This is a genomic window from Streptomyces sp. VTCC 41912, from assembly GCF_045799175.1.
Classification (GTDB): domain Bacteria; phylum Actinomycetota; class Actinomycetes; order Streptomycetales; family Streptomycetaceae; genus Streptomyces; species Streptomyces albulus_C.
The window spans coordinates 1-55,030 of record NZ_JBJMAB010000039.1 but is presented as its reverse complement, the minus strand read 5'-3'; the positions used below and the strand labels follow the sequence as shown (position 1 = coordinate 55,030).

51 protein-coding genes (1 of these 51 cut by a window edge) are annotated in these 55,030 nt (G+C 72.7%); 31 read left to right on the top strand and 20 right to left on the bottom strand.

The window, feature by feature from the left end; genetic code table 11:
• On the top strand, positions 1–548 hold the 3' portion of the coding sequence (locus ACJ6WD_RS34435) for a glycoside hydrolase family 75 protein (protein ID WP_233661453.1). The gene continues 148 nt to the left of window position 1, outside the view; only the last 548 of its 696 coding nucleotides appear in the window; its start codon lies off the left edge, out of view; the stop codon is at positions 546–548.
• A 229-nt stretch (positions 549–777) separates the two neighbouring features.
• Here ACJ6WD_RS34435 and ACJ6WD_RS34430 read toward each other — a convergent pair whose 3' ends face one another.
• Complete coding sequence (locus ACJ6WD_RS34430; protein WP_407617202.1) at positions 778–1,887, bottom strand: DUF5937 family protein; 1,110 nt, start codon at positions 1,885–1,887, stop codon at positions 778–780.
• A 100-nt stretch (positions 1,888–1,987) separates the two neighbouring features.
• Between ACJ6WD_RS34430 and ACJ6WD_RS34425 the strand changes: the two genes are divergently transcribed.
• Positions 1,988–2,350 (top strand): hypothetical protein, encoded by a 363-nt coding sequence (locus ACJ6WD_RS34425; protein WP_233661422.1) that lies wholly within the window; start codon positions 1,988–1,990, stop codon positions 2,348–2,350.
• A 217-nt stretch (positions 2,351–2,567) separates the two neighbouring features.
• Here the strand turns inward: ACJ6WD_RS34425 and ACJ6WD_RS34420 are convergent, their stop codons facing one another.
• Positions 2,568–3,779, bottom strand: a complete 1,212-nt coding sequence (locus tag ACJ6WD_RS34420; protein WP_407617201.1) for a threonine aldolase family protein — start codon at positions 3,777–3,779, stop codon at positions 2,568–2,570.
• Positions 3,780–4,028: 249 nt separating this feature from the next.
• Between ACJ6WD_RS34420 and ACJ6WD_RS34415 the strand changes: the two genes are divergently transcribed.
• From ACJ6WD_RS34415 to ACJ6WD_RS34370, 10 genes are all read left to right on the top strand, one after another.
• On the top strand, positions 4,029–5,237 hold the full coding sequence (locus ACJ6WD_RS34415) for a Rossmann-like and DUF2520 domain-containing protein (protein ID WP_233661424.1): 1,209 nt from the start codon (positions 4,029–4,031) through the stop codon (positions 5,235–5,237).
• A complete protein-coding gene (gene panC / locus ACJ6WD_RS34410) occupies positions 5,234–6,427 on the top strand; it encodes a pantoate--beta-alanine ligase (protein ID WP_407617200.1) in 1,194 nt (397 codons plus the stop codon). Before ACJ6WD_RS34415 ends, panC begins: the two co-directional genes overlap by 4 nt.
• Complete coding sequence (locus ACJ6WD_RS34405; protein WP_407617199.1) at positions 6,424–8,238, top strand: L-aspartate oxidase; 1,815 nt, start codon at positions 6,424–6,426, stop codon at positions 8,236–8,238. Before panC ends, ACJ6WD_RS34405 begins: the two co-directional genes overlap by 4 nt.
• Positions 8,235–9,308 carry a carboxylating nicotinate-nucleotide diphosphorylase gene (gene nadC / locus ACJ6WD_RS34400; protein WP_407617198.1) on the top strand — a complete coding sequence of 358 codons (1,074 nt, stop codon included), beginning with the start codon at positions 8,235–8,237 and terminating at the stop codon, positions 9,306–9,308. Before ACJ6WD_RS34405 ends, nadC begins: the two co-directional genes overlap by 4 nt.
• A gap of 2 nt (positions 9,309–9,310) precedes the next feature.
• Positions 9,311–10,108: a type III pantothenate kinase gene (locus tag ACJ6WD_RS34395; RefSeq protein ID WP_016576922.1), complete on the top strand. Its 798-nt coding sequence runs from the start codon at positions 9,311–9,313 to the stop codon at positions 10,106–10,108.
• 157 nt (positions 10,109–10,265) lie between these two features.
• Entirely contained in the window at positions 10,266–10,976 is a 711-nt protein-coding gene (locus ACJ6WD_RS34390; protein WP_407617206.1) for a hypothetical protein, read from the top strand.
• 60 nt (positions 10,977–11,036) lie between these two features.
• Positions 11,037–11,216 carry a hypothetical protein gene (locus ACJ6WD_RS34385; RefSeq protein WP_016576533.1) on the top strand — a complete coding sequence of 60 codons (180 nt, stop codon included), beginning with the start codon at positions 11,037–11,039 and terminating at the stop codon, positions 11,214–11,216.
• A 169-nt stretch (positions 11,217–11,385) separates the two neighbouring features.
• Positions 11,386–11,856, top strand: a complete 471-nt coding sequence (locus ACJ6WD_RS34380) for a BlaI/MecI/CopY family transcriptional regulator (RefSeq protein ID WP_233661455.1) — start codon at positions 11,386–11,388, stop codon at positions 11,854–11,856.
• 9 nt (positions 11,857–11,865) lie between these two features.
• A complete protein-coding gene (locus ACJ6WD_RS34375; protein WP_016576535.1) occupies positions 11,866–12,384 on the top strand; it encodes an amino-acid N-acetyltransferase in 519 nt (172 codons plus the stop codon).
• A 157-nt stretch (positions 12,385–12,541) separates the two neighbouring features.
• Positions 12,542–12,874 (top strand): Lsr2 family protein, encoded by a 333-nt coding sequence (locus tag ACJ6WD_RS34370; protein WP_016576536.1) that lies wholly within the window; start codon positions 12,542–12,544, stop codon positions 12,872–12,874.
• Here ACJ6WD_RS34370 and ACJ6WD_RS34365 read toward each other — a convergent pair.
• Positions 12,805–13,485, bottom strand: a complete 681-nt coding sequence (locus ACJ6WD_RS34365) for an SCO3374 family protein (RefSeq protein WP_233661428.1) — start codon at positions 13,483–13,485, stop codon at positions 12,805–12,807. The two genes, ACJ6WD_RS34370 and ACJ6WD_RS34365, sit on opposite strands and share 70 nt — an antisense overlap.
• 497 nt (positions 13,486–13,982) lie before the next feature.
• Between ACJ6WD_RS34365 and ACJ6WD_RS34360 the strand changes: the two genes are divergently transcribed.
• A complete protein-coding gene (locus ACJ6WD_RS34360) occupies positions 13,983–16,508 on the top strand; it encodes an ATP-dependent Clp protease ATP-binding subunit (protein WP_016576565.1) in 2,526 nt (841 codons plus the stop codon).
• A gap of 80 nt (positions 16,509–16,588) precedes the next feature.
• Here the strand turns inward: ACJ6WD_RS34360 and ACJ6WD_RS34355 are convergent, their stop codons facing one another.
• Positions 16,589–19,795 carry an NACHT domain-containing protein gene (locus ACJ6WD_RS34355; RefSeq protein WP_407617197.1) on the bottom strand — a complete coding sequence of 1,069 codons (3,207 nt, stop codon included), beginning with the start codon at positions 19,793–19,795 and terminating at the stop codon, positions 16,589–16,591.
• Between the two features lie 487 nt (positions 19,796–20,282).
• Between ACJ6WD_RS34355 and ACJ6WD_RS34350 the strand changes: the two genes are divergently transcribed.
• The gene (locus ACJ6WD_RS34350) at positions 20,283–20,972 is read left to right on the top strand and encodes a M23 family metallopeptidase (protein WP_233661430.1); all 690 of its coding nucleotides are present in this window, start codon (positions 20,283–20,285) and stop codon (positions 20,970–20,972) included.
• On the opposite strand, the gene ACJ6WD_RS34345 is transcribed toward ACJ6WD_RS34350, so the two are convergent.
• Positions 20,954–21,571: a TetR/AcrR family transcriptional regulator gene (locus tag ACJ6WD_RS34345; protein ID WP_233661431.1), complete on the bottom strand. Its 618-nt coding sequence runs from the start codon at positions 21,569–21,571 to the stop codon at positions 20,954–20,956. The genes ACJ6WD_RS34350 and ACJ6WD_RS34345 overlap by 19 nt on opposite strands.
• Before the next feature lie 199 nt (positions 21,572–21,770).
• Between ACJ6WD_RS34345 and ACJ6WD_RS34340 the strand changes: the two genes are divergently transcribed.
• On the top strand, positions 21,771–23,378 hold the full coding sequence (locus ACJ6WD_RS34340) for an MDR family MFS transporter (protein WP_078487261.1): 1,608 nt from the start codon (positions 21,771–21,773) through the stop codon (positions 23,376–23,378).
• Positions 23,379–23,445: 67 nt separating this feature from the next.
• Here the strand turns inward: ACJ6WD_RS34340 and ACJ6WD_RS34335 are convergent, their stop codons facing one another.
• Together ACJ6WD_RS34335 and ACJ6WD_RS34330 are read right to left on the bottom strand one after the other, a co-directional pair.
• The gene (locus ACJ6WD_RS34335) at positions 23,446–23,748 is read right to left on the bottom strand and encodes a DUF397 domain-containing protein (RefSeq protein ID WP_331249165.1); all 303 of its coding nucleotides are present in this window, start codon (positions 23,746–23,748) and stop codon (positions 23,446–23,448) included.
• Complete coding sequence (locus tag ACJ6WD_RS34330) at positions 23,726–24,580, bottom strand: helix-turn-helix domain-containing protein (protein WP_407617196.1); 855 nt, start codon at positions 24,578–24,580, stop codon at positions 23,726–23,728. The genes ACJ6WD_RS34335 and ACJ6WD_RS34330 overlap by 23 nt, the downstream gene beginning before the upstream one ends.
• Before the next feature lie 118 nt (positions 24,581–24,698).
• On the opposite strand from ACJ6WD_RS34330, the gene ACJ6WD_RS34325 reads away from it, so the two are divergent.
• A complete protein-coding gene (locus tag ACJ6WD_RS34325) occupies positions 24,699–24,893 on the top strand; it encodes a hypothetical protein (RefSeq protein WP_407617195.1) in 195 nt (64 codons plus the stop codon).
• The gene (locus ACJ6WD_RS34320) at positions 24,893–25,267 is read left to right on the top strand and encodes an ATP-binding protein (protein ID WP_020930215.1); all 375 of its coding nucleotides are present in this window, start codon (positions 24,893–24,895) and stop codon (positions 25,265–25,267) included. Before ACJ6WD_RS34325 ends, ACJ6WD_RS34320 begins: the two co-directional genes overlap by 1 nt.
• Before the next feature lie 21 nt (positions 25,268–25,288).
• Here ACJ6WD_RS34320 and cseC read toward each other — a convergent pair whose 3' ends face one another.
• The 3 genes from cseC to ACJ6WD_RS34305 are packed head-to-tail and all read right to left on the bottom strand — an operon-like array spanning position 25,289 to position 27,979.
• Entirely contained in the window at positions 25,289–26,593 is a 1,305-nt protein-coding gene (cseC, locus tag ACJ6WD_RS34315) for a two-component system sensor histidine kinase CseC (protein WP_016571737.1), read from the bottom strand.
• Positions 26,594–26,601: 8 nt separating this feature from the next.
• Positions 26,602–27,315 carry a two-component system response regulator CseB gene (gene cseB / locus ACJ6WD_RS34310; protein WP_016571738.1) on the bottom strand — a complete coding sequence of 238 codons (714 nt, stop codon included), beginning with the start codon at positions 27,313–27,315 and terminating at the stop codon, positions 26,602–26,604.
• A gap of 7 nt (positions 27,316–27,322) precedes the next feature.
• Complete coding sequence (locus ACJ6WD_RS34305; protein WP_016571739.1) at positions 27,323–27,979, bottom strand: hypothetical protein; 657 nt, start codon at positions 27,977–27,979, stop codon at positions 27,323–27,325.
• On the opposite strand from ACJ6WD_RS34305, the gene ACJ6WD_RS34300 reads away from it, so the two are divergent.
• Positions 27,972–28,121: a hypothetical protein gene (locus ACJ6WD_RS34300; protein ID WP_157846776.1), complete on the top strand. Its 150-nt coding sequence runs from the start codon at positions 27,972–27,974 to the stop codon at positions 28,119–28,121. The two genes, ACJ6WD_RS34305 and ACJ6WD_RS34300, sit on opposite strands and share 8 nt — an antisense overlap.
• A gap of 120 nt (positions 28,122–28,241) precedes the next feature.
• Here ACJ6WD_RS34300 and ACJ6WD_RS34295 read toward each other — a convergent pair whose 3' ends face one another.
• Both ACJ6WD_RS34295 and ACJ6WD_RS34290 read right to left on the bottom strand, forming a co-directional pair.
• Positions 28,242–28,787: a SigE family RNA polymerase sigma factor gene (locus tag ACJ6WD_RS34295; protein WP_037634527.1), complete on the bottom strand. Its 546-nt coding sequence runs from the start codon at positions 28,785–28,787 to the stop codon at positions 28,242–28,244.
• A gap of 482 nt (positions 28,788–29,269) precedes the next feature.
• Positions 29,270–30,229, bottom strand: a complete 960-nt coding sequence (locus tag ACJ6WD_RS34290; RefSeq protein WP_016571741.1) for an A/G-specific adenine glycosylase — start codon at positions 30,227–30,229, stop codon at positions 29,270–29,272.
• Positions 30,230–30,409: 180 nt separating this feature from the next.
• Here ACJ6WD_RS34290 and ACJ6WD_RS34285 point away from each other — a divergent pair, with 180 nt between their 5' ends.
• Positions 30,410–30,925 (top strand): pyridoxamine 5'-phosphate oxidase family protein, encoded by a 516-nt coding sequence (locus ACJ6WD_RS34285; RefSeq protein WP_376555682.1) that lies wholly within the window; start codon positions 30,410–30,412, stop codon positions 30,923–30,925.
• A 39-nt stretch (positions 30,926–30,964) separates the two neighbouring features.
• On the opposite strand, the gene ACJ6WD_RS34280 is transcribed toward ACJ6WD_RS34285, so the two are convergent.
• Positions 30,965–31,549, bottom strand: a complete 585-nt coding sequence (locus tag ACJ6WD_RS34280) for a phosphatase PAP2 family protein (RefSeq protein ID WP_407617194.1) — start codon at positions 31,547–31,549, stop codon at positions 30,965–30,967.
• A gap of 221 nt (positions 31,550–31,770) precedes the next feature.
• Between ACJ6WD_RS34280 and ACJ6WD_RS34275 the strand changes: the two genes are divergently transcribed.
• From ACJ6WD_RS34275 to ACJ6WD_RS34265, 3 genes are all read left to right on the top strand, one after another.
• Entirely contained in the window at positions 31,771–32,607 is an 837-nt protein-coding gene (locus ACJ6WD_RS34275) for a hypothetical protein (protein WP_233661437.1), read from the top strand.
• Positions 32,608–32,750: 143 nt separating this feature from the next.
• The gene (locus tag ACJ6WD_RS34270) at positions 32,751–33,743 is read left to right on the top strand and encodes an NAD-dependent epimerase/dehydratase family protein (RefSeq protein WP_233661438.1); all 993 of its coding nucleotides are present in this window, start codon (positions 32,751–32,753) and stop codon (positions 33,741–33,743) included.
• A 186-nt stretch (positions 33,744–33,929) separates the two neighbouring features.
• On the top strand, positions 33,930–34,343 hold the full coding sequence (locus ACJ6WD_RS34265) for a nuclear transport factor 2 family protein (protein WP_233661439.1): 414 nt from the start codon (positions 33,930–33,932) through the stop codon (positions 34,341–34,343).
• A 239-nt stretch (positions 34,344–34,582) separates the two neighbouring features.
• On the opposite strand, the gene disA is transcribed toward ACJ6WD_RS34265, so the two are convergent.
• Positions 34,583–35,707 (bottom strand): DNA integrity scanning diadenylate cyclase DisA, encoded by a 1,125-nt coding sequence (gene disA / locus ACJ6WD_RS34260; protein WP_037636685.1) that lies wholly within the window; start codon positions 35,705–35,707, stop codon positions 34,583–34,585.
• Positions 35,708–35,840: 133 nt separating this feature from the next.
• Positions 35,841–37,253, bottom strand: coding sequence for a DNA repair protein RadA (gene radA / locus ACJ6WD_RS34255; protein ID WP_407617193.1), 1,413 nt, complete (start codon positions 37,251–37,253; stop codon positions 35,841–35,843).
• 230 nt (positions 37,254–37,483) lie between these two features.
• On the opposite strand from radA, the gene ACJ6WD_RS34250 reads away from it, so the two are divergent.
• Positions 37,484–39,223, top strand: coding sequence for a BACON domain-containing protein (locus ACJ6WD_RS34250; protein WP_407617192.1), 1,740 nt, complete (start codon positions 37,484–37,486; stop codon positions 39,221–39,223).
• Between the two features lie 40 nt (positions 39,224–39,263).
• Here ACJ6WD_RS34250 and ACJ6WD_RS34245 read toward each other — a convergent pair whose 3' ends face one another.
• The gene (locus ACJ6WD_RS34245; RefSeq protein ID WP_233661442.1) at positions 39,264–40,130 is read right to left on the bottom strand and encodes a hypothetical protein; all 867 of its coding nucleotides are present in this window, start codon (positions 40,128–40,130) and stop codon (positions 39,264–39,266) included.
• 57 nt (positions 40,131–40,187) lie between these two features.
• Between ACJ6WD_RS34245 and ACJ6WD_RS34240 the strand changes: the two genes are divergently transcribed.
• From ACJ6WD_RS34240 to ilvD, 3 genes are all read left to right on the top strand, one after another.
• Positions 40,188–41,120 (top strand): Ppx/GppA phosphatase family protein, encoded by a 933-nt coding sequence (locus ACJ6WD_RS34240; protein WP_016571379.1) that lies wholly within the window; start codon positions 40,188–40,190, stop codon positions 41,118–41,120.
• A gap of 235 nt (positions 41,121–41,355) precedes the next feature.
• Positions 41,356–42,180: a sugar phosphate isomerase/epimerase gene (locus tag ACJ6WD_RS34235; RefSeq protein ID WP_174505038.1), complete on the top strand. Its 825-nt coding sequence runs from the start codon at positions 41,356–41,358 to the stop codon at positions 42,178–42,180.
• Positions 42,181–42,344: 164 nt separating this feature from the next.
• The gene (gene ilvD / locus ACJ6WD_RS34230; RefSeq protein WP_233661443.1) at positions 42,345–44,195 is read left to right on the top strand and encodes a dihydroxy-acid dehydratase; all 1,851 of its coding nucleotides are present in this window, start codon (positions 42,345–42,347) and stop codon (positions 44,193–44,195) included.
• Positions 44,196–44,331: 136 nt separating this feature from the next.
• On the opposite strand, the gene ACJ6WD_RS34225 is transcribed toward ilvD, so the two are convergent.
• A complete protein-coding gene (locus ACJ6WD_RS34225; protein ID WP_233661444.1) occupies positions 44,332–46,590 on the bottom strand; it encodes a protein kinase domain-containing protein in 2,259 nt (752 codons plus the stop codon).
• A 195-nt stretch (positions 46,591–46,785) separates the two neighbouring features.
• On the opposite strand from ACJ6WD_RS34225, the gene ACJ6WD_RS34220 reads away from it, so the two are divergent.
• Entirely contained in the window at positions 46,786–47,160 is a 375-nt protein-coding gene (locus ACJ6WD_RS34220; RefSeq protein WP_233661445.1) for an SH3 domain-containing protein, read from the top strand.
• A gap of 73 nt (positions 47,161–47,233) precedes the next feature.
• Complete coding sequence (locus tag ACJ6WD_RS34215) at positions 47,234–47,761, top strand: hypothetical protein (RefSeq protein ID WP_038520862.1); 528 nt, start codon at positions 47,234–47,236, stop codon at positions 47,759–47,761.
• Here ACJ6WD_RS34215 and ACJ6WD_RS34210 read toward each other — a convergent pair.
• On the bottom strand, positions 47,758–48,747 hold the full coding sequence (locus ACJ6WD_RS34210) for a hypothetical protein (protein ID WP_407617191.1): 990 nt from the start codon (positions 48,745–48,747) through the stop codon (positions 47,758–47,760). The two genes, ACJ6WD_RS34215 and ACJ6WD_RS34210, sit on opposite strands and share 4 nt — an antisense overlap.
• A gap of 114 nt (positions 48,748–48,861) precedes the next feature.
• On the opposite strand from ACJ6WD_RS34210, the gene ACJ6WD_RS34205 reads away from it, so the two are divergent.
• Positions 48,862–49,674 (top strand): class I SAM-dependent methyltransferase, encoded by an 813-nt coding sequence (locus ACJ6WD_RS34205; RefSeq protein WP_233661448.1) that lies wholly within the window; start codon positions 48,862–48,864, stop codon positions 49,672–49,674.
• A gap of 115 nt (positions 49,675–49,789) precedes the next feature.
• Positions 49,790–50,740, top strand: a complete 951-nt coding sequence (sigJ, locus tag ACJ6WD_RS34200; protein ID WP_407617190.1) for an RNA polymerase sigma factor SigJ — start codon at positions 49,790–49,792, stop codon at positions 50,738–50,740.
• A 61-nt stretch (positions 50,741–50,801) separates the two neighbouring features.
• Here the strand turns inward: sigJ and ACJ6WD_RS34195 are convergent, their stop codons facing one another.
• On the bottom strand, positions 50,802–52,220 hold the full coding sequence (locus ACJ6WD_RS34195) for a M1 family metallopeptidase (RefSeq protein ID WP_331249156.1): 1,419 nt from the start codon (positions 52,218–52,220) through the stop codon (positions 50,802–50,804).
• A 208-nt stretch (positions 52,221–52,428) separates the two neighbouring features.
• On the opposite strand from ACJ6WD_RS34195, the gene proC reads away from it, so the two are divergent.
• Positions 52,429–53,241 (top strand): pyrroline-5-carboxylate reductase, encoded by an 813-nt coding sequence (gene proC, locus ACJ6WD_RS34190; protein ID WP_407617189.1) that lies wholly within the window; start codon positions 52,429–52,431, stop codon positions 53,239–53,241.
• A 167-nt stretch (positions 53,242–53,408) separates the two neighbouring features.
• Here proC and trpS read toward each other — a convergent pair whose 3' ends face one another.
• Positions 53,409–54,446 carry a tryptophan--tRNA ligase gene (trpS, locus tag ACJ6WD_RS34185; RefSeq protein WP_376555663.1) on the bottom strand — a complete coding sequence of 346 codons (1,038 nt, stop codon included), beginning with the start codon at positions 54,444–54,446 and terminating at the stop codon, positions 53,409–53,411.
• Positions 54,447–55,030: the final 584 nt, after the last annotated feature.

The following is a 55,030-nucleotide window of genomic DNA, read 5'->3' as shown; positions in this document are numbered from 1 at the left end:
AAGACTGCCAACAGATCTCCAACGGCAAGTACCGGACCGACGAGGAGACCTCGGCCACCGTCCCGGTCTGCGGCAAGAACGGCGCCGTCTTCTGGAAGGCCGACATGGACATCGACTGCGACGGGCAGATCACCTCGCAGTGCAACGCCGACACCGACCCCTGGTTCCAGGACGACACCCGCTTCCACCAGTCCGACGGCAAGCCACTGAACGCCGCGAAGCTGCCCTACGTCGTCGTGCCCAGCACCAGCGGCATCTGGAACTACGAGTCCGCGGGCATCAAGGGCGGCGGCGTGGTCGCCCTCATCTACAACAACCAGGTCGAATACGCCGTCGTCGGGGACACCGGCCCCGAAAAGATCATCGGCGAGGCGTCCTACGCGGCCGCCAAGGGACTGGGCATCGACCCCAACCCGGAGACCGGCGGCGCGGACTCGGGCGTCACCTACGTGCTGTTCAAGAACTCCAAGGCGTCCCCCATCGAGAACCACGCCGACGCGGTGAGCCGCGGCGACGCCCTGGCGAAGAAGTTCCTACAGGAGAACTGAAGGGGGGTGGGGCGAGGGGTGGGGAATGGGGGCTGGGGGAGGAATGGGGTGGGGGTGGGGGCGGGCTGTTATTGGGGTTGTGTCGTTTGGTGGTCGGCGGTGGTTCGACGTCTTCCGTCGTTCCCCCCACCCCTCCACCCCCCGGCCCTCCGCCTCACCCTCCTCCCCGCACCCCGCGCCACCCCTCCTCCCCTCCCGCCCCGATCGCCGTCAGGCGTGACCGGTCGGCTCAGCGCAGTACGCCCTCAAGGAAGTCGCTGCCCAGTCGGGCCACTACCTGGAGGTCCAGCTGGTGCAGGACGTACCGCCCGCGGCGCCGGGTCTGGAGCAGGCCGGCCTTCTTCAGCACCGCGATGTGACGCGACACCTCCGGCGACGTGATGCCGAACGTGGTCGCCAGTTCCCCGGTCGTGTGCGGTCCCCGCGAGAGGGTGCGGCACAGCTGCATCCGCATCGGGTGACCGAGCGCCTCCAGCCGTTGCTGGACGAGTTCCAGCGTGGCGGGCACAGGCAACTCCGGGCTTGCGACCGGGTATTGGAGCACCGGGCGCCAGCCGGGTGCGTGGCTGAACACCAGGTGCGGCCAACCGAACGACGTCGGGATGAATGTGAGGCCGGGGTCGGCCGGGTCGGCGAACCCGGTCGTGCGCCCACTGGCCAGCTTGTCGACCAGGATGCGGCTGGTGCCACTGCCGTCTTGGGCCTCCTCCAGGGTCAGCGCCAGTGAGGTCGCGGTCAGCGTTTCCGCGAGCCCCTTGCGGCGCAGCAGTTCGGACTTGTGTCGTGCGTCGGCGGCCAGCTGGATGCTCACCCGCCGCCAGATGTCCCCGAAGAACGCGTCCTCGCAGTCCTCGAAGAGGCGCCGCAGCCACACTCGCAGGCCGTCGGGGTCGGTCAGCATCCGGTCCGTGAACGCCGCCTGCCGCGGTCCACGAGCCGCCGCCATCTCCCTTACGCGTGCCCGCTCGTGCTCGTCGACCAGGGGCGACGGCGTGGGGCGGGTGTACTTGGGTGAGCAGCTGATCTCGAATGCGGCGGCCACGAACCGTTCGTCGTCGATCCCGTCGAGCTCGTCCAGTTCCTCGGCGAGCGTCGCTCCGGGGCGGGTGGGCAGCAGGATGTCCGAGCGGGCGGACCGCCACAGGAAGTCCGCTTCGCACAACCGGTCGGCCAGGTCGGTCTTCAGTCCGGCGTTGGTCGCGGTGACCCAACCGTGCAGCCCGGGGTGGTGCCCCGGCTCGGACAGCGCGTGCAGCGCCGCACCCAGCTCGGCCAGCGGTGAGGGCGCGAAGACGAGGCGCTCCCGCGGCAGCCCGGTGATGTCGATGACGTTGGCCATATACCCATCATGCGCGAGGCCGTGACCTGCGGCGTCGTCGATTGACGGCTCTCGTCAATCGGCGCGCCAGGGGTCGTCCGGCGGTCTCACAGTGAGGGTCATGGACACCATGCAGCAGCACCTCCTCGACAGCTACCGCGCCGCCCAGCGGGGCGAGGTCGCCCCGCCCGCACCGGGCGAGGCCACCGTCCGCACCGTCCGGGAGATCCGGCAGTGGCGCCGCTTCAAGGCCGTGGTCACCGATCCCGCGGAACGCTGGTGGGGGCGCGACGGGCGGATCGCACGAGGAATCGCAGCACGGCTGGTTCGCCGCGCCCGACCCGTGGACGGCAGCGCCACCGCACCGGCCCGTCCCGCTCCCGGCCGACCGGTCGCCCACCGCGAGGCCGGCGCCCGCGCGGGCGCGAACCGTGCAACCACCACCCTGGCGGGCCGACCCAACGCCGGACCGAGCGATGCCTGAGCGGGGCGAGCGGTAACGGTCCCCGTAGCAGCCACCCGCCAACCCGGAGCAGCTAACCCGGAGCAGCCAACTCGGAGCAGTCAACCCGGAATGGCCCCCCGGAGCCCGACAGGTGGGAACGACCGGGCTACGGCCGTTCCCCGCACGTACCGCGAAGGCGTAGCTCCCACCGGTCCCGCTGCTGCCGCTGCCGCCACCGCTACCGCCGCCACCACCGTCAGCCGTCGATGCGTCGGACGAACTCGCCCACTGCCGTGCGTATCTCCTCAGCCGTCCATTCCAGTGCGGGGGAAGCGACCGTCACCTCCGTCATCGCCACGCCGGGCGGTCCGGTCGAGTCCGGTTCGAACCACTGCTGGAACAGCGTCGTGCGGGTCTCCTCCGCCTGACGGATGCCGGCTTCGTTCAACACCTGCGGTGAGTGGGGCAGCCACAGCTGGAACTGGTGGGTGTGCGGCTCTTCGGGGTGCACCCGGAACCACGGCACGCCGGCCTCTGCCAGGCCCTCCCGCAGGGCCCGCGCGACGGTCTTGGCCCGGGCGGCGTACTCCGGCAGCCGAGGGAGCTCGTGGTCCAGCCCGACCAGGGCGGCGAGGGCGGTCGGCCACTGCTGGAACACCTGGCCGCCGTAGCGGTGACGCCAGGCGCGGGCTTCCGCGACGAACTCCTCGGCGCCCGCCAGGGCGGCGCCCGCGATGCCGCCCAGCGACTTGTAGAAGGAGACGTAGACACTGTCCGCGAGGCCGGCGATCTCCGGGAGCGGCTTGCCGAAGTGCGTGGTGCACTCCCAGAGTCGGGCGCCGTCGAAGTGCACCACCGCGTCGAGGTCCCGCGCCGCGGCGACCACCGACTCCAGCTCCTGCCAGCTTGGGAGGACGTATCCGGCGTCCCGCAGCGGGAGTTCGAGGGCGAGGGCGCCGAACGGTTCCTCCAGGTCGTAGACCTCCGCGGCCGTCGGTAGGCGCGGGGCGCTCGTCGGATGAACCATGCGCAGTCCGCTGACCACGGCGTAGGCGTTGCGCTCGTGGACCTCCAGGTGGGACAGGGGGTGGCCGGCGACCGTGGCGTTGCCCGTGCGGCCCGCCCAGCAGCGGAGTGCCACCTGCTGCGCCATCGTGCCGGTCGGGAAGAACACGGCGGCCGCGGTGCCCAGGGCTTCGGCGGTGCGGCGCTCCAACGCGCCGACGATGCCGTCGCCGTTGCCGTAGAGGTCCGGCCAGTCGTCGAGGTCGTACGCGCCGGGGGCGTCGGCCGTCAGGCGGGCCATTCGCTCGGCGAGCGTCTCCGGTGGGCGGGAGCCGGACAGCGTCCGCACCGCACCGCGGTACGCGGCGAACCGTCGTGCCCGGTCGTCGGCCGCGTCGCGCGCCCCGCCGTCCGCGGGTGGAGCGTCGAGCCCCGTCGTGTGCTGCTGCCCGTTCTCAGTCATGGCCCCCGCCTTCGCTTCGTCCCGCGCCGTCCGCGCGGGGTGTCTGGACCGATCATCGCCCAGCCGGCGATGGCGCCGCGAGGGCTGTGGATAACTCTCCGAACCGGTGCGGAGTGGGGTGTTCCGGTTGTCCTTCGAGACCCTCGTCTCACCCTCTGTACGGCTCTCCGGGCGGTGGGAGGCACTCGCGTAGCATGGCGACGAATCGTCCGGTACCCCTCGCGGACTGGAACGGAAGGCCGTCGCCCCGTGAACCCACATCCATCCACCGAGGCCCAGGACCGGCCCGCCCGACTCACGGTCGGAGTCGTCGGCGCAGGTCGCGTCGGGCCCGCGCTCGCCGCGGCGCTGCAGCTCGCGGGGCATCGTCCGGTGGCCGTCTCGGGGGTCTCCGACGCCTCCGTCCGGCGCGCCGCCGAGATGCTGCCCGGCGTCCCGCTGGTCACCCCGGGCGAGGTGCTCGCCCGTGCCGACCTCGTGTTGTTGACCGTCCCCGACGACGCCCTGGCCGACCTGGTGGCGGGACTCGTCGAGACCGGTGCCGTACGGCCGGGGCAGCTGCTGGTGCACACCTCCGGCCGTTTCGGAACGGCCGTGCTGGAGCCGGCGACCAGGGCCGGTGCGCTGCCACTGGCCCTGCACCCGGCCATGACGTTCACCGGGACGTCCGTGGACGTGCAGCGGCTGGCCGGTTGCCCGTTCGGGGTGACCGCCCCGCAGGAGCTGCGGATGGCCGCGGAGGCGCTGGTCATCGAGATGGGCGGGGAGCCCGAGTGGATCGCGGAGTCTGCCCGTCCGCTCTATCACGCGGCGCTCGCCATCGGCGCGAACTACCTGGTCACCCTGGTGGCGCAGGCCATGGAACTGCTCCAGAAGGCCGGGGTGCAGGCCCCGGACCGGATGCTCGGCCCGCTGCTCGGCGCGGCCCTGGACAACGCACTGCGGTCCGGTGACGCCGCCCTGACGGGCCCGGTCGCCCGGGGTGACGCCGGCACGGTCGCGGCCCACGTGGCGGAGCTGCGCACGCACGCCCCACAGGCCCTCGCCGGCTACCTGGCCATGGCCCGAACGACCGCGGACCGGGCGCTCGCGCACGGTCTGCTCAAGCCGGAACTGGCCGAGGAACTGCTGGACGTGCTCGCGGGTCCCGCTCCCGACAGCGGCACCGGCCCGGGCGCGCGCCCGGGGGAGCAGGGCTCCCCCGACGACTCCGAAGGCACCGACGGCCCCGAAGGCACCGAGGGCCAGCAGCCCGAAGCCGCCGACCACCCCACCGGCGAACCGCAGGCCACCGGCCCCAAGAGCACCGGCCCCAAGAGCACCGGCCCCAAGAGCGCCGCCGGCCCCACGGCCCCGGACGGTTCCGGTTCCCCGGCCGATCCCACGGCCCCCGACGACTCCACATCCCCCGACGACCCCGCGTCCCCCGACCACGGCCCCCACGGAGGCGGCTCATGACCTCCTCGCCCGTCAGCCCGTCCCCGGGCGTCGCCCGACCGGCGCCGGGTCCCGAGCTCGTCCACACCGCCGCGGAGCTGCGGGCACTGCCACGTCGCAGCGGCGTCCGCGCCGTTGTCATGACCATGGGTGCGCTGCACGAGGGGCACGCCGCCCTGATCCGCGCCGCCCGGGAGCGGGTCGGACCGCAGGGCCAGGTGGTGGTCACGGTGTTCGTCAACCCCCTGCAGTTCGGGGCGGGCGAGGACCTCGACCGCTACCCGCGGACCCTGGACGACGACGTGGTGCTGGCCGCCGGGGCGGGCGCCGACGCCGTCTTCGCGCCGTCGGCCGACGAGGTCTACCCGGGCGGGGAACCGCAGATCCGCATTTCCGCCGGCCCCATGGGCACCGTCCTGGAGGGCGCCAGCCGCCCCGGGCACTTCGACGGGGTCCTCACCGTCGTCGCCAAGCTGCTCCATCTGACCGCGCCGGACCTGGCGTTCTTCGGGGAGAAGGACGCCCAGCAGCTCGCCGTCATCCGGCGGATGGCGGCCGACCTGAACTTCCCGGTCGAGATCGTCGGCGTCGCCACGGTCCGGGAGGCCGACGGGCTGGCCCGCTCCAGCCGCAACCGCTACCTGTCCGGCCCGGAGCGCCACACCGCGCTCGCGCTGTCCGCGGCGCTGTTCGCCGCCCGCGACCGGCTCACCGCCGAGGAGGCGCTGCGTGACCGCGCCGCCTCCGCCGGACACCCCGGACAGGACCGTTCCGCGGCACTCGCCGCCCTCGGTGAGGACCGGGCCGCCGCCGACGCGCACGCCGTCGCCTACGCCGCCGGCCCCCTGCACGGCCCGTCCGTGGCCCGCGCCGCCGCCGGCGTGGTGCTGGAGGACGCCGCCCACCTGGACCCGCCGCTCGACCTGGACTACCTGGCGCTGATCGACCCGCGCGACTTCACCGAGGTCCGGGACGGGTACGCGGGCGAGGCGATCCTCGCGGTGGCCGCGAAGGTGGGCACCACCCGGCTCATCGACAACATCCGGCTCGTGTTCCCCGCCGGCGAGGCCCCGTCGCCGGCCGTCGCCCAGGAGCCGCACACCGCCTCCCAGGAGGAGCCGGCCGCCTCCCAGGAGCCCACGGCCGCAGCGGCCCCTCGGAACACCAAGAAGTCCACTCCACCCCAAGGCCCCCTCGGAGCGACCCGATGACCGCTACCGGAACCGCCACCGGCCCCACCGGCATACGCCTCACCGCCCCCGCCCCCGGCTGGTCCATCACGGCGGACGTCGTCGTGGTCGGCTCCGGCGTCGCCGGGCTGACCGCCGCGCTGCGCTGCGCCGCCGCCGGCCGCCGCACCGTCGTCGTCACCAAGGCCCGGCTCGACGACGGCTCCACCCGTTGGGCGCAGGGCGGGATCGCCGCGGCCCTGGGGGACGGCGACAGCCCCGAACAGCACCTGGCCGACACCCTCGTAGCGGGCGCCGGCCTGTGCGACGAGGAGGCCGTGCGGACGCTGGTGACCGAGGGCCCGGACGCCGTCCACCGGCTGATCGCCGCCGGCGCCCGCTTCGACACCGCCCCCGGGAGCGACGAGATCGCGCTCACCAGGGAGGGCGGCCACCACCGCCGCCGGATCGCGCACGCCGGCGGCGACGCGACCGGGGCGGAGATCTCCCGCGCGCTGGTCGCCGCGGTCCGCGCGGCCGGCAGCGGCGCACCCGCCGCCCCCTCGACCGACGACGGCGGACGACCGGCGGACCTGCGCACCATCGAGAACGCCCTGGTCCTCGACCTCCTCACGGACGCCGAGGGCCGCACGGCCGGCGTCACCCTGCACGTCATGGGGGAGGGCCAGCACGACGGCGTCGGCGCCGTCCACGCGCCGGCGGTGGTGCTCGCCACCGGCGGCATGGGCCAGGTGTTCTCCGCGACCACCAACCCGCCCGTCTCCACCGGCGACGGGGTGGGCCTGGCGCTGCGCGCCGGCGCCGAGGTCTCGGACCTCGAATTCGTCCAGTTCCACCCGACCGTGCTCTACCTGGGGCCGGACGCGGAGGGCCAACAGCCGCTGATCTCCGAGGCCGTGCGCGGCGAGGGCGCCCACCTGGTCGACGCGGACGGCACCCGCTTCATGGTCGGCCAGCACGAACTCGCCGAACTCGCCCCGCGCGACATCGTGGCCAAGGCGATCATGCGCCGCGCCCAGGAGCAGGGCGCCGAGCACATGTACCTGGACGCCCGGCACTTCGGCGCCCCGATGTGGGAGCACCGCTTCCCGACCATCCTGGCCGCCTGCCGCGCGCACGGCATCGACCCGGTCACCGAGCCGATCCCGGTCGCCCCGGCCGCCCACTACGCCTCCGGCGGCGTCCGCACCGACCTCCACGGCCGGACCACCGTGCCCGGCCTGTACGCGTGCGGCGAGGTGGCCTGCACCGGCGTCCACGGCGCCAACCGGCTGGCCTCCAACTCCCTCCTGGAGGGCCTGGTGTTCGCCGAGCGGATCGCCGCGGACATCACCGCCAACGGGACGACGGCCCCGGCCGCCGCCCCCGTGGAGGCCCGCGCCCCGCTGCCCCTCCTGGTGCCCGAGGCCCGCGCCGCCGTCCAACGGATCATGAGCGCCGGTGCCGGCGTGCTGCGCAGCGCGGCCAGCCTCGCCCGGGCCGCCGACGACCTCGACCGCCTCCAGCGGGAGGCCGCCGAGGCGGCCGTGGACGCCTCCCCGGCCGTCGTCAAGGCCCCCGAGCCCGGTGTGGAAGCCTGGGAGGCCACCAACCTGCTGTGCGTCGCCCGCGTCCTGGTCGCCGCCGCACGGCGCCGCGAGGAGACCCGCGGCTGCCATTGGCGCGAGGACCACCCGGACCGCGACGATGCCCTGTGGCGCCGGCACTTCCGCATCACCCTGGGCGCCGACCGCACCCTGAACGTCCGCATCACACAGACCGCCGGCTTCCCGCCGACCGCCGGCACCGCCCCTCAGCCCGCCCCCACTCCCGATACGGAGCCCACCCCGTGAGCAGCACCCCCGACGACCTCCCCCTCCTCCAGATCGGCCGGCCCGGCGCCGCTCCCGCCGGTGGAGGCTGCGGCGACGCCTGCGGGTGCGCCGCCGGCGACGGCGAAGGCTACGAGCTGGACCCGCTGACCTGCGGGCTCGACCCCGACCTGGCCGCGCTCCTGCTGGCCGCCGGGCTCGACCCCGTCCAGGTGGAGGACATCGCGCACATGGCCATCGAGGAGGACCTCGACCAGGGCGTGGACGTGACCACCGTGGCGACCGTCCCCGAAGACGCCGTCGCCACCGGGGACTTCACGGCCCGCGAGGACGGCACGATCGCCGGCCTGCGGATCGCCGAAGCCGTGCTGTCCGTGGTGTGCACCGACGAGTTCGCCGTCGAGCGGCACGTCGAGGACGGCGAGCGCGTCGTGGCCGGCCAGAAGCTGCTGTCCGTCACCACGCGCACCCGCGACCTGCTCACCGCCGAGCGCAGCGCGCTCAACCTCCTGGGCCGGCTGTCCGGCATCGCCACCCTGACGCGCGCCTGGGCGGACGTCCTCGACGGCACCGACGCCAGGGTCCGCGACACCCGTAAGACGACGCCGGGCCTGCGTGCCCTGGAGAAGTACGCGGTGCGCTGCGGCGGCGGCGTCAACCACCGGATGTCGCTGTCCGACGCGGCGCTCATCAAGGACAACCACGTCGTGGCGGCGGGCGGCGTCGCGGAGGCGTTCACGGCCGTGCGGACCGAGTTCCCCGGCGTGCCGATCGAGGTCGAGGTCGACCGGATCGACCAGATCCCGCCGATCCTCGCCGAGGGCGCCGACCTGATCCTGCTGGACAACTTCACGCCGGAGCAGACCCGCGAGGCGGTCGAACTGGTCGCCGGCCGCGCGATGTTGGAGTCCTCCGGCCGACTCTCCCTCGACAACGCCGCCGCATACGCCCGGACCGGCGTCGACTACCTGGCGGTGGGCGCGCTCACCCACTCCGCCCGGGTCCTCGACATCGGCCTGGACCTGCGCGAGGGCGACGACGCCGACGACGCCGACGCCCCCGCCGGCCCGCACGACGACGAGAGCCGCTGACCATGTTGCTGACCATCGACGTAGGCAACACGCACACCGTGCTGGGCCTGTTCGACGGCGACGAGATCGTCGAGCACTGGCGGATCTCCACCGACTCCCGGCGGACCGCCGACGAACTGGCCGTCCTGCTCCAGGGACTGATGGGCATGCACCCGCTGCTCGGGGACGACCTGGGCGACAACATCGAGGGCATCTCCATCTGCTCCACGGTCCCCTCGGTGCTCCACGAGCTGCGCGAGGTGACCCGCCGCTACTACGGGGACGTCCCGGCCGTCCTGGTGGAACCAGGCGTCAAGACGGGCGTGCCGATCCTCATGGACAACCCCAAGGAGGTCGGCGCGGACCGGATCATCAACGCGCTGGCCGCCGTCGAGCTGTACGGCGGCCCCGCGGTCGTCGTCGACTTCGGCACCGCGACCACCTTCGACGCGGTGAGCGCCCGCGGGGAGTACGTGGGCGGCGTGATCGCCCCCGGCATCGAGATCTCCGTGGACGCGCTGGGCGTCAAGGGCGCCCAGCTCCGCAAGATCGAGCTGGCCCGGCCGCGCAGCGTCATCGGCAAGAACACCGTCGAGGCGATGCAGTCCGGAATCCTCTACGGCTTCGCCGGCCAGGTGGACGGCGTGGTGCAGCGGATGGCCCGGGAACTGGCCGACGACCCCGACGACGTGACGGTGATCGCCACCGGCGGGCTGGCCCCGATGGTGCTCGGCGAGTCCTCGGTGATCGACGAGCACGAGCCCTGGCTCACCCTCATCGGCCTGCGGCTGGTGTACGAGCGCAACGTGGGCCGGCTGTAACCACGGCCCGCGGGCAGCAGGGGCGCGACCGGTGCCGTACTGGCGCGCCCGTGTGACGCGCGCCCCGCTGCCGCGCCACCGATCCAAATTAAGAGGCTTTTGTCCGGATTAGTCGTAAAGTCGCGGCATGCCAATGCCATACGGATCCCGCGGCGGCATGGCCTTCGGCGCCGATGAGTTGCGTGTTCTCCGTCGCGCCCTCGCCCATGCCCTCCAGACGACCTCCCGCGCCGCGCCCCTCGGCGTCCCCGCCCCCGACCGGTCGCAGGACGTCCAGGAATACCTCCGGCTGGCGGAGGCGGTGGACGAGGCGGTCCGCGAAGGCGCCCGCCTGCGCGCCTTCCTGCTCGCCGACCTCGCCCGCTACCGCGACGCCCTGCCCGGCGCCGCCACCGGCTACCTCGCGCGGCTCCAGGAGGTGCTGGCGGCCGGTCACGTCCCCGGCCCCGACGACCTCGCCGCGCTGCGCTCGCTGCTCACCCGGCCCGCCGTAGAGGCCGAGCGCAAACGCCGCAGCGCCCTCCTGCGGCACTGCGAGCGCCTGGCCGAGCAATCCGTACGGGCCCGGCTGCGCGCGCTGCCCGGCGGCCGCTCGGGCGCCTTTCCGGACGCCCCGGTGAACGGCCGCACCGGCGCCCGCCCGCGCCCTTCCGGTCTGGCCTCCCGCGGCGCCGCCGCCGGGACGGGCTCCGAGGCGGACCCGAAGCAGGACCCCCAACGGGAACCCCGGCCGGGGCCCCGCCGGGAGCCGCCCAAGCCCGGGCAGCGACCCGGGGAGCCCCGGCCCGACCGCCCGATCCCGACGCCGGGCGAGGTGTTCCCGCCCCGCCGCAAGCCGGTGCCGCCCCCGGAGACCCGCACCGCCTGAGCGCTGCGTACTCTGGCGGGGTACTCGTCGCGGGCTCATGCCCTGAAGGAGGCCCATGCCATGGATTACGTTGCCGCGTTGCTCCCGCCCGTAGTGATGGCCGTCGCCTTCACCTGCCTGATCGTCACGATGATCAAGAGCCAGGGCGGTCAGAACAAGTCGAAGGAGGACGCGGCCGTCGACGAGGCGTTCGCCCGCGCCGAGGCCGCCGGGCAGGAACCCAAGGCGTTCGGCGCCTGAACCGCCCCCATTTCCGGCGGATCACCCGCTCAGTACGGCCCGGGATTGACCGTCCCGGGCCGTACTTCCTTTTTCCGGACCAAACGCAACCAGATCAACCGGCATTCGCGACATCTCCCACTATTCTTCTTGTGTGCCGAGACGCTTGGGTGATCTGGAAGACGCGGTGATGACGCGGGTCTGGGAGTGGAACCGCCCGGTGACCGTTCGAGAAGTTCTGGAGGATCTCCAGAAGGAACGGTCGATCGCCTACACCACGGTCATGACCGTATTGGACAACCTGCATCAGAAGGGCTGGGTGCGCCGCGAAGCCGAAGGCCGCGCCTATCGATATGAGGCGGTCTCCACTCGCGCCGCCTACTCGGCCGCACTGATGAACGAAGCGTGGTCCGCCAGTGACAACCCCGCGGCCGCACTAGTGGCCTTCTTCGGCATGATGTCGCAGGAACAACGGCAAGCCCTCCGCGATGCCGTACGGATGGTGCAGGTCGACGATCGGCCGGTAGCCGCGGAAGAACAGCCAGCGGCCCCGGAACACTCCGGGGAACCGGCCCGGGAAGAAGAGCCGCAAGCCGCGGATGAAGCGCCGGCCGGCGAAGGAGTTGAACCCGGAGCGGAGCCCGGCGGCAAGGAGCGATAGCGTCCGGGCATGCCAGCGCATTCAAAAGGCCTCACCGTCCGCCGTGCCCGGACCAGCGATGTACCGGCGGTCCGCCGCCTCATCGACGCCTACTCGCGCGACGGGATCCTGCTCGACAAAGCCACCGTCACGCTTTACGAGGACATCCAGGAGTTCTGGGTGGCGGAGCGGGACGAGGACGGCGAGGTCGTCGGCTGCGGAGCACTGCACGTCATGTGGGAAGACCTGGCCGAGGTCCGCACCCTGGCGGTGGACCGGACGGAACGCGGCACCGGGGTCGGCCACCAGGTACTGGCCAAGCTGCTGGCCACCGCCCGCTGGCTGGGAGTGCGGCGAATTTTCTGCCTCACCTTCGAAGTCGACTTCTTCGCCAAGCACGGCTTCGTGGAGATCGGCGAGACACCCGTAGACGGGGATGTCTACAGCGAACTGCTGCGTTCCTATGACGAGGGCGTTGCCGAGTTCCTCGGGCTCGAACGAGTGAAGCCCAACACCCTGGGCAACAGCCGCATGCTTCTGCACCTGTGATCAGCGTTCTATGTCCGAATCGCTCCCCTATCTCATGGCTACGGAAGCATGCGTTCCCCGCTGCGTGGGCAAGTGAACCCTACCCAAGGGTTTGTGTTTTTCCCGGAAAAGCGGTTTGCTTTCCGTCGTAATCCGCATTCGATGAAAGGGAATCCTGGTGGCACAGAAGGTTCAGGTTCTTCTTGTCGACGACCTCGACGGTGGCGAGGCCAACGAGACCGTGACGTTCGCTCTCGACGGTAAGTCCTACGAGATCGACCTCTCCGACGCCAACGCCGACAAGCTTCGCGACTCGCTCGCCGACTTCGTGAAGGCCGGCCGCAAGACCGGTGGCCGTTCCGCTGGTCGCGGCAAGGCCCGCGCGGCTTCCGCCGGCTCCCCGGACACCGCGAAGATCCGCGCCTGGGCGAAGGAGAACGGCTACAACGTCAATGACCGCGGCCGTGTCCCCGCCGACATTCGCGAGGCATTCGAGAAGGCCAACGGCTGATCGCCGTACGCGCGATCCGATTGGCCATTACGAGCACGTACCAATCGGGCCCGGTGGCACTCCGTTGCCGCCGTGCTCACGAGCCGTACGAGGTCGGGGGCGCCCCCACCGTCCCCGATTCCCGCCCCGATCCCCGTGGTGGGCAGGGAATTCTCCGCCTCGTACCCAGGCCGGGGAGGCCGCACCCACCCCGCGGCCTCCCGCGGGCCACAGCCGCACGACGCACGGCCCCGTGAGGGCAGCGCCGGTGCCGGCATCCGCCCGCCGGCCCCGCGCGCGGTGAGATCCGCCGCCAGGGTGCCCCACTCCAGCCAGTCCAGGATCCCCGGGAGTTCCTCCGCGCCGCCGGCCGCGATGAGCAGGAGCAGTTTCGGTCGATCCTGTGCCGCCTTCCCGCCCCGTCCGGGCCGCAACAGTGCGACCGGGCCGGTCCGCGGCACCCGCCGCAGCACGGCGCCGCCCGCGTCGGCGGGCATCTCCAGGACGTCGAAGCGCACCCCCGTGAGCAGCTCCAGCGGCTCCGTGCCGGTGGTCGCCCAGCCCAGCTCGTCCTCGTACCACCGGCGGACGGCGGGGCGGGGGGAACGGGGTCGCGGAAGCGCGGGGGCCATGCCCGGTGCAACTGCCGACCCGGCGGAAGGTTACGTGGCGTACGCGAACGGTTGCGTTGCGTGTGCGTCTGAGGGGAGTGCGGAAGCATCCCGGGGTGCGCGGGTGTTCGCCCGTAGCGGAGGGAAAACGCCCACGCCGCATGGAGTGTCAGTGGCAGCGGGTAAGAAAGTCTCAGTGGGAAGGGACGCTGTGACCGGCGCGCTCGGCAGTTTGTTGCCAGTTTTGGTCGGCGGCGGACGGTGTGTCGGCGACGGGCGCGTTCGCCACGGGCGTAGTGGCGGCATGCGTATATGCCTGGCCTGCGGGAACATCGTCTCGCACCATCGAGTTGGAGCAGATGTCAGCTGTTCGGCAGTAAATTTCCCCGTCGGAGCGGGGTGATCCGGACGGGTGTCGGCAGTTGGAATGAGCTGTCCCGCCCTGCGGGACTAGCATGCGGAAGGACAGGGAGGGGACCGACCCCTAACTGCCTGACCGCTCTGAGGAGCGATTAACGATGTTCGAGAGGTTCACCGACCGTGCGCGGCGGGTTGTCGTCCTGGCTCAGGAAGAAGCCCGGATGCTCAACCACAACTACATCGGCACCGAACACATCCTCCTGGGTCTGATCCACGAGGGTGAGGGTGTCGCCGCTAAGGCCCTGGAGAGCCTCGGCATTTCGCTCGAGGCGGTCCGCCAGCAGGTGGAGGAGATCATCGGTCAGGGTCAGCAGGCCCCGTCCGGTCACATCCCCTTCACGCCCCGTGCCAAGAAGGTCCTGGAGCTGTCGCTCCGCGAGGCCCTCCAGCTCGGCCACAACTACATCGGCACCGAGCACATCCTGCTCGGCCTGATCCGCGAGGGCGAGGGCGTCGCCGCCCAGGTCCTCGTGAAGCTGGGCGCCGACCTGAACCGGGTGCGGCAGCAGGTCATCCAGCTGCTCTCCGGCTACCAGGGCAAGGAGGCCGCCACCGCCGGCGGTCCCGCCGAGGGCACGCCTTCGACCTCCCTCGTCCTGGACCAGTTCGGCCGCAACCTCACGCAGGCCGCCCGGGAGACCAAGCTCGACCCGGTCATCGGGCGCGAGAAGGAAATCGAGCGGGTCATGCAGGTGCTGTCCCGCCGCACCAAGAACAACCCGGTCCTCATCGGCGAGCCCGGCGTCGGCAAGACGGCGGTCGTCGAGGGCCTGGCGCAGGCCATCGTCAAGGGCGAGGTGCCCGAGACCCTCAAGGACAAGCACCTCTACACCCTCGACCTGGGTGCCCTGGTCGCCGGCTCCCGGTACCGCGGTGACTTCGAAGAGCGCCTGAAGAAGGTCCTCAAGGAGATCCGCACCCGCGGCGACATCATCCTGTTCATCGACGAGCTGCACACCCTGGTCGGCGCGGGCGCCGCCGAGGGCGCCATCGACGCGGCCAGCATCCTCAAGCCCATGCTGGCGCGTGGCGAGCTGCAGACCATCGGTGCGACGACGCTCGACGAGTACCGCAAGCACCTGGAGAAGGACGCGGCCCTGGAGCGCCGCTTCCAGCCGATCCAGGTCGCCGAGCCGTCGCTGCCGCACACCATCGAGATCCTCAAGGGCCTGCGGGACCGCTACGAGGCGCACCACCGCGTGTCCATCACGGACGCCGCCCTGGTCGCCGCGGCCACCCTCGCCGACCGCTACATCTCCGACCGCTTCCTGCCGGACAAGGCGATCGACCTGATCGACGAGGCCGGTTCCCGGATGCGCATCCGCCGGATGACCGCGCCGCCGGACCTGCGCGAGTTCGACGAGAAGATCGCCGACGTGCGCCGCGAGAAGGAGTCCGCGATCGACTCGCAGGACTTCGAGATGGCCGCCGGCCTGCGCGACAAGGAGAAGCAGCTCCTGGCCGCGAAGGCGAAGCGGGAGAAGGAGTGGAAGGCCGGCGACATGGACGTCGTCGCCGAGGTCGACGAGGAGCTGATCGCCGAGGTCCTCGCCACGGCGACGGGCATCCCGGTCTTCAAGCTCACCGAGGAGGAGTCCTCGCGGCTCCTGCGGATGGAAGACGAGCTGCACAAGCGCGTCATCGGCCAGAAGGACGCCATCAAGGCGCTCTCCCAGGCGATCCGCCGCACCCGTGCCGGCCTGAAGGACCCCAAGCGTCCCGGTGGCTCGTTCATCTTCGCCGGTCCGTCCGGTGTCGGTAAGACCGAGCTGTCCAAGACGCTCGCCGAGTTCCTCTTCGGCGACGAGGACGCGCTGATCTCCCTCGACATGTCGGAGTTCAGCGAGAAGCACACGGTCTCGCGGCTCTTCGGTTCGCCCCCCGGCTACGTGGGCTACGAAGAGGGCGGCCAGCTGACCGAGAAGGTGCGGCGCAAGCCGTTCTCGGTGGTCCTCTTCGACGAGGTCGAGAAGGCCCACCCGGACATCTTCAACTCGCTGCTGCAGATCCTGGAGGACGGTCGTCTGACCGACTCCCAGGGCCGGGTCGTGGACTTCAAGAACACGGTCATCATCATGACCACCAACCTCGGCACCCGGGACATCTCCAAGGGCTTCAACCTGGGCTTCGCCGCCCAGGGCGACGTCAAGACCGGCTACGAGCGGATGAAGGCCAAGGTCAACGAGGAGCTCAAGCAGCACTTCCGGCCCGAGTTCCTCAACCGTGTCGATGACACCGTCGTCTTCCACCAGCTCACCGAGGAAGACATCATCCAGATCGTCGACCTCATGATCAACAAGGTGGACGAGCGGCTCAAGGACCGCGACATGGGCATCGAGCTCAGCAGCGAGGCCAAGTCGCTGCTGGCCAAGCGCGGGTACGACCCGGTGCTCGGCGCCCGTCCGCTGCGCCGCACGATCCAGCGCGAGATCGAGGACGCCCTCTCGGAGAAGATCCTCTTCAGCGAGCTGCGTCCGGGCCACATCGTGGTCGTCGACGTGGAGGGTGAGGGCGAGTCCGCCAAGTTCACCTTCCGCGGCGAGGAGAAGTCGGCGGTGCCGAGCGCCCCGCCGGTGGAATCCGCAACGGGTGGCTCCGGCCCCAACCTGAGCAAGGACGCGTAGTTCTCACCTGAGACACCCAAGCCGCCCCGGCACCGTTCGATCGACGGTTCCGGGGCGGCTTTGTGTTGCCCGGATTCCTTTTACGTGCGGGGGCGGGGGAAGAGGGTGAGGTTGATGTGGGGCGGGATGGCGAAGCCGGGGCTTGGGGCGACGTAGGAGAGGTCAAGGTCCCGGAGGGCAGGGAGGGCGGCTATGGGGGAGAGGTCGACCTGGCCGCCGATCAGGCCGTAGAGCTGGAGCTTGCGGACGCCGGGGAAAGCCGGGAGAGCGGTGCGCAGCAGTGCGCCGAATTCCGCGGCGGGGCGGCGTCCCATGTTGAGGAGACTGAGGGTTTCCACCTGGGGAAGCTCCTGGTCAGGAGCGATACGAAGGGCGGTCTCCCCCTCTGCCAGGCCGAAGGAGAAGAACTTCAGGTCGGGGAGGCTGGCGAGGGTGCGCCATTTCTCCTCGGTGAATTCGTTCGTGAGGCGTTGTAGTTGAAGGTTGCGCAGTGGCCAGGACGCGAGGCGAGCGAAGTCCGGGCGAATGCGTTGACCCAGGGTGAGGAACCGCAACGGGGCATGCAGGGGGAAAGCGTTCAAGCCCTCCGGTGGGGGCGGCACGAGGAGGGACAGGGAATGCAGGTGAGTGAGGCCGTCGAGTCCGCGTGGGGTGCGTACGACGCTGACGTCCCCGCTGATGCCTAGCGAGTCCAGGCGTAGGTCCCTGAGCGGGACGAGGCTTTCCACAGCGGGGCAGTCCCGGAGGAAGAGTGATGTCAGCGCGGGGAAGTCCCTGAGGAACGCGAGATCGCTGATCTCCGGGTTGTTGGTGAGCGTGAGATGGGTGAGCTGGGCCAGGTGCAGGCTGTCGCGAAGTTCCTGGGCCGTGAAAGAGCCGTTCACGGTCGTGCGGGGACGGCCACCGAGGGCTTTCAGGGCACGTAGTTCGGTAGTGCTGCTGACGGTGACGGTCACGTCTGTACCGATGTGCTGGATGATCTCCTCGGCATAGCGGCTGGCTTCGAATGCGGACCAGTGAGTGCCCAGACGATTCCGGACATTGAAGTCGGGGTGGCTGCGAAAGAGCTTGATGCATTCCAGTGCCGCGTCGGAACCGATGGCTGCGGCGGTGGCCACCACCTCTTGCGCCTCGTCGTTCTCCAGGCCGTCCGGGCCGGGGAGGAGTTCCAGGACGATCGGCCCAACCTGTGCGAGCAGAGTCGACTCGCCATGGGTGCGAGGCGGCAAGATCTCTCGTACGCGGACGTTGACCTCCTCACGCACGCCAGGGTCCAGCTCCGTCGCATGCTCCAGGCATGCCATGGCCAGCACATGGACGTGCAGGCGCGCACCTGGTTCTTTGATTCCGTCACCCTTGGCAATCAACTCCCTTAGGAATTCAGCCCGTTCGCGTGGCCGGGCATGGGCGACCGCCATCCGAATCACGTCCTCCCACTGGGAGTCCGTGGCGTGCTGCAGCAGCAGGCCGAAGTCTCCCTCCTCCACGGCGGCCTTGGCGCCCAGGTAGTCCTGGAAGGTGCGGTGGACGAAGTCGACGGTGTCGGGGGCCGGTTCGCGCAGGAGGCCGCTGCGGTGGAGGAGGTGGCGGAAGACGGCCGGGGCGTCGCCCTGGGCGGCGGCGACCGGGACGGCGGGGAGGGCGTCGGCGACGAGGCGTTCGGCGCGGTCGCGGTCGAGTTCGGTGCGGCCGTTGCGGATCAGCCAGTAGGCGAGGCGTTGGAGGAGCTGGATCTGGGGCTCGTCGGCGAGTTCGACGCCGTCCGGGCCGCGCATGTCGCGTTCCCGGTCGCGGCGGGAGAGCAGCATGGCGAGGGCGGCGTCGTAGAGCTCCTTGCGGCCGTGTGGGAGGTAGCCGCGGCGGTCGCGGTGCAGGGCGCAGATCAGGCCGCACATCAGGGGGTTGGTGGCGAGGCGGCCGAGGTCCGGTTTGGTGCGGACGGCGGTCAGGAGCGACTGCTCGTAGGTGGCGAGGAGGTCGGGCGCATCGGGGTCGGGGGCGGCGGCGCGGTGCCAGCGGGCGATGAAGGCGGCGACCTCGGTGCGGCTCATGGGGGAGAGGGTCAGTTCGTCGAAGCCGTCGGGGGTGAGCCAGTCGTCGCGGACCGCGGAGGGGCGGGTGGTGACCAGCCAGAGGTTGCCGGGGAAGGCGTCGAGGAGGTCGCGCAGCCAACTGCGGGTGGCGCGGCGTTCGCGTTCGGGGATCTCGTCGAGGCCGTCGATCAGGAGGAGGGCGCGGCCGGCGGCGAGGACGCGGTGGGCCCAGCCGTCGGGTTGGGCGCCGGTCACCGGGCAGCCGACGGCGGTCAGGAAGCCGTCCGGGGTGGGGAGGGCGGCGCCGGCGCGGGTGAGGGTGCGTAACGGGAGGACGAAGGGGACGCGGCCGTAGAGGTGGGGGAGGGCGCTCTCGCCGACGGGTTTGGTGCAGGAGACGGCCAGCCACTGGACGAGGGTGCTCTTGCCGGAGCCGGCGACGCCGCGCAGCAGGACCCGGGGGCGGCCGGCCAGTGCCTGGTCGGCGGGGACGGCGGTGCGGGGCGGGAGGTCGTCGAAGGGGGCTTCCGCGAGGCTCGGGCCGGTGGCCTCCAGGCTCATGTACGCGGCGTCCAGGGGCCAGCGGTCCGGTGAGTTGTGCAGGTCGATGCCGTAGATGGTGAGTCGGCCGTGCTTGTGGGCGAGGTGGGAGAGGTACGTCCGCTCGAAGGTGACGTCGCCGGTCGGGGGTGCCGGGTGCCGTTCGGCGAACTCGTCGACGCGCGTGATCAGGGCTTCCAGGCTGCGGCTCTGCTGGACCAGCGTGCGGGCGACGAACGTCGAGCGCTGGCTGAAGAAGTGGACGATGTGCAGGCAGGCGGTGCCCACGAGGGTCTGGTGGAGGAGGGCGGCGTCCCGGGAGAGTCCGTGGGCCGCCTGTGGGACTGCGGCCGTGAGGCGCTCCGCCAGCGCGGTGGAGCCGAGGGCGACGGCCTGGACGTCGTCCATGTCGAGGGTGCCGAGGCCGGCGAGGGTGGTGGCGAGGGCGTCGGCGACGGCCGTCTCCTCGTCCTCGGGGATCGGGTGCTCACCGGGACCGGTGGACCGTACGGCGCGCCGGACCAGTTCCGCGGCCAGTTTGTGCAGGTCCTTGTCGGTGAGGGTGCGCCGCTCGCCCTTGAAGGAGACGAGGGCGGAGATGCGGACGGGGGCGTCGACGAGGCCGGCGCCCGGGCCCTCCTGGACGAAGAGTTTCTTGACGAGCGGTGCGACGATGCCGGACGCGAGCCGGGCGCCCAGTGCTGACGGGTCCATGTGCGGTCCGTTCCCCCCTGGCCGGTACTGCCTGTGGTGTTGTCCGGATCAGGTTAGGGGGGTCGGCGGGGGCCGGTCAGGCGTTTTCCGATTTCCCCGGGCCGGTGGATCGGTAATTACGTAACGCGGGTCACAGCTTTTCTCGTAACGCGGGTCACATTGCCTCTCGGAATTGTGTAGCGCGGGTCACTCGGCGGCTCTTTGTCCCCGTGACATGGCGCACAGGGATTTGGGTCCTACTAGGGGGAGTAGGGGAATTGCGGGGGGTGGGTGGCGTGCCGGGTGAGCGCTCAAATGTGCAGGTGGGGGCGGGTTTGGTGGGTGTTGGGGGGCGGGTTCGCGACGGCTCCTGATCGCGGTCGCTATTACGGGTCCCGGTAGTAGAAAGGGGGCCTTGGCGTCAGGGCGGAGGCGGGTTACCAAGGAATGGCGATCCCGGACCGCAGCCGGGAAAACCCATTCACTTCTCCCTGGAGGAAAAACCCGCATGTCGAAGTTTGCCGCGATACGCAATTCCAAGAACTCCACCAAGGCCGGCAAGTCCGCGCTGCGTCACCGGGTGGCCCTCGTGGCCGCCGGCGCCGGCATCACCGCCGCACTGGGTGCCGGTGTCGCCACCGCCGCCGACAGCGGGCTGCTGCACCTGACCGCGGGCGCCGGCAAGACCGTCGCCGCGCAGGCCGACGCGCAGGCCAAGGCCGCCACGGACGCGAAGGCGGCCGCGGCGAAGGCCAAGGTGGACGCGGCGAAGAAGGCCAACGCCTGGGTGAAGCCGGTCGAGAACTACGTGCTCGGCGAGCCCTTCGGCATCCCCGGTAGCCACTGGGCCCACAAGCACAGCGGTCAGGACTTCGTCGTGCCGACCGGCACTCAGGTCCACGCCGTCCACGCGGGCACGGTCGTCAAGGCCGGCCCGAACGGCGGCGGCGACGGTCCGGCCTACGGCAACGCGATCGTGATCAAGCACGCCGACGGCATGTACACCCAGTACGCGCACCTGTCACAGATCCAGGTCCAGGTGGGTCAGCAGGTCTCCACCGGCCAGCAGATCGGCCTGTCCGGCAGCACCGGCAACTCCACCGGCCCGCACCTGCACTTCGAGGTCCGCACCGGCCCCAACTACGGGTCGGGCATCGAGCCGACCGGATTCCTGCGGGCTCACGGCGACGCCGTCTGAGCTGAATCCGGCCGGGCTGGCCGGCGGCCCGGCGGGTTCGCCGCCGTGACCAGTTCTGTGGCGACCCTGAGGACGGCTTCGCGCTTGTCCTCGGGGTCGCCCTCCATTTCCTGCATCGCGAACATCCCCGCGTGCATGGTGAACAGCGCCGTGAGGCAGCGCACCTGGTCCACCAGCTCGGCGTCGTCCTCCTTGAGCAGCCCGTAGAGCGTCAGCATCCGCTCCTTGAAGCGCAGCCCGATGGTCAGGTCACGGACGGTGGCCTGATTTTCCTGCATGAAACGGAAAAGGGCCTCGGCGGACCGCAGCGACTCGTGGTAGCGGCGGATCACTTCCTGCTTGGTCTCCAAGGTGCGCGGCTGCTCCTGCGCCCAGGCGATCAGCTCGTCGACGGGTCGTCCCAGGTCCTCGAAGAGGCTGATGACGATGTCTTCCTTGGTCTTGAAGTGGTAGTAGAGCGCGGCCTTGGTGACGTCGAGCCGCTCGGCGATCTCCCGCAGCGAGGTCTTCTCGTAGCCGTGTTCGGAGAACAGCTCCAGGGCGACGTCCTGGATGCGCTGGCGGGTGTTCCCCCGGCGCGGCTGTGATGCGCTGCTCATGCTGCTCTCCTGCGTGACGGCGGTGTCGGTGCGGGGCGGGCGCGGCCCGTTCCTCCAGCAATCATCTGCTGCCCCGCTGGTCACGGACCTACCCACCCCGACGCCAAGAAACTTACTTGACGCCCGGCTAGTAGCTCTCCTATCTTGCACTGTACAGAACTAGCCGGGCGGCAAGTAAGTAAGAAACGATGGGGAAGTGATGGGGATGTCGCGGAAAGCGACCCCAGCGGGGGAAATACAGGAGCCGGCGCAGGACAAGGGCAAACAGCCCGCCAGCGTCCGGATGGTGCTCTTCGCACTGATGATCGCGATGCTCCTCGCGATGCTGGACAACATGATCGTCGGCACCGCGATGCCGACGATCGTGGGTGAACTGGGCGGGCTGGAGCACCTGTCCTGGGTCGTCACGGCCTACACGCTGGCCACCGCGGCGTCCACGCCGATCTGGGGCAAGCTCGGCGACATGTACGGCCGGAAGGGCGTCTTCCTGACGTCCATCGTGATCTTCCTGATCGGTTCCGCGCTGTCCGGCATGGCCCAGGACATGGGCCAGCTGATCGGCTTCCGCGCCGTGCAGGGCCTCGGCGCCGGCGGTCTGATGGTGGGCGTCATGGCCATCATCGGCGACCTGATCCCGCCGCGGGAGCGCGGCAAGTACCAGGGCATGATGGCCGGCGTCATGGCCGTCGCGATGATCGGCGGACCGCTGGTCGGCGGCACCATCACCGACCACCTCGGTTGGCGCTGGAGCTTCTACATCAACCTGCCGCTCGGCGCGATCGCGCTGATCATGGTCACCGCGGTGCTGCACCTGCCGAAGAAGCGGTCCGCGACCCGGATCGACTACGCCGGCGCGGCCCTGCTGACCATCGGCATCACCTCGCTGGTGCTGCTCACCACCTGGGGCGGCACCGAGTACGCGTGGCTGTCGCAGCAGATCGTGGGCCTGGGCGTGCTGGCCGTCGTCGCGCTCGTCGCCTTCGTCCTGGTCGAGCGCAAGGTCAGCGACCCGGTCCTGCCGCTGCGGATCTTCCGGAACGGCAACTTCTCGCTGGTCACGGTCATCGGCTTCCTGGTCGGCTTCGTGATGTTCGGCTCGATGACCTTCCTGCCGCTGTTCCAGCAGACCGTGCAGGGCGCCTCGGCCACCAACTCCGGCCTGCTGCTCCTGCCGATGCTGCTGGCGATGATGGTGGTCTCGCTGATCGCGGGCCGGGTCACCACCCAGTCCGGCAGGTACAAGATCTTCGTGACCGGCGGCGCCGGGCTGATCACGGTGGGCCTGGTGCTGCTGTCCCTGATGGGCGTCGGCACCACGCGCCTGACCTCGGGCCTCTACATGGCGGTGCTCGGCGCCGGCATGGGCTTCCTGATGCAGACCACGATGCTGATCGCGCAGAACAGCGTCGAGATGAAGGACATGGGCGTCGGCTCCTCGTCGGCCACCCTGTTCCGGACCATCGGCGGCTCGTTCGGCGTCGCGATCATGGGCGCGCTCTTCACCACCCAGGTGAAGGACACCATGATCGAGAAGCTCGGTGCCGCGGCCGGCGCGAAGATGACCGGCGGCGGCGCCCAGATGGACCCGAAGACGCTGCCGAGCCTGCCGGCGCCGGTGAAGGACGCGTACGCGCACGCGGTGTCCTCCGGCACGCACCAGGTGTTCCTGTGGGGCGCGATCATCAGCGTCATCGGCTTCGTCGCGGCGTGGTTCCTCAAGGAGGTCCCGCTGCGGGGCGGCCCGTCCGCCAAGCCGGACGAGGCTGACGCCTCGGTCGAGCGGCCGGTGGTCGTCGAGGCCGTCTGAGCCACACGAGTCGGCGAACGGCCCCTGGTGCACGAGTGGTTACGTGCACCAGGGGCCGTTCTCGTGCTCAGGCGCCGGTCAACTGCCCGCTCTTGACGGCCCCGACGAACGCCGACCAGCCGCCCGCCGGAAACACGAGCGCCGGCCCGAACGGGTCCTTGCTGTCACGGACGGGGACGAGACCGGGGAGGGCGGCGTCGGCGACCTCGATGCAGTCGCCGCCGTCGCCGTTGCTGTAGGTGCTCTTGCGCCAGGTGGCAGACGTGAGGAAATCGTCCGAGACCTCCACGCAGTTCGCGCCGTCGGGGTTGCTGTAGGTGCTCTTGCGCCAAGTGGCAGTGCTCAGGTCAATCCTGTTGCTGCGCGTCATCTCGATAGCCCCTTGCCGCTTCTTCGATCATGGCTAGGGACGCCTCAGGCGGCAGTGCGGCGGCCCTGAGCAGATCGTACGACTTCCGATAGGTCGTCACGAGCGGTGGGAAGTCGATGGTCTGGCCGGTGAATTCACCCTCGACGTAGACCAGTGGCGGTGCATCGGAGAAAGTCATGACCTTGGCGTGGCCCTGCATCAGCGGGTGCGTGGTGGTCGACGCCGGGAGGATCTGCAGAACGCTCTGTGTCGATCGGACCAGGCCGAGGATGTGGTCGAGTTGCTCGGCCATCTCCGCCGATGCGAGCACCGGCCTGCGGATCAAGTCCTCGCGGAGGATCGCCCAGTAGTAGGGGCGCTCCGCCTGCTTCCACACTTCGGCGCGCGCCATTCGGGCGCGGACCTTCTGCTGGACTTCTGCCGGATCTCCCCAAGGCTTGGCCGTCTCGTACAGCTTCCGCATGTACGCCTTGGTCTGCATCAGCCCGGGGAGGACGAACGGAGCCCAGTCCTCGATCGTCGTAGCCTGCTTCTCCAGGTCGGGGATGTCCGCGAAGTACGAGGGATGCCCGGACCGGCGCGCCTTGGCCGCGTCTTCACAACGGCGTTGGAAGAAACCGTCCGTGTTGAGCTTCTGGTCGACGTGGATCGCCAGGTCCATGGGCATGCCGCGTTCACCGCGTTCGATCTGGCTGAGGAGGGAGATGCCGCGGAAGGCCCCCTCGGCTAGCTGCTCAAGGGTGAGACCGGCTTTCTCCCTGCGGTAGCGCAGCTCGGCGCCGTAGAAGCTCTGCACATTCGCGGAGGGGTCGGGGTCTTTTCGAGGGGGCATAACTCACCGCCACTACTTGCTGGTTGCCCGTGCGCAACGCGTTTCCCTTCCAAAAGTACGACGCCCGACGTCACGCTGTGAGCGTTTCGTCACAATGCGCACAGGAAGGTGAACGGCCATGGATGACGTGCAGGAATGCGTCGAGGGGCTGCGGTCAGCGTTGGAGGCCAACGGGGTCACGTTGCCCTCGCTGGGCGTCGATCTGCCCTCGTTCGCGGGGACGTACCCGCCCCCGCTGGTCGCGCTGGGCAACTGCAACACGGCCACGGCGCGGCAGTTGGCCGAGGTGCTGCACAAGGCGGCCGGGCAGTGATGACGGTCCGGTTGCTCGCCGTGCCGAAGGAGGTGCCGTTGCTGCGGCGGGCGGTGCGGGCGCACCTCGGCGCGGGGGCGTCCAGCGAGGTCGAGCTCTGCGTCAGCGAGTTGGTCGGGAACGTGATCCGGCACGTCGGGGAGGGCACGCCCGTCACCGTGCACGTCGGGCGGACCGGGGACGGGCGGACGCGCGTCGAGGTGACCGATCCGGACCCGCGCGCCCTGCCCGTGCTGCTGCGGGCCGCCGTCGACGACGAGAACGGGCGCGGGATAGCGCTGCTGGACGCCGTCGCGCTGCGGTGGGGCGTGCGGCAGGGGGCGGCGGGCAAGACGGTCTGGTGCGAGGTGGCCGCGGAGCCGGCGACGCCGTAGGGCGCGGGCCGCTCGGGCCCGTCAGCGGTCCGGGAGTTGGATCACCGGGAAGCTGCCGGTGGCGGTCGGCGCGTTCTCCGGGAGCCAGAGGACCGAGACGGCGCCGGTCGAGCCGTCCGTCAGCTCGTCGGCGTTGCGGAAGGTGAGGCGGGCGCCCAGGACGCGGGCCTGGCCGACCGCGATGGTCAGGCCGAGGCCGTGGCCGACGCCGGCCCGGTCGCTGCTGCCGGTGCGGAAGCGGCTGGGGCCCTCGCGGAGCAGGGCCTCCGGGAAGCCGGTGCCGTGGTCGCGGACCCGGATGACGCGGCCCTCGACGGTGACCTCGATGGGCGGCTTGCCGTGCCGGGAGGCGTTGGCGATCAGGTTGCCGAGGATGCGTTCGAGGCGGCGGGGGTCGGTGGAGACCTCGGCGTCGCGCAGCACCTCGACACTGACGCCGGCGTCGAGGGTGCGGACCCGGCGCGTGACGAACTCGCCCAGGGCGACGTCCTGGAGTTCGGCGCGCTCGGCGTGGCCGTCCAGGCGGGCCACCTCCAGGACGTCCTCGACGAGGGTGCGCATGGCCTGGGCCCGGTCGCGGACCAGTTCGGAGGGGCGGCCGGGGGGCAGGAGTTCGGCGGCGGTCAGCAGGCCCGTCACCGGGGTGCGGAGTTCGTGCGCGATGTCGGCGGTCACCCGTCGTTCGGCCTCGATGCGCTGCTGGAGCGCGTCGGACATGGCGTCCACGGCCCAGGCCAGGTCGTCGGTCTCGTCGTGGACCCGGCCGCCGCCGACCTCGTCGCGGATCCGGACGGAGGTGTCGCCCTCGGCGAGCTTGCCGGCCGCCGCGGCGGCCTTCCGCAGCCGCTTGGAGAGCCGGCCGCCGACCAGGACGCCCAGGGCGCAGCCGCCGACGACGACGGCCGTGGAGCCGATCAGCAGCGCCTGGTCGAGGTCGTCGAGGACGGCGAAGCGGTCGGGGAAGCGGTCGTGGAGGGAGAGCACGCGGCCGTTGCCGAGGGGGGAGGCCGCCCACACCTCGGGGGCGGTCTCGCCGGTGTCCTCCAGGAAGGTGGCCCGTTCGCCCTCGTTGACCTCCTTGCGGAGGGCCTTGGGCAGCGCCGGGTCGTCGATCTTCGCGCCGAACTGGAGGCGGTTGGTGGACTCGAAGATCTTCTGCGTGAAGTTGAGGCGCTCGATCTGGACGTCGCGGCTGTTGTCGAGCATGGAGACGCGCGCGGCGTTGTGCACGACAAGGCTCAACGCCACGGCGACCAGCGCTCCGACGAGCGCGATCGCGGCGCTGAGTTTCCATCTGAGGCCCGTTCGCAGGGCCAGCCTGACCACCGGAGGTGTCAGCCTCTCAGCTTGTATCCGAAGCCGCGGACCGTCTCGATCCGGTCCTGGCCGATCTTGCCGCGCAGGCGTTGGACGTGGACGTCGACGACGCGGGTGTCGCCGCCCCAGCCGTAGTCCCACACCCGCTCCAGCAGCCGGTCGCGGGACAGGACGGTGTTCGGCGCGGTGGAGAACTCCAGCAGCAGCCGCATCTCGGTCGGGGTGAGCGCGACCGTCTCGCCGCCCTTGCGGACCTCCATGCCCTCCGTGTCGACCTCCAGGTCGCCGAAGCGCAGCACGGCCTCGGCGAGGCCGGCGGCGTCCGCCGCGCCGGTGCCCGCGCGGTCGTCCGGGCCGCTTGCGTGGCCGAAGCGGCGCAGCACGGCGCGGATCCGGGCGACCAGCACGGCACCGTCGAACGGCTTGGTGACGTAGTCGTCGGCGCCGGCCTCCAGGCCGAGCACCACGTCGATCGAGTCGGCGCGCGCCGACAGCATGATCACGGGGACCGTGGACTCGTCGCGGATGCGGCGGCACAGGCTGACGCCGTCGAGCCCGGGGACCATCACGTCGAGCAGGGCGATGTCGGGGCGGTCGGCGCGGAACGCCTCCAGGCCCGCCAGCCCGTCGGGCATGGCGGTGACCACGAATCCGTCGCGCTCCAGCGCGAGTTGGGTGGCCTCGCGGATGACGTCGTCGTCCTCGACGAAGAGGACGTGGGTGTCGGCCATGCGGTTGTCAGCCCTCCGCTCCCGTGGTGCCGACGACGGGGCCGGCGGTGTCGTCCGGGGTGTCGTCGACGGTGGTCTTGCTGTAATCGGTGTGGTACCGGTCGTACTCGGTGAAGTGGTCGTTCGCCCAGCGGTACGTCATGACATCTTCCCCCGAGGGGCAGCACACCTTGTCGCCGGTGTCGTAGGTCTGGCGGGAGACCTCCAGCTCGCCCTTGTCCACGCCGGCGTAGACCGACGGCTGCTCGTTCGCGTACACGTTGTCATACCCGTCCGCGGAGCCGGGCCGCTCGCGGTAGACGTACGCGCCGAGACCGACGGAATCCGCGCAGGTCATGACGTTGACGATGACGTCGGGGGACTTGCTGCCGGTCAGTGAGGCGTAGGTCACCTCTATCGGGTACTCGTTCGCCGCGCACGGCTTGGCGACGGCGCGCTTCACGTCGGCGCTGACCTTCGGGTCGGCGGCGAGCAGCTTGACCGCGTTGACCTTCTTGTAGTGCGTGCTGGGCGCGGGCGCCGGCGCGGCGCTCACCGCGCCCCGGGGTGCGGGAGTGTTGCTGGCGGTGCCTTCCTTGCGGATGCCCTCGCCACCGGGATTGCAGCCGGCCAGCAAAAGGCCGACGGCGGCCACCCCCGCAGTGGCCGCGCCGCCCTTGGTCAAGCTGCTTCTGGTCAGGCTTCTGGTCAGCCTGTTTCTGGACAATCCGCTCCCGCTCACCGTGCCGCTCGCACAGCCGCCGTTCCTGTTGCCACCGGGTGCCCGGCCGCCGGTCTCCCTGAGATTGTCGCGCGCCAAGCTGTGAGGCGGGCTGTGGGCTTGGTTACGTCACCGGCCGTGCCGCCGGGCCTGCTTCCCGTCGCGCGGCGGGGCGCGGTCCGCTCGCGCGGCGCGCCGTCGGCCGCCCGGACCGGTGCGCGGCCGCTCAGGCCGCGCAACGCTCCTGCTCCCCGCGCTCCAGGATCCGCGCGTCTATGTCGCGGTTCTCCAGCTCCTGGCGGAGCCGGGCGAGGGCGCGGTGCAGGGTGCTCTTGACGGTGCCGGTGGACATGCCGAGCGCCGCCGCGGTCTCCTCGGTGCTCATCTGCTCCCAGTGGCGCAGCACGACGACGCTGCGCTGCTTGGGGGCGAGCACGCCGAGGATGTCCATCAGCAGGGCGCGGTCGGCGCGCTGCTCGGAGCCGTCGTCGACGCTGGCGTCCGGGAGCTGCTCGGTGGGCACCTCTTCGAGCTTGCGGGCGCGCCACCACTCGGTCCGGGTGTTGATCATGACGCGGCGGAGGTAGGCGTCCGCCAGCGACTTGTCCGCGATGCCGTCCCAGCGGCCGTAGGTGCGGACCAGGGCCGTCTGGAGGAGGTCCTGGGCGTCGACGGGATCCGGCACCAGGCGCCGGGCGCTGCGCAGCAGGGCATCCTGCCGGGTCCGCACGTACTCTTCAAAGTCCAGTACCTTGCCGCCGCTGGTCGCCATCCCGACGCCTCCGATCCGCTTTCGTTTCCCCGCGTTGTCCGTGCCGGCGGTCATCTCCAGCACGAGAAAGACGCTACGGAGGGGGTGTTGCGACGTAATGTGCGTCGGCCACTCAACGAGTGCACGGAAAACCGTCGGTTGTGTAACAGCCCGCTGAGGGTCATACCTCGGACGGACGGGGGCCGGAACGGCGTCATACTCGCGGCGGATGAGAGGCCCCCACCAGGGGGGACGAAGGTCCCGAGCGCGACTCATGAGGCGCTTGCGACCACCCGCGAGGGACAGAACCCGCCATATCGGGACGCTATTCAGTCAGTTCCATGGGCGAGCGGTTTGCGACGGTGCCCCGTCGCCCCCCTACCGGTGGCCCCACGCCTACGGGCGCGGCCCCAAAGGGGTCCGCGCCCGTAGAAGACGAGGAAAACGGCGGCGACGTCACATGACGGGACCGTGACGTAGCCGACGCCGGCCGAGGGGAACGCTCACGAGTGCGGCAGCCGGTAGCGGCCGCCGCCCAGCGGCTCCACCAGACCGTCCGACACCAGCCCGTCCAGTGCGCGGGCCCGCTGCACCGGCTCGTCCCACACCGCGTCCAGGGCGCCCTGCGGCACCGGCGCCACCGCCTCCCGCAGGACCGCGAGCAACTTGCCGCGCACCTGGCGGTCGGTCCCGGCGTACGCCTGGGTGCGGCGCGGCGGCCCCTCGTGGGCCGGCGACCCGGCCTGCCGCCAGGCGCACTGCGCGACGATCGGGCAGCGGTGGCACTCGGGGCCGCGCGCGGTGCACACCAGCGCGCCCAGCTCCATGGTGGCCGCCGCCCAGCGCGCCGCGAGGTCCTCGTCCCCGGGCAGCAGGGCGCGGGCGAGCTTGCGCTCGGCGGCGGTGGTGGCGTTCGGCGGGTACTGGCGGCCGGTGACGGCACGGGCGAAGACCCGGCGGACGTTGGTGTCGAGCACCGCGTGCCGCTGCCCGTAGGCGAAGGAGGCGACGGCCGCCGCGGTGTACTCGCCGACGCCGGGCAGCGCCAGCAGCTGGGCGTGTTCACGGGGGACGTCGCCGCCGTGGCGCTCCTGTATGGCGGAGGCCGCGGCGTGCAGGCGCAACGCGCGCCGCGGGTAGCCGAGCCGGCCCCAGGCGCGCACCGCCTCGCCGGGCGGCTCCGCGGCGAGGTCGGCCGGCCGCGGCCAGCGGGCCAGCCACTGCTCGTACACCGGCAGCACCCGGCTGACCGGCGTCTGCTGGAGCATGAACTCGCTCACCATCACGCCCCAGGCGCCCGCCTCGGGGCGGCGCCAGGGCAGGTCGCGGGCGTGCTCGGCGAACCAGTCGGTGACCGGGCCGTGCAGCCCGGTCCCGTCCGTGGCCTCCGCGGCCGATGCGGCGGCGGAGGCGTTCTCGGCGGCGGGGGTCAGGGCACTGGGAATGGCATGCGTGGAAGTCATGGCACTGCCGATCCTGGCACGCCCGCCCGCCCCCGAGAAACGCACCGGCCCCGCCCCGCCGCGCGCCCACCCACTCGCAGGAAGGGCGACCGGTACCGGGCCGGGCTCCGCGGGGCCGCGCCGGGCGTCGGGCGGCGGGCCGGTGCGGCCGGGACGGCGGGGGCGTACGAGGATGCGGGCATGGAGGAGACGAGCGGTACCCAGGACGCCGGCGGCCCCACGGAAGGGGCCGCCCGAGCGGGCTGCCCGGACGGCATCCGACGGGCACTGGCCGAGCACACCACCGTGACGCTGGCCTACGCGGACGAGGACGGGCCGCAGGCGTGCGCGGTCCTCTACGCCGCCGGCACGACCCCCGACGGGGCGCCGGCGCTGTACTTCGTCACCGCGGCGCACACCCGGCACGGCCGGGCCCTGGGCCGGCCCGGCGCCCGGGCGGCGTTCACGGTGCAGCGGGACGGCCAGGAGTGGAGCGGACTGAGAGGGGTTCAGGGGCGCGGCGGCTGCCGCCCGTTGAACGGCGCCGAGCGGGACGCCGGCTGGCGCACCTACACCGCGCGCTTCCCCTTCGTCGCCGCCGACGACCGGCTGCGCGCGGCCCTGGAGCGGACCGCGCTGTGGGAGCTGCGCCCGGACTGGCTGCGGCTGATCGACAACGCGCAGGGTTTTGGCCACAAGGAGGAGTGGGGGGCGTAGTACCCCTCGCGGGGGGGGCGCCCGGTGGGCGGGCGCCGGCTACGCCGCCACCAGGACCCGCCAGCGGCCGTCCCGCAGCCGCAGGACCAGGCGGGTCACCGGCCCGGTGAGCAGCGCCGCGCTCAGCGCCGCGACCAGGGTGCCCACGCCGAGGCCGACCAGGACGTCGTGCGGGTAGTGCACGCCGACGAAGACCCGCGAGAAGCCGGTGAGCAGCGCGACCGGCAGGGCCAGCCACAGGGCCGCCCGCCAGGCCAGGACGATGCCGACGGCCAGCGCCGCGGCGAGCGTCGAGTGGTTGCTGGGGAAGGACCAGTCGCCGTGCGGCGGGCACGGCACGATCGGGGTGGGCGCGCCGGCCACCGCGCGGCACGGCCGTTCCTCGGTCACCAGGCTCTTGACGACCTCGCTCAGGACGTAGGCGAGCAGGGTGGCCACCGGCACCAGCAGCGCCCGGGCGACCCGGTGCGCGTCGATGCCGCGGGCCCGCCACCACCCCAGCACGGCGACGGCCATGAGGAGCAGCAGCCCGCCGGAGGTGCCGATGTCGGCCAGGGTGCGGAGCCAGTCCGGGGACCGGTGGGCGAGGCCGGTCACGTCGAGGTAGAGCGCGGTGCTGTTCATGGCCGATGACGGTACGGAACCAGGTGGCCGACGCGGTATCTGACGACAGGTCAGTCAACGGGGCGGGCCGGACGGCGCACGGACGGGACGGGCGGTGGCGCGGGCGAGAAGTGCCGGTATGGGCGACTGCGGACCGTCACCGGGCTGATGATGGGAAAAGTTGCCGCCCGATGCGGCGGGTACTGGCCGGTGCCGGTCCGGATCTCTCGTAGAGTTTTCGCGTGGGATCACTGCGCAATCCGATCGGGCCGCTTCCCTCCTCCATCTACTGGCGGCGGAGGGCCGTTGCGCTGGCCGTCGTCGTCCTCCTCCTCGCCCTGGTGGTGTGGGTGCTCGCCATGGGCGGCAACGACGAGAAGACGGCCAACGAGGGCAAGGGCGCGCAAGGATCCGGACCCGCTGCTTCCATCACGCCGGGGCCGGCGCCCAGCGGCCCGGCGATCGGTCAAAAGCCCGGCGGCCGAGACGAGTCGGGTGCCGGCGGGGCCGACGGCGGTTCGGGCGCCGGCACGACGGGCGGCGCCGGCTCGGACGGCGGCAGCGGGGGCGCCGGCGGGGGCGCCGGCGGCGGCTCGGGGGCCGGCGGTGCCGGATCCGGTCCGGCGCCGATCGGCCAGGCCGCCGGCGGGGACGCCGTCGCGGCCGGCCCGTCCCTCGCCAACTGCGGCTCCGACACCGTGAAGTTGACACTGAAGAGCGTCAAGAACTCCTACGCACCCGGCGACAAGCCGAAGTTCGAGCTGGCCGTGCAGAACTCCGGCGGCACGGCCTGCAAGGTGGACCTCGGGCGCAAGGCGGCGGTGCTCACCATCACCGACACCGCCGGCGACGACCGGGTGTGGGCCTCCGACGACTGCGCGACCGGCGCCGGCCCGGCACTGCTCCAGATCCCCGCCAAGGGCACCGTGACCCGCACCGTCGAGTGGGACCGGCACGCCAGCGGCCCCCAGTGCGCCACGCCCAGCGCCGCCGCGGTCCCGGCCGGCACGTACCTGATCGAGGCGAAGGCGCCGGGGCTGGCGGCGGTCCACACCTCGTTCGTCCTGGCCAAGGACTGAGCCGAGGGCCGCGTGGCGCGGCGCCGCCCCGGGCCGCGCCGGCACCCCGCGGAGGCGCCGCCTCCGCAAGTTCCGCTCTCAGAGGATCTGCTCACAGCAGGCCCCGGTGGTGACGGCCCGTCCGCACGGGCACAGTCGCCGTCATGAAGCTTCTGATTCTGGGCGGTACGGAGTTCGTCGGACGGGCCGTGGCCGAGGCGGCGCTGGCCCGCGGCTGGGACGTCACGGTCTTCCACCGGGGACGGCACCCGGCCCCCGAGGGGGTCACCGTGCGGCACGGCGACCGGTTGGCGGCGGGCGGACTGGCCGCCCTGGAGGACGGCGCGTGGGACGCCGTCGTGGACACCTGGAGCGCCGCGCCGGTGGCCGTCAGCAACGCGGCCCGGCTGCTGGCCGACCGGGCGGTGACGTACGCGTACGTCTCCACCGTCTCCGTCTACGCCTATCCGCCCACCCAGCGGATCAGCGAGACGGCACCGCTGGTGACGGGGGCCGACCCGGCGGCCACCGACGCCGACGACTACGCGCGGGCCAAGCGGGGCGGCGAACTCGCCGCGCTCGACGCGTTCGGGGCCGACCGGACGCTGCTGATCCGCCCCGGACTGATCCTCGGCCCGCACGAGAACATCGGGCGGCTGCCGTGGTGGCTGACCCGGATCGCCCGCGGCGGCCCGGTCCTCGCGCCCGGCCCCCGCGACCTGCCGTTGCAGTACATCGACGCCCGGGACCTCGCGGAATGGACCCTGGACGCCGTGGCCCACGGGCGGTCCGGCCCGTACAACCTGGTGAGCGAGCCGGGACACACCACCATGGGCGAACTGTTGGAGAGCTGCGTGCGGGCCACCGGGGCGTCGGCCGAACTGCGCTGGACGGCACCCGAGGACGTGCTGGCGGCGGGCATCGCACCGTGGACGGAGCTGCCGGTCTGGCTGCCGCCGGGCGAACTCCACGACACGATGCACGGCGCCGACGTCGCCGCGGCGGTCGCGGCCGGGCTGCGCTGCCGGCCGGTCGAGGAGACGGTGGCGGACACCTGGGCGTGGCTCGGCCGCCTCGGCGGAGTGGCGCCGCAGCGCCCGGACCGGCCGGCGCTGGGGCTGCCGGCGGAGAAGGAGGCGGCGGTGCTGGAGCGGTGACCGGCGGCACCGCGCCGGGGCCCGGCCCGTCCGGCGGCATCGCGAGGAGGCCCGCCCCGGCCGGCGATTGATCTCGATCGGTGATGGCTGCGGGCGCGGATCGCGCGTTGTTCGGCACCGCCGGCACGGCTTGACTCGGGGTCAGGCGGACGCACCGCCGGACCCCAGCCAGGACGGGAGCACCCCATGAACAGCATCGGACCCAAGGACGTGGTGCAGCGCTACTTCGCGGCGCTGGCGGCCGGCGACCAGGACGCGATCCGGGACTCGTGGGCCGAGGACGGCAGCTGCTGGTACGGCGGCGACCTCCCGATCTCCGGCACGTGGCAGGGCCGGGACCAGGTGATCAACGGCTTCCTCGCGACCGCGTTCGCCCATCTCGACCCGGACCGGGAGGTCGGCGTGCGGGTCACCAACGTCTTCGGCGAGGGCGAGCAGGTGCTCGTCGAATGGGACTCCTGGGCGACCGGGAAGACCGGCCGGCCCTACGAGCAGAAGAACACCGCCGTCTTCACCGTCCGCGGCGGCAGGATCGCCGACATGCGGGAGTACGCCGACACCCAGCACTGGGAGCGCGCCCTCGTCGCCGACCCGGCCTGAAGACGGGGGCGCTTCCTTGAGGGGGCGGCTTCCCTGAAGGTCGGGCTCGCCTGAGGGGCGGGGGAGCTTCCCTGAGAGGCGGGCTCGCCTGAGGGGTGGGCGGGCTTCCCTGCGGGGGCGAAGGATTCCCTACGGGGGGTGCGAACAGATCCCGTAGGGGGTGTGAGCGCCCCCTACGGGGCCTCAACGGGGTGGCGGGGGTAGGTATTCCGAGCTCGTGGGCGGGCCCCGGACGTCCCCTAGACGTACCGCTCCAGGATCGACGACTCCGCCAGGCGGGAGAGGCCCTCGCGGACCGAGCGGGCGCGGGTTTCGCCGACGCCCTCGACGGCCTGGAGGTCGTCGACGCTGGCGGCGAGGAGCTTCTGGAGCCCGCCGAAGTGGTCGACGAGGCGGTCGATGACCGCGCCGGGGAGGCGGGGGACCTTCGCCAGCAGGCGGAAACCGCGCGGCGAGACCGCCGAGTCCAGCGTCTCGGGCGCGCCGCTGTAGCCCAACGCGCGGGCCACGATGGGGAGTTCGAGCAGCTCCGGATGGCTGAGGGCGTCCAGGTCGGCCAGCGCCTCGGCGACCGTGCGGGAGCGCTTGGCGGTGGGCTCGGGGACGTAGTCCCGGGCGACCAGCTCGCGCTCCGGCTCCACGCCGGCGATCAGCTCTTCGAGCTGGAGGGTCAGCAGGCGGCCGTCGGTGCCCAACTCGACGACGTACTCGGCGATCTCGGTGGCGATGCGGCGGACCATCTCCAGGCGCTGGGCGACCGCGGAGACGTCGCGGACCGTGACCAGGTCCTCGATCTCCAGGGCGGACAGGGTGCCGGCGACCTCGTCCAGGCGGAGCTTGTAGCGCTCCAGGGTGGCCAGCGCCTGGTTGGCGCGGGAGAGGATCGCCGCGGACTCCTCCAGTACACGCCGCTCGCCGTCCACGTAGAGCGCGATCAACCGCATCGACTGGCTGACCGAGACCACCGGGAAGTTGGTCTGGATGGAGACCCGCTGCGCGGTGCGGTGGCGGGTGCCGGTCTCCTCGGTGGGGATGGAGGCGTCCGGCACCAACTGCACGCCGGCCCGCAGGATCTTGGTGATGTCCTTGTCGAGCACCAGCGCGCCGTCGAGCTTGCACAGCTCGCGCAGCCGGGTCGCGGTGAACTCGACGTCCAGCACGAAGCCGCCCGTGCACATCGACTCGACGGACTTGTCGAAGCCGAGGACGATCAGGCCGCCGGTGTTGCCGCGGAGAATGCGCTCCAGGCCGTCCCGCAGGGCCGTGCCGGGCGCGACGGCGCTGAGCGAGGCGCGCATCAGGCTCTCGGTGCCGGAGGTCCCTCCGGACCTGCCGGGAGACGACGCCCGGTCGTTCGCTGCCACTGCACTCCTCCGTCGCATGGTCTGTCGGCCCGGGCCGTCCGGCCGGTGCCGCGGTGCGTACCACATGGAGGGTATCCGGGGAGTTACGCAGCCGGCGGTGGGACGGCGGTGACGGGTGAGACCGGGGCAAAGTCTACCGGCGCGCCTCTTCCGCCCGCGGGGCCTCCCGGCGGACCCGCTTGGGCAGCACGGAGAGCGCCTGGCCGACGTCGGCGACCTCCAGGACCCGCATCCCGTCGGGGATCTTGCCGGGGTCGGAGGGGACCAGGGCGTGCGTGAAGCCGAGCCGGGCGGCCTCCGCCAGGCGGCGCTGGACGCCGGTGACCCGCCGGACCTCCCCGGCCAGGCCGACCTCGCCGATCGCGACGAGGTTCTTGGGCAGCGGGGTGTCGCTGGCGGCGCTGGCCAGCGCGAGGGCGACCGCGAGGTCGGCGGCCGGCTCGCTGAGCTTCACCCCGCCGACCGTGGCGCTGTAGATGTCGCGCTTGCCGAGGGCGCTGATCCGGCCGCGCTGCTCCAGGACGGCGAGCATCATCGACACCCGGGAGGTCTCCAGGCCGGAGGTGGTGCGCCGGGGGGACGGGATCTGCGAGTCGACGGTCAGCGCCTGCACCTCGGCGACCAGCGGGCGGCGGCCCTCCAGGGTGACCGTCAGGCAGGTGCCGGGCACCGGCTCGGCGCGGCGGGTCAGGAACAGGCCGGAGGGGTCGGCGAGGCCGGTGATGCCCTCGTCGTGCAGCTCGAAGCAGCCGACCTCGTCGGTGGTGCCGTAGCGGTTCTTCACACCGCGGACCAGGCGGAGCCGGGCGTGCCGGTCGCCCTCGAAGTGCAGGACGACGTCGACCAGGTGCTCCAGCAGGCGGGGGCCGGCGATGGCGCCGTCCTTGGTGACGTGGCCGACCAGGAGGGTGGACATGCCGCGCTCCTTGGACGCCCGGATCAGGGCGCCGGCGACCTCCCGGACCTGGGCCATGCCGCCGGGGGCGCCGTCGATCTCGGGCGAGGCGACGGTCTGCACGGAGTCCAGGACCAGCAGCGAGGGCTTGACGCTGTCCAGATGGCCGAGGACGGCGGACAGGTCCGTCTCGGCGGCCAGGTAGAGGTCGTCGTCGAGCGCGCGGATGCGGTCGGCGCGCAGCCGGACCTGGCTGGCGGACTCCTCACCGGTCACGTAGAGCGTGCGGTGCTCGGCGGAGGCGGCCTTGGCGGCCACGTCCAGCAGGAGGGTGGACTTGCCGACGCCGGGCTCGCCGGCCAGCAGCACCACCGCGCCGGGCACCAGCCCGCCGCCCAGCACGCGGTCCAGCTCCGGCACGCCGGTCGAGCGGGCGGTGGCCTGCTTGCCGTCGACCTGGCCGATGGGCAGCGCGGCGGTGGTGACCCGGCCGGGCGCGGTGGTGCGCACCGCGGGGGTGCCGCCGAACTCCTCGACCGTGCCCCACGCCTGGCACTCCGGGCACCGGCCGAGCCACTTCGCGGTGGTCCAGCCGCACTCGGTGCAGCGGTACGAGGGGCGCTCCTTGGCCGACGATTTGCGAGTTGCCATGACGCCACCGTAGCGGCGGGGTGTGACAGCGGGTGGTGCGCGGGCCCCCGGCGAGCGCGGGGAGACGGCCGCGGCGGCCGTTGCGCCGACCGGGTGGCGTGCGCCGTGCGCATGCGACGGGCATTTAGCAGATCCGTGTCCCCTTTTGAGGGAGATGGTCACCCGTAAGGGTTAAAAGTGCCCCTGCTGCACAGGTGTGGCTGCATCATCCGCCTACCGTCGCCGGGGTGATGAGCAGCAGGCCCGAGCACCCTACGCACACCACCGGCGCACTCCGGTCGCGCACCGCCGCGCCGCGCCGGCACCGGCCGCAGACCGAAGGGCGGCCCGGCCGCCCCGAGCACCAGGACCGCTACGAGCCCCATCTGGACGGGTTGTTCACCTACTGCCTGTCCGTGCTGTGCGAGCACGACGCGGCGGCCGTGGTCCTGGGCGAGACCCTCGCCCTCGCCGAGCGCCAGTACGGCCGCCGCCCCGGCGATCCCGCCCTCTTCCGCCCGTGGCTCTACGCCCTGGTCCGCTGGGCGTGCCTGCGCCGGCTCGCCGAGCAGGCCGCCCCGGACGCCGTCGCCCCGCCCGACCCCGGACGGACGCCGGCCCGGCAGCGCGAACTCGCCGCGCTGGCCTGGCCGGAGGCGGCCGGCACCACTCCCGAGCAGCGCGAGGTGCTGGAGCTGGCGGTGCGCCACCGGCTCGCACCGGAGGAGATCGCCGCGGTGACCGGCGCCGACCCGGCCGCCACCCGCACGCTGCTGGCCGCGGCGTCCTGCGAGGTGGAGCGGACCCGGGCGGCGCTGGCGGTGGTGGAGTTCGGGCGGTGCCCGGACGTCGCCCGGCTGGCCGGGGACGGTCAGATGCTGCTGGGCGCGGCGCTCCGCCGGGAGCTGGTGCGGCACGTCGACGACTGCGCGGAGTGCCGCCGGACCGCCGAGCGGGCCACCGCCGCCGGCCCCTGGCCGGGCACCGCACCGGCCGAACAGGGCGCGCTGGCGCTGGTCACCGCTGACCGGGCGGCGGTGTGCACGGCGCTGGCGGCGGCCCGGACGTCCCGGTCGGGGCGGGCCGTGGGGCTGCCGGGGACCGCTCCGACCGGCGCCGGGCGGAGCGGTGGAGCAAACGGTTCTCCACGCTATGACCGCAGGGGTTTCCCGGTCGCCCCCACCGACCGGTCCGCGCGCCGCCGACGCCGTCGCCACCGTGCTCTGACCACCACCGTCGTGGCCACGGTGCTGGCGGCGCCGGTGCTCGCCCTGTGGGCGGCGTACCGCAACGCCCCGGAGGCGGGCGAGACGGACGTGCTGCCGACGGTGGCGGCCCACGAGGCCCAGGGCTCGCTCACCGGCGACCGGCTCGACGGCCGCCCCTACGAGAACGCGGGCAACGCCCGGCCCACGTCCCCGCGTCCGGACCCCCCGGTCGGCGACGGCACGTCGGACGTCTCGGTCGCGGTGCAGAGCCCGGACGCCGGCCCGACGCCGCCCGACGGCCGGGAGCAGCACGGGCCGGGCCGGCTGACGGTCGACGCGCAGCCCGCCGAGGGCACCACCGTCATCACGATCCGCGCCTCCGGCGGCACCCCGGTGCGCTGGCGGGCGGCGACCGGCGCGCCCTGGCTCCAGATGAGCCACACCGCGGGCGAGCTGCAACCAGGCCAGAGCGCCCGGATCACCGTCTACGTCGACCACGACCGGGAACCCGAGGGCCACTGGCGCACCAAGGTCGCCATCGAGCCCGGCGGCACCGTCGTGAAGCTGGAGGGGCACGGCGTGCCGGAGCCCGCCCCGGGGCCGGGCGTCCCCTCGTCCGGCGATCCCGGCCCGGAGCCCACCCGGCCGTCGCCGCGGCCGACCCGGCCCGCCCCGACGCACCCGGCGCCGTCCCCGACGCCCACCCGCACCGGCAGCCCGACACCGAGCACGGGACCCACCCCGCCGCCGAAGCCGTCGCACACCACGAGGCCGCCGCAGTGAGGCCCGGGCGCCGGGGCGCGCCGGGCCCAGGGGCCGTCGGCTACTCGGTGCCGGCGGCCGGCGGCTTCGGGTCGGCCGGGTGCGGCGCCAGCGGCAGTTGCGCGGCCAACCGCTGCTCGCACAGCTCGACGAGCTTGGCGTAACCGGCCTCGCCCATCAGCTCGGTCAACTCCGGCCGGTACGTGACGTAGACGGGGTCGCCGGCGCCGTGCGCGGAGGTCGCGGAGGTGCACCACCAGTGCAGGTCGTGACCGCCGGGGCCCCAGCCGCGGCGGTCGTACTCGCCGATGGTGACCTGGAGGATCTGGGTGTCGTCCGGCCGGTCGATCCAGTCGTAGGTGCGCCGCACCGGCAGCTGCCAGCAGACGTCCGGCTTGGTCTCCAGGGGCTCGCGGCCCTCGCGGAGCGCGAGGATGTGCAGCGAGCAGCCGGCGCCGGCGGCGAAGCCGGGGCGGTTCTGGAAGATGCAGGAGCCCTGCCAGCGGCGGGTCTGCCGCTCGCCGTCCTCGTCCTCCTCGATCCACCCGGAGTCGGTGCCGACGTCGTGGAACTGCCACAGGTCGGGGGTGAGCCGCGCCACGTGCTGCGCGACGCGCTCCTCGTCCTCCTCGTCGGAGAAGTGCGCGCCGAGCGTGCAGCAGCCGTCGTCCGCGCGGCCGGCCTGGATGCCCTGGCAACCACTGCCGAAGATGCAGGTCCAGCGGGAGGTCAGCCAGGTCAGGTCGCAGCGGAAGAGCTGCTCGTCGTCGCCGGGGTCGGGGAAGGTGACCCAGGCGCGGGCGAAGTCGAGGCCGACCTCGTCGGCCGTGGCCCCGTCGCCGGACCGCGCGGCCGCAGCGGCCCTGGCGCGCCGCTTTTCTTCCTTCTTCAGGGCTTTTTCGTGCTTCGCCTGTTTCGTCTTTGCCACGGGTCCAGCGTACGGCCGGCACCCAGTGTCTCCCGTCACGGCAGTAGGTTTCCCCGTATGAGACTCGGTGTCCTCGATGTGGGTTCGAACACGGTCCACCTGCTGGTGGTCGACGCACACCCCGGCGCGCGCCCGCTGCCCGCCTACTCGCACAAGGCGGAACTGCGCCTGGCCGAACTCCTCGACGAGGACGGCGCCATAAACGAGGCCGGGGTCCACCGCCTGGTGCGCACCATCCAGGAGGCGATGCAGGTCGCCGAGGACAAGGGCGTCGAGGACGTGCTCCCGTTCGCCACCTCCGCAGTCCGCGAGGCCACCAACGGCGAGGAGGTGCTGCGCCACGTCACCGAGGAGACCGGGGTCACCCTCCAGGTGCTCTCCGGTGAGGACGAGGCGCGGCTGACGTTCCTGGCCGCCCGCCGCTGGCTGGGCTGGTCGGCCGGCCGGCTGCTCGTCCTCGACATCGGCGGCGGCTCGCTGGAGATCGCCTACGGCCTGGACGAGGACCCGGACGTGGGCGTCTCCCTGCCGTACGGCGCCGGCCGGCTGACCGGCAGCGGGCTGCGCGCCGACCCGCCGGACCCGGAGGACGTCCGGGCGCTGCGCCGCCAGGTACGCGCCGGCATCGCCCGGGTGGTGAGCGACTTCTCCCGCTACGGCACGCCCGACCAGATCGTCGGGACCTCCAAGACCTTCAAGGCGCTGGCCCGGATCGCGGGCGCGGCACGCTCGGCGGAGGGCCTGTACGTGCAGCGCGAGCTGTCCCGCAAGAAGTTGGAGGAGTGGGTGCCGCGGCTGGCGCGGATGAACGCGCAGGAGCGGGCCGCCCTGCCGGGGGTCTCCGAGGGGCGGGCGCGGCAGTTGCTGGCCGGGGCGCTGGTGGCCGAGGCGGCGATGGACCTGTTCGGCGTGGAGACGTTGGAGATCTGCCCGTGGGCGCTGCGGGAGGGCGTCATCCTGCGGCGGCTGGACCACCTGCCGGTGCCGTAGGGACGGGCGGCCCGCACGCCGCGGTGGTGGGCGCGCAGCCCTCGCGGGGGCGCCGCCGGGGAGCGCGGCAGCCTGCCCCCTCCCCGGCGATGCGGCGGAGATCACATCGCGAGTGGGGATCCGGGACGCCACAGGCGTTGTACGGGGTCTCCGGTGTCACAGGCGTCCCGTCGGGTCGCCGTGGCGGTCCTCACGTCCTGCCCCGTGCGGGAATCCGGCCCGTACGCTGTCCCTCGTGACAGAGCCAGTGGTGCGCATCCCTGACGCGAAGGTCGCGCTGTCCACGGCTTCGGTCTATCCGGAGTCGACGGCGACGGCCTTCGAGATCGCCGCGCGCCTGGGCTACGACGGCGTCGAGGTCATGGTGTGGACCGACCCGGTCAGCCAGGACATAGAGGCGCTCCGCCGGCTCTCCGACTACCACGGCGTGCCGGTGCTGGCCGTGCACGCGCCCTGCCTCCTGATCACCCAGCGGGTCTGGTCCACCGACCCGTGGGTCAAGCTCCAGCGCGCCCGCACGGCGGCGGAGAAGCTGGGGGCGTCCACGGTCGTGGTGCACCCGCCGTTCCGCTGGCAGCGCGGCTACGCGCGGGAGTTCGTCCGCGGCATCTGGCGGATGGAGGGCGAGACGGACGTCCGGTTCGCGGTCGAGAACATGTACCCCTGGCGGTACCGCGACCGCGAGATGCTCGCCTACGCCCCGGACTGGGACCCCACCAACGACGACTACCGGCACTTCACCGTCGACCTCTCGCACACCGCCACCGCCCGCCACGACGCCATGGCGATGGTCGAGCGGATGGGCGACCGGCTGGCCCACGTCCACCTCGCCGACGGCAACGGCTCCGCCAAGGACGAGCACCTGGTGCCGGGGCGCGGCAGCCAGCCCTGCGCGGAGCTGCTGGAGCGGCTGGCCGGCACCGGGTTCGACGGCCACGTGGTCGTCGAGGTCAACACCCGCCGAGCGATGTCCGCCGCCGAACGCGAGGCCGACCTGGCCGAGGCACTGGCCTTCACCCGCCTCCACCTGGCGTCCCCGACCTGGGTCCCCGGCAAGTAGCCGCCCCGCGACGCACCGTCGTGACGAAGGGGGCCGTCCGCACTGCGGTCGGGCATCTCACATACCGGAGACAGTGTCCGGATCTTGGATCAAGAGCGTAATCTCGGGATCAGCTGCTGTATGGCACCGCTGCCGTACGTACGTAACCCGAGGGAGTGACCATCGTGCCCGAGCTGAGGTCCCGCACCGTTACCCATGGCCGCAACATGGCGGGCGCCCGCGCCCTTATGCGGGCATCGGGCGTAGCGAGCGAGGACATCGGCAAGCCGATCGTCGCGGTCGCCAACTCCTTCACCGAGTTCGTGCCCGGCCACACCCACCTCGCCCCCGTCGGCCGGATCGTCTCCGACGCCATCCGGGCCGCCGGCGCGGTGCCCCGCGAGTTCAACACCATCGCCGTCGACGACGGCATCGCGATGGGCCACGGCGGCATGCTGTACTCCCTGCCGTCCCGCGACCTGATCGCGGACTCGGTCGAGTACATGGTCGAGGCGCACTGCGCCGACGCGCTGATCTGCATCTCCAACTGCGACAAGATCACCCCGGGCATGCTGATGGCCGCGATGCGGCTCAACATCCCGGTGGTCTTCGTCTCCGGCGGCCCGATGGAGGCCGGCCAGGCCACCCTCGTCGACGGCACCGTCCGCAAGCTGGACCTGATCGACGCGATGGTCGACGCCGCCAACGACAGCATCTCCGACGCCGACGTGCTGCGGATCGAGGAGAACGCCTGCCCGACCTGCGGCTCCTGTTCCGGCATGTTCACCGCCAACTCCATGAACTGCCTGACGGAGGCCATCGGCCTCTCGCTGCCCGGCAACGGCTCGGTGCTCGCCACCCACACCGCCCGCCGCGCCCTCTACGAGAACGCCGGCCGCACGGTCGTGGAGATCACCAAGCGCTACTACGAGGACGGCGACGAGTCCGTCCTGCCGCGCAACATCGCCACCCGCGCCTCCTTCGAGAACGCCATGGCCCTCGACATCGCCATGGGCGGCTCGACCAACACGATCCTGCACCTGCTGGCCGCCGCCCAGGAGGCCGGCCTCGACTACGACCTCACGGACATCGACGCGGTCTCCCGCCGCGTCCCGTGCCTGGCCAAGGTCGCCCCGAACGTCGCCCCCGGCGGCACGTACTACATGGAGGACGTGCACCGCGCCGGCGGCATCCCCGCCATCCTCGGCGAGCTGTACCGCGGCGGCATGCTCAACGAGGACGTGCACTCCGTGCACGCCGCCACCCTCGCCGAGTGGATCAAGACCTGGGACGTGCGCGGCGGTTCGCCGTCCGCCGAGGCCGTCGAACTGTGGCACGCCGCCCCCGGCTGCCAGCGCTCGGCCAGCGCCTTCTCGCAGTCCGAGCGCTGGGAGACGCTCGACGTGGACGCCGCGGGCGGCTGCATCCGCTCCGTCGAGCACGCCTACTCCAAGGACGGCGGCCTCGCCGTCCTCCGCGGCAACATCGCGGTCGACGGGTGCGTGGTGAAGACCGCCGGCGTCGACGAGTCCATCTGGACCTTCGAGGGCCCGGCGGTGGTCTGCGAGTCCCAGGACGAGGCCGTCGACAAGATCCTCGGCAAGCAGATCAAGGAGGGCGACGTCGTCGTCATCCGCTACGAGGGCCCCAAGGGCGGCCCCGGCATGCAGGAGATGCTCTACCCGACGTCGTTCCTCAAGGGCCGCGGCCTGGGCAAGACCTGCGCGCTGGTCACCGACGGCCGGTTCTCCGGCGGCACCTCCGGCCTCTCCATCGGCCACGCCTCCCCCGAGGCGGCCTCCGGCGGCACCATCGCCCTGGTCGAGGACGGCGACCGCATCCGCATCGACATCCCCAACCGCTCGATCGAACTCCTCGTCGGCGACGAGGAGTTGGCCGCACGGCGCGAGGCGCTCGGCGGCGTCTACGCCCCGAAGCAGCGCGAGCGCAAGGTCTCGGCGGCCCTGCGCGCCTACGCGGCCATGGCCACCAGCGCGGACAAGGGCGCGGTGCGGGACGTGAGCAAGCTCGGCTGACCGCCGTGACGCCACTGGCCGCCCCCGCGCTCGCGTCGGGGGCGGCCAGTTTTCTGTCGGCGGGCGGTGCCGGCGGGCGGTGTCGGCCCGGCGTGCGGGACCGGGCCGGTGTGCGGGACCGGGCCGGACGCGGCGCCTACCAGGTGCCCGGGTCGGCCGTCGGCACGCCGAAGACCGTGCCGTCCGGGGACGCCGCGTAGACGCGACCGTGGGCCGGGTCCAGCGCGGGGGCCGGGACGGCCTGGAGGAAGCCGTTGTGGCGGGCGGCGGACAGCCGGGGCCGGGTCTGGCCCAGGAGGGCGCCGGTGGTGGTGTCGACGGCGAGCAGCCGGCCGTCGGCGGCGGTGAAGAAGAGGTGGTTGCCGCTGATGACGGGGGACGACCCGCGGCTGACCGAGGTCTCGGTGCCCCACCTGCGCTCGCCGACCGCCTGGAGGGCGCCGCCCTCCGCCAACAGGTACACCGTCTCGCCGTGGACGGCGGCGGCCACCCCGCGCAGCGGCGCGGCCAGCGGCAGCGTGCGGGCCCGGCGGGTGGCCGGGTCGTAGCGCAGCACGCCGGTGACGTCGCCGTCGTAGGTGGGGTCGCCGACGGTGAGGAAGAGCGCACCGGAGGCGCTGGGGCCGGCCAGGGCGAGGGTGCCGGGGAGTTGGTGGGACCAGCGGACCGTGCCGTCGGACGGGTCGAGGGCGGTGAGCCGGGTGGCGGGGGCCGGGCCGGTGGTGAGGGTTTCGGCGGCGTAGGCGGTGCGCGGGTCGCCGTAGGTGCGGAACCGGGGGAGGCGGTGGCCGGGGAAGCGCTTGCGCCACCGCTGGGCGTGGGTGGTGGTGTCCAGGGCGGTGACGGTGCCGTCGGCGGCGGTCAGGAGGATGCGGTCGGCGACCACCGCGGCGCCGCCCTCGTAACCGGAGACGTCCAGGCTCCAGCGGGGCGCGCCGTTGCCGTGCGGTGCCGGATCGAGGGCCAGCAAGCGTTTGCCGTCGGCGGTGAAGACGTAGAGGAAGCCACCGGAGAGGACCGGGGCAGTCGGGGAGATCGCCTCCGGGCCCGCCGGGGGACCCTCGTGCCGCCAGGTCACCGTGCCGGAGTCGGGGGAGAGGCGGGCGGCGGGGAGCCCGGACTGGCCGCAGAAGACGGCGCCGGCACCGGCCGTGCAGTACGGCATCTCGGCGTCGTGACCGGAGGGACGCTCGACGATCGTGGTGCGCCAGGGATGGAAGGCGACGCGTGGGGTGCGCGGGGCGTGGGTCTGTAGGGCCGGGGCGTCCCCGCCCGTGGTCAGGAACCCGAGGGTGGCACCGGACCCGACCACGACGGCGAGGGCGGCGGCCCACAGCAGCCGGCGACGACCCCTGCGGGCCTTCGGGGCGTCCTCGGGCACGGCCGGCGGGGGCGGCGGGCCGGCCGGTGCCCGGGCCGCGTCCGGGGTGCGGGCGCGGACGTGGGTGGTCTCGGCGCGCGCGGCGGTCTCGGCGCGGACCGGCTGGCGCTGGGCGGGTATCCGGGCGCCGGGGACCGTCTCGGGCAGCGCCTCGCCACGGGTCGGCCGGGTGGCGGGCAGCGTCATCGGCGCGTCCGTGCACAGCAGTTGCATGAGCCGGTCCGGCGTCGGGCGGTCCGCCGGGTCCTTCGCCAGGCAGCTCTCGATCAGCGGCACGAGCGCGTCCGGCACGTCCGACAGGTCGGCCTCGTCGTGCACCACCTGGTAGGCGACGAGGTACGGGCTCTCGGAGTCGAACGGGCCGCGGCCGGTGGCGGCGTGCACCAGTACCGAGCCGAGCGCGAAGACGTCCGCGGCGGGGCCGACCTCGCGCGGGCGCTGGAACTGCTCGGGGGCCATGAACGGCGGCGTGCCGATCAACTTCCCGGTCTCGGTGCGCATCTCGCTGTCGGACGGCCGGGAGATGCCGAAGTCGATGACCTTCGGGCCGTCCGCGGCGAGCAGCACGTTGCCGGGCTTGAGATCGCGGTGGACGACGCCCGCGCGGTGGATGTCGCGCAGCGCCTCGGCGAGGCCCGCGCCCAGCCGCCGCACCTCGCCGGGCGTCAGCGGGCCGTTCCGCTTGACGTGTTCGGCGAGGGTCGGGCCGGCGATGTGGAGGGTCGCCATCCAGGGGCGCTCGGCGTCCGGGTCGGCGTCGACGACGGGCGCGGTGAAGGCACCGCTGACCCGTCGGGCGGCGGCCACCTCCTGCCGGAACCGCCCGCGGAACTCCGGGTCTTGGGCGAAGTCGGCGTGGATGACCTTGACCGCGAGCGACAGCCCGGAGGAGGACCGGGCCAGATGGACCACGCCCATTCCCCCGGAGCCCAGCCGCGCCTCCAGACGGTAGTGCCCGGCGTACTCCGGACGCTCCGCTTCCGGGCCGAGCCCGGAATCGCGCAGCGGCGGCATCGATCCACCCCCGTGTCTTCCCCGTGTGAAGCGCCCTGCGGATTCGGACGCAGGTGCGACGCGCGGAGCCTAGTCCATGGTGCGTCCCGGACGGGTGAGGCTTGCTAGCGTGCGCGTCGTGGGCGTCGAACGGGCGCCCGGACACGCACCGTCGGCCACGACGGGCAGCCATCCAGCACACGGGGGGACAGCGAAATGACCACACAGGACGGGCTGGCGAGCACCGGCACCGCACCACAGCCCGCCGACGCCGACGCCGGCGCCGGGGACGTGGCCACCGAGGCGGCACCGGCCGCCTTCGGCGCGGCGCTCGCCGGCGCCGCGACGTACCCCGTCGCGCCCGGCTACCGCGTCAACGTCCGACAGGGCGCCGGCACCAACACCCCGCTCGTGCGCCAGCTGCCCGCGGGCGCCCGGGTCCAGATCCGCTGCCAGCAGCGCGGCCAGTGGGTCGTCGGCCCCTACGGCACCTCCAACCTCTGGGACAACATCGGGCCCGGCGAGTACGTCTCCGACTCCTACGTCCACACCGGCAGCAGCGGCATGGTCGCGCCCGGCTGCCTGAGCTGACCCGCCGGCGCCCGTACCGCACGGTCGGCGCCCGCACCGCACGGTCGGCGGGCCACCGGGGATAATCGACGCCATGAGCGACGCGCAGCACACGGCGGCCCCGGGCGGCCCGGAACCGGACGAGATCCGTTTCTTCGGCACCTCCTGGGTCGAGCACGACGGCGGCTACGCGCTGCGCCGGGCCGGTGTCGCGGTCGGCTCCCTGGTGCTCGCCGCGGCGGGGGCGCTGGTGCTGCGGTTCGCCTTCCAGGGGCTGGAGATCGCCGCGGTCGGCTCGTTCGTCAACGTCCTGGTGGTGGCCGGCTTCGCGATCTGCAGCGCGCTCGCGTTCCGCCGCACCTGGGACGGGTTCGTGCGCCGCCCCGGCCCGGCCGCCGACAGCGGCGCCGAGCGCTCGATGCAGAGCCTGATGCTCATCGGCTTCATCGGCACGCTGCTCGCCTACTTCTGCCGCAGCCTGGCCGAGGCGCCCGGGGAGAAGCTCCGCCGCGCCGAGTACGCGGCGGCGCGCGAGCGGTACGCCCGCCGCCGGGAGACCCGTGCCGGGAACCCGGCGGCGCGCAAGCCCAAGCCGAAGGGCACCGGGAAGAAGCGCCGCTAGGGCGTGCCCCGGCCCGCCGCCGCGCCGGTCCCGCCGTCCGGGGCGGCGGCGTAGCGTTCGGCCATCGCCCGGAACACCGCCCGCGGCTCCCAGCGCGCCTCCGCGTCGACCATCCGCACCACGCCGTACGAGGAGAGGTCCGCGTCCCGCGTCACCTTGCCGAACCCGGCGAAGGTGAACCACAGCGCGGTGTCGACGCCCTCCGCCTCGAAGGCGTCGAGGAGCTCGGTGAAGTACCGCACCTGCTCGCCCTCGTCCGGCACCGCGTCGGCCGGCGGCTGCCACGCCATGCCGCCCCGTGCGCCCGCGCCCTCGTACGGGCAGGTGCCGAACTCGGTCACCGCGACCGGCTTGCCGTGCGCGGCGTGCCCGCGCAGCTCCTCCCGGAAGGTGTCGGCGTTGAACGCGGCCCGGTAGGCGTCCACCCCCACCAGGTCGAACGGCGTCCAGTCGATCGCCTCCCAGGGCCCGGAGGCGTAGCCGACCCGGCCCCCGAAACGCGCCCGGACCACCCCGACCACCTCGGCGAGGAAGGCGTTCAACCGCTCCACCACCGAGCCGAGCGACAGCCACCAGTCCAGGTCGGCGGTGGCCATCGCGTGCAGCCGGTCGCCGTAGGTCTCCCCGGGGATGAAGCCCGCGCCGAACGCGCTCAGTTCGCACCCGGTGACGAAGACCACCTCGGCCCCGGACCGCCGGAGGAGCTCCGCCCGTTCGGCGCACTCCGCGAAGAACGGCAGCATCTCGTCGGGCGTGAGGTCCACGGGGAACGGCGCGAACCACACCTCCAGCCCGGCCTCGGCCGCGCACCGCGCCGCCACCTCCAGCCGCTCGGGCCGCCCGCCGGAGATCCGCACCGCATCGCAGTGCAGTTCCCGGGCGATCACCGCCATGTCCCGGCGGACCACCGACGCGGTGAAGTCCTTCCGCGAGAGCTGATCCACCGGCAGGAACCCGGTGTCGTAAGTGATGCCGCGTGCGCGCATGGTGTGCGTCCTTCCTTCCCCCTCGGAGGCCCGCCGTCCGGAAGCGGCCCGGCCCGCCCGGCCATTCTCCGGGAACGGGCTGCGGATCCCGCGTTCCCGGGCAGGATCCCGGTCATGACGCCCCCGCAGCCCGCCACGCCCCCCGAGCCGCCGCGGCCCCCCGACCACGCCACCCTCGCCCGGGCCTTCGACGCGGTCGCCACCCAGTACGCGGCCGCCCGGCCGGGCTACCCGCCGGCGCTCTTCGACGCGGTCGAGGAACTGGCCGGGCGGCCGCTGGCCGGGGCCCGGGTGCTGGACGTCGGCGCCGGCACCGGCATCGCCAGCGCACTGCTGCGCGCCCGCGGCGCGCGGGTCACGGCCGTCGAGCCGGGCGCGCAGATGGCCGCCGCGCTCCGCACCGCACACCCCGGCGTCCCGCTCGTCCGGGCCGTCGGCGACGCCCTGCCGTTCGCCGACCGGGCCGCCTTCGACCTGGTCAGCTACGCACAGGCATGGCACTGGACCGACCCGGCCCGCTCGGTCCCGGAAGCCCTGAGGGTGCTGCGGCCGGGTGGCGCGCTGGCGCTGTGGTGGAACGTGCCCGACCCGGACGCCCCGTGGGTCGCCGCCCAGGAGGCCCGGATCGCCCGCCGCCTGCCCGGCTACCACGCCCACGACGTCGCGGCGGACGCCGCCGACCTGATCCGCGGCCTGGGCCGGGGGCTGCACCCGCAGTCCCGGGTGCTGCACTGGACCCGCACCGTCCCGCTCGCCACCCACCTGGCGATGCTCGGCAGCCGCTCGTACTTCGCGGCGCTCGGCCCGGCGGCCGCCGCCCCCGTCCTCGCGGACGAACGGGCCGCCCTCCTGGACGTCTTCCCCGACGGCCTGGTCGAGGAGACGTACGCCCTCGCCCTCACGGTCACCCGGCGCCCGGCCCCCTGAGCCGCCGGCACCGGCGCACCTCGACCCGGCACCCTCCGCCGCGTAGCGTCGTCCCCGTCCCGGCGGCCGCCGGCGAACGCGCCGCGGCCCGGGTCCAGGGAGGCGGGAGCACGCGATGACGGAACGGGGAGACGGACCGGCCGACGCGCCGGCCCGGTCCGGTCGGCTGGCGCAGTTCGAAGAGGTGCGGGGGCGACTGTGGGGCGTGGCGTACCGGATCACGGGGACGGTCAGCGACGCCGACGACGCGGTGCAGGAGACCTGGCTGCGCTGGCAGTTGCTCCCCGACGAGCCGCCGGTTCAGAACCCGCGCGCCTTCCTCACCACCGTGGTGAGCCGGATCTGCTACGACCTGCTGGGGTCGGCCCGGGCACGCCGCGAGACGTACGTGGGGCCGTGGCTGCCGGAGCCGGTGCTCGACGGCGCGCCCGGCGCCGGCCGCACCGCCGTCCTCGAAGGCCCCGAGGACCGGGTGACCCTGGACGAGTCGGTCGGCATGGCACTGCTCACCGTCCTGGAGCGGCTCACCCCGGCCGAACGCACCGCGTTCGTCCTCTACGACGTCTTCGCCGTGCCGTTCCCGGAGATCGCCGAGGCGGTCGGCCGCACCCCGGAGTCGGTGCGGCAGCTCGCCTCGCGCGCCCGCCGCCGGGTCCGGGCCGAGGCGCCGCGGCGCACCGTCGACCGGGGCGAGCACCGGCGCACCGTGGAGGCGTTCCTGACGGCCGTCGCCGGCGGGGACTTCGAGGGGCTGCTGGCCGTCCTCGACCCGGAGGTGGTGTGGCGCTCGGACGGCGGCGGCAAGGTCTCCGCGGCCCGCCGCCCGGTGCTCGGCCGCGACAAGGTCAGCCGCTACGTCCGGGGCCTGCTCACCCGCTTCGACACGGCGACCATGCGGCTGGCGGTCCGGGACGTCAACGGCGCCCCGGGAATGGTCTTCGCCGACGCGTCGGAGGAGTACCCGGCCGGCGTCTTCGCCTTCACGGTGCACGACGGGCTGATCACCGAGGTGCATGCGGTCGTCAACCCGGACAAGCTCCGGCACCTGGACTTCGGGGATCTGTGAACGCCGCCGGCCCGGCGGGACCGCGCACCGGCCCGGCCGGGCCCGCGCGCTCCCGCCGGGCTCAGGCCGCGTCGTACTCCCAGTCCGGCTGCCCCTCGCCGAAGAGCCAGTCGTCGAACAGGTCGGTGAGGTCCTCGTCGGTGCGGTCCTGACAGAAGGCGATGAAGTCCTCGGTGTCGGCGTTGGCGTGCCGGTACTTCGCGGGCCACTCCCTGAGGATCGAGAAGAACGTCTCGTCCCCGACCGCGTTGCGCAGCTGCTGGAGCACCATCGCGCCGCGCTCGTAGACCGGCGTCGCGGTCACGTCCGCCGCGCTCTCCGGCTCGCCCGGCGGGAAGTCCCAGCGCTCGTGGTCCTCGTCGCCGTCGTAGAGCGCGTCGAACTGCTCCTGCGGGGACCGGCCGCCCTCGTGCTCCTCCCACAGCCATTCGGCGTAGGTCGCGAAGCCCTCGTTGAGCCAGGTGTCCCGCCAGGTCTTCGGCGTCACCGAGTCGCCGAACCACTGGTGGGCGGTCTCGTGCACCACCGTCGCGGTGTCCGGCGCCCCGGCGTACACCGGTTTGGTCTGGGTCTCCAACGCGCCCCAGTCCACCCGGTCCGGGGTGTGGTCCACGATCGCGCCCGCCGACGCGAACGGGTACGGCCCGAACAGCTCCGCCGCCCACGCCAGGATCTCCGGCAACCGGGACAGCGGCTTCCGGCTGGCCGCGGCCTCCTTCGGGTCCACCGCGACGTAGAGCGGCAGCCCCTGCGGCGTGCGGGACTCCCGGACGTCGAACGTCCCGATCGTCGCGGTGGCGAGGTAGCTGGCCATCGGCTCCGCGCTGTGCCACTCGTAGGTGGTGCGCCCGCCGGTGGTCCGCTTGGACCGCAGCTGCCCGTTGGCGACCGCGGTGTAGCGCTCCGGCACGGTGATCCGGAAGTCGTAGGCGGCCTTGTCGCTGGGGTGGTTGTTGCCGGGGAACCACGTCATCGACCCGGCCGGCTCCCCGGCGACGAACGCGCCGTCGGCGGTCTTGACCCAGCCCTCCACCGCCCCGTCCGCGTCCCGCATCTCCTGCGGCGTGCCGCGGTAGCTGACGGTCGCCCGGAACGTGTCGCCCTTGCCTATGGCGGCGGCCGGCCGGACCACCAGCTTGTGTCCCTTGCGGCTGAACTCCGCGGCCCGGCCGTCCACCCGGACGCCGGTCACCGTCATCCCCTGGAGGTCGAGCTGGAAGGACCGCAGGGCAGCGCCGGCCTTCGCGGTGATCGCGGCGCTGCCGTCCAGGTGCCGCTCGGCCACGTCGTAGTCGAGGTCGAGCCCGTAGTGGCTGACGCGGTAGCCGCCGTTGCCCAGCGCCGGGAAGAGCGGGTCGGCCAGCCCGCCGCCGCCCGCGGCCCCTTTGACCGCCGTGCCGCCGGACGTGCAGGAGGACAGCAGCAGGGCGACGGACAGCGCGGCGACGGCACCGCATCTGCGCAGAGGACGGCGTGGCACGGCACTCCTCGGGCCGGGGACGGACGACGAACACAAGTTCCCCGACCATACGGGCATTTCCGTCGCACCGACCCACCACCTCCGGCTACGACCGCACCGGGCGCCGCGCCGGCGCCGGCTGACCGCTCCGTGGACACCCCGACACGCCGCCGCCCGGCGGTGCGAGGATGGCCCCGAACCGACCAGGCACCACCGGCGAGGTGAACGCATGACCCAGAAGGTCGCCGTACTCGGCACCGGAAAAATCGGCGAGGCCCTGCTCAGCGGCATGATCCGCGGCGGTTGGGCGCCCTCCGACCTGCTGGTCACCGCCCGCCGTCCGGAGCGCGCCGAACAGCTCCGCACCCGTTACGGCGTCGAAGCGGTCAGCAACGCCGAGGCCGCCAAGGCCGCCGACACCCTGATCCTCACGGTCAAGCCCCAGGACATGGGCACCCTGCTCACCGAGCTGGCGCCGCACGTCCCCGCCGACCGCCTGGTCATCAGCGGTGCCGCCGGCATCCCGACCGCCTTCTTCGAGGAACGGCTGACCGCCGGCACCCCGGTCGTCCGGGTCATGACGAACACCCCGGCCCTGGTCGACGAGGCGATGTCCGTCATCTCCGCCGGCACCCACGCCACCGCCGCGCACCTCACCCTCGCCGAGGAGATCTTCTCCACGGTCGGCAAGACCCTGCGCGTCCCGGAGTCCCAACAGGACGCCGCCACCGCCCTCTCCGGCTCCGGCCCGGCCTACTTCTACTTCCTCGTCGAGGCGATGACCGACGCCGGCATCCTGCTCGGGCTGCCCCGCGACAAGGCCCACGACCTGATCGTCCAGGCCGCCATCGGCGCCGCGGTGATGCTCCGCGACAGCGGCGAACACCCCGTCAAGCTCCGCGAGAACGTCACCTCCCCCGCAGGCACCACCATCAACGCCATCCGGGAACTGGAGAACCACGGCGTCCGCGCCGCCCTGATCGCCGCCCTGGAAGCCGCCCGCGACCGCAGCCGCGAACTGGCCACCGGCACCGGCACCTAGCCCCCACCGGGCTACACCCCGGCTCCACCTTGGGCGGCTCTGCGCACGCCCCGGGCACGCCGACGCCACGGGAATACCGCCCCACCCCGCCACCGTTGTGGATCCCGCAGGGGGCCCTGCCACCCCCTACGGGATCCGTTCCCCTCTCCCCTACGGGACTGCGGGGCCTACGAGCCCACGGGCAGCAACCCCACCGCCTCGTACGCCGCGTCCACCCGCGGCCTGGCCATCGCCCGCGCCCGCTCCGCCCCGGCCCGCAACACGCCGTCGACGTACCCCGGATCGGCCGCCAGCTCCGCGTGCCGCTTCCGCACCGGCCGCAACAGCTCCACCACGGCCTCCGCCACGTCCCGCTTGAGCGCCCCGTACGACGCGTAGCCCGCCGCCAACCCGGCCGGATCGGCCTCCGCCCGACACGCCGCCAGCACCTCCAGCAGGTTCGCCACGCCCGGCCGCTCGTCCCGGTCGTACACCACGTCCGACCCGCCGTCCGTCACGGCCCGCAGCACCTTGCGCCGCACCACCTCCGGCTCGTCCAACAGATGGACGACCCCGGCGCCGCCGTCCCGCACGACCGTTCCCTTGCCCATCTTCGAACGGGGGTCCTGCAGGTCCATTACCCGCGCCGCCACCGGCGGCCGCGTCGCCCGCGGCACCACGAACACCCGCCCGTACCGCCGGTTGAACCGCACCGCCAGATTCCGCGTCAGCTCCACGTGCTGCGCCTGGTCCTCACCCACGGGCACCTCGTCCGTCCCGTACGCCAGGATGTCCGCCGCCATCAACGCCGGATACGTCAACAGCGACAGCCGCACGCCCGCCGACTCCTCCCGCGCGGCCTTCTCCTTGAACTGCACCATCCGCCGCATCTCACCGACGCTGGCGGTGCACTCCATCAGGTACGCCAGTCGCGCGTGCTCGTCCACGTGGCTCTGCACGAACACCGTGCACCGCTCCGGATCGAGCCCCGCCGCCAACAACAAGGTCGCCGCCTGCCGACTGAGCCTGCGCACCCGCGCCGGATCGTGGTCCACGGTCAGCGCGTGCAGATCCACCACGCAGAACAGCGCGTCCGCACGGTGCTGGTCCGCCTCGACCCACCGCCGCACCGCCCCGAGGTAGTTCCCCAGCGTCAGGTGCCCCGTCGGCTTCACCCCGCTGAACACCCGCGCGGCCGTGCCCGCCGTCTCGACCTTCTCGTTCATCCGTCCCTCACTCTCACCGGGACCGCCGCTCACACCGGCCGGTGACGAAGGAGAAACGCGAACGGCCGCCGAAGCGGCGGCCGTGGTCATGCATGCGCTACAGGTGCGGCCGCCGTCAGGCGTGCCACCACAGCTGTACGAGCACATGCGCGGTCATGCCCCTCAACGTACCGGCCGACCCGGCCACCCGCACGGGTTTGATGCACCCCATCCGCTCGTGTAGTGTTCTCCGAGTTGTCACGGAGCCGTTGGCCCCGTACAGCCATCCCGCCGCATCGCGGCACCTCACTGCTGCACGGCTCCTCAACGGGATCGAATTTCGCATGCCGAAATTCATTCCGGGCGTCTGATTAGGCGTCACCGAGGAATTCCGCTAACGTAGTGAACACCCCGCCGACGGGGAATCGGATCGAAATTCGAACCGCTCGCAACTCACCGAGATGCGGACCGGAACGGAAAGAAGATCTGATAAAGTCGGAAAGGTCGAGAAGCGAAAGCGAATCGGCTGGACCCCGCTCCAACAGGGGGCCAGAGACGGAAACGGATCTGGTAAGGTTGGAACCGCGAGAAAGCCGAAAGGCCGG

Excerpts from the sequence above, each read along its gene's own strand:
- ACJ6WD_RS34390 (WP_407617206.1), top strand. The coding sequence starts at position 10,266 with ATGGCCTTCGGCGCCGATGAGTTGCGTGTTCTCCGTCGCGCCCTCGCC.
- ACJ6WD_RS34285 (WP_376555682.1), top strand. The coding sequence starts at position 30,410 with ATGGAGGAGACGAGCGGTACCCAGGACGCCGGCGGCCCCACGGAAGGG.
- ACJ6WD_RS34225 (WP_233661444.1), bottom strand. The coding sequence starts at position 46,590 with ATGCCGCCGCTGCGCGATTCCGGGCTCGGCCCGGAAGCGGAGCGTCCG.
- ACJ6WD_RS34290 (WP_016571741.1), bottom strand. The coding sequence starts at position 30,229 with ATGACTTCCACGCATGCCATTCCCAGTGCCCTGACCCCCGCCGCCGAG.
- ACJ6WD_RS34215 (WP_038520862.1), top strand. The coding sequence starts at position 47,234 with ATGAGCGACGCGCAGCACACGGCGGCCCCGGGCGGCCCGGAACCGGAC.
- ACJ6WD_RS34270 (WP_233661438.1), top strand. The coding sequence starts at position 32,751 with ATGAAGCTTCTGATTCTGGGCGGTACGGAGTTCGTCGGACGGGCCGTG.
- ACJ6WD_RS34320 (WP_020930215.1), top strand. The coding sequence starts at position 24,893 with ATGACGGTCCGGTTGCTCGCCGTGCCGAAGGAGGTGCCGTTGCTGCGG.
- ACJ6WD_RS34380 (WP_233661455.1), top strand. The coding sequence starts at position 11,386 with ATGACGCGGGTCTGGGAGTGGAACCGCCCGGTGACCGTTCGAGAAGTT.
- ACJ6WD_RS34375 (WP_016576535.1), top strand. The coding sequence starts at position 11,866 with ATGCCAGCGCATTCAAAAGGCCTCACCGTCCGCCGTGCCCGGACCAGC.
- ACJ6WD_RS34350 (WP_233661430.1), top strand. The coding sequence starts at position 20,283 with ATGTCGAAGTTTGCCGCGATACGCAATTCCAAGAACTCCACCAAGGCC.
- ACJ6WD_RS34360 (WP_016576565.1), top strand. The coding sequence starts at position 13,983 with ATGTTCGAGAGGTTCACCGACCGTGCGCGGCGGGTTGTCGTCCTGGCT.
- ACJ6WD_RS34385 (WP_016576533.1), top strand. The coding sequence starts at position 11,037 with ATGGATTACGTTGCCGCGTTGCTCCCGCCCGTAGTGATGGCCGTCGCC.
- ACJ6WD_RS34210 (WP_407617191.1), bottom strand. The coding sequence starts at position 48,747 with ATGCGCGCACGCGGCATCACTTACGACACCGGGTTCCTGCCGGTGGAT.
- radA (WP_407617193.1), bottom strand. The coding sequence starts at position 37,253 with ATGGCAACTCGCAAATCGTCGGCCAAGGAGCGCCCCTCGTACCGCTGC.
- panC (WP_407617200.1), top strand. The coding sequence starts at position 5,234 with ATGACCTCCTCGCCCGTCAGCCCGTCCCCGGGCGTCGCCCGACCGGCG.
- ACJ6WD_RS34335 (WP_331249165.1), bottom strand. The coding sequence starts at position 23,748 with ATGACGCGCAGCAACAGGATTGACCTGAGCACTGCCACTTGGCGCAAG.
- ACJ6WD_RS34395 (WP_016576922.1), top strand. The coding sequence starts at position 9,311 with ATGTTGCTGACCATCGACGTAGGCAACACGCACACCGTGCTGGGCCTG.
- ACJ6WD_RS34325 (WP_407617195.1), top strand. The coding sequence starts at position 24,699 with ATGGATGACGTGCAGGAATGCGTCGAGGGGCTGCGGTCAGCGTTGGAG.
- sigJ (WP_407617190.1), top strand. The coding sequence starts at position 49,790 with ATGACGGAACGGGGAGACGGACCGGCCGACGCGCCGGCCCGGTCCGGT.
- ACJ6WD_RS34405 (WP_407617199.1), top strand. The coding sequence starts at position 6,424 with ATGACCGCTACCGGAACCGCCACCGGCCCCACCGGCATACGCCTCACC.
- ACJ6WD_RS34265 (WP_233661439.1), top strand. The coding sequence starts at position 33,930 with ATGAACAGCATCGGACCCAAGGACGTGGTGCAGCGCTACTTCGCGGCG.
- proC (WP_407617189.1), top strand. The coding sequence starts at position 52,429 with ATGACCCAGAAGGTCGCCGTACTCGGCACCGGAAAAATCGGCGAGGCC.
- ACJ6WD_RS34280 (WP_407617194.1), bottom strand. The coding sequence starts at position 31,549 with ATGAACAGCACCGCGCTCTACCTCGACGTGACCGGCCTCGCCCACCGG.
- ACJ6WD_RS34295 (WP_037634527.1), bottom strand. The coding sequence starts at position 28,787 with ATGGCGACCAGCGGCGGCAAGGTACTGGACTTTGAAGAGTACGTGCGG.
- ACJ6WD_RS34420 (WP_407617201.1), bottom strand. The coding sequence starts at position 3,779 with ATGACTGAGAACGGGCAGCAGCACACGACGGGGCTCGACGCTCCACCC.
- ACJ6WD_RS34425 (WP_233661422.1), top strand. The coding sequence starts at position 1,988 with ATGGACACCATGCAGCAGCACCTCCTCGACAGCTACCGCGCCGCCCAG.
- trpS (WP_376555663.1), bottom strand. The coding sequence starts at position 54,446 with ATGAACGAGAAGGTCGAGACGGCGGGCACGGCCGCGCGGGTGTTCAGC.
- ACJ6WD_RS34220 (WP_233661445.1), top strand. The coding sequence starts at position 46,786 with ATGACCACACAGGACGGGCTGGCGAGCACCGGCACCGCACCACAGCCC.
- ACJ6WD_RS34330 (WP_407617196.1), bottom strand. The coding sequence starts at position 24,580 with ATGCCCCCTCGAAAAGACCCCGACCCCTCCGCGAATGTGCAGAGCTTC.
- ACJ6WD_RS34205 (WP_233661448.1), top strand. The coding sequence starts at position 48,862 with ATGACGCCCCCGCAGCCCGCCACGCCCCCCGAGCCGCCGCGGCCCCCC.
- ACJ6WD_RS34340 (WP_078487261.1), top strand. The coding sequence starts at position 21,771 with ATGGGGATGTCGCGGAAAGCGACCCCAGCGGGGGAAATACAGGAGCCG.
- ACJ6WD_RS34345 (WP_233661431.1), bottom strand. The coding sequence starts at position 21,571 with ATGAGCAGCGCATCACAGCCGCGCCGGGGGAACACCCGCCAGCGCATC.
- ACJ6WD_RS34365 (WP_233661428.1), bottom strand. The coding sequence starts at position 13,485 with ATGGCCCCCGCGCTTCCGCGACCCCGTTCCCCCCGCCCCGCCGTCCGC.
- ACJ6WD_RS34430 (WP_407617202.1), bottom strand. The coding sequence starts at position 1,887 with ATGGCCAACGTCATCGACATCACCGGGCTGCCGCGGGAGCGCCTCGTC.
- ACJ6WD_RS34355 (WP_407617197.1), bottom strand. The coding sequence starts at position 19,795 with ATGGACCCGTCAGCACTGGGCGCCCGGCTCGCGTCCGGCATCGTCGCA.
- ACJ6WD_RS34240 (WP_016571379.1), top strand. The coding sequence starts at position 40,188 with ATGAGACTCGGTGTCCTCGATGTGGGTTCGAACACGGTCCACCTGCTG.
- cseB (WP_016571738.1), bottom strand. The coding sequence starts at position 27,315 with ATGGCCGACACCCACGTCCTCTTCGTCGAGGACGACGACGTCATCCGC.
- ACJ6WD_RS34250 (WP_407617192.1), top strand. The coding sequence starts at position 37,484 with ATGAGCAGCAGGCCCGAGCACCCTACGCACACCACCGGCGCACTCCGG.